We start from the raw sequence: 55,703 nt of genomic DNA, 5'->3' as shown, positions 1-55,703 counted from the left end.
CCCCGCGGAGCGGGGAACCAGGGGCTGGCGCCCCTGGCAGGGACTGCCTCCGCTGACGCTCCGGCAGTCGCCCGCGCAAGCGCGGGCGGGGCATTCCGCAAGCGGAATGCGAAAAGAGTGTCAATTCCGCGCAGGCGCGGAATTGCACGGATTCCCGCAAGCGGGAATCCGAAAGGCAGGCAGCAGGGGCAGGTGGTGGCCCCGCGCCCCGGCTGATGCATGCGTAGAGTTGCGAACTCCCAGCTATTACCCCCGCAAGACGCGGCGTCACGACCCTCGCGCAGCCAACCCCGCACCCACCCCGTGGCGCAGTCCCGCCACAGCCGAACCCACACACCATCACACCGGACACCCCCGAACGGCGAGCTACTCAACCATCCGAAGTACCCACCTGTACACCCCCTTGACCACTCCGCCATCGAGACGACAAAGGCACGCCGACAGAGGATGACTCGCACACGACGCATCGCGAGGATGCATCGCGTAGAGTTGTGCTCCAGGTGCCACTCCTCCCCCGGGCCCTCAAAATCAGCACCGAAGGAAACCAGCACGCCCTATCCGAGCACGCATAACAGGAGTCAGGAATGCCGAGGAAAACGGCCACCGTACAACTGCGCCCTCACCAGACGGAAGCCGTGGAAGCGATCGTGAAAGGCCTCGACATTCCCCCGGGGCGTCGCATCCCCAGGGAGGGCCTGCGGGCGACGGCGGTGGCGCCGTGCGGAAGCGGCAAGACCTACATCGCCACAGCCGCGGCACACCGCCTCGCACCCCGCGGCCGCGTCCTGGTCCTCCTCCCCACCCTCGACCTGCTGACGCAGACGGTGCGGGAGTGGCGGAAAGCCGGCCACACCGGCCCCGCGGTGGCAATGTGCTCCCTCACCGAGGACGTTTCGCTGTGGGCGGCCGATGTGCGCGTCACGACAATCCCCCCGCAGCTCGCCCTGTGGCACGGCACCGGCCCCGTCACCGTCTACGCCACCTACGCCTCCCTACCCGTGCTGGAAGAAGCCTGCGCCGGCACCTACGGACAACAGATGGCCCCCTTCGACCTGATCGTCGTGGACGAAGCGCACCGCACTTCCGGCTCGCTGGGGAAGGCCTGGGCCGCCGTCCACGACAACCGCCTCATCCCGGCGGTGCGGCGGCTCTACATGACCGCCACACCCCGCGTCTGGCAGGACCGCCCGCCGTCGTGGCAGGTGCGCGAGGGGTCGCGGGACCCGCTGCCGGAGGAACTGGCCGCCTCCATGGACGACGAAGCCATCTTCGGCCCCCGCGTGTACGAGATGTCCCTCGCCCAGGGAATCTCCCTCGGGCTGCTCGCGCGGTACCAGATCATCGTCGTCGAACTGGAGGACCCGGACATCACACCCGAAGTCCTGCGCAGCGAGGAAGGCAAAGAAGAACGCGTCCGAGGACTGCGGATGGGCGCGCTCCAGGCCGCGATCCTGCGCACAGCCGTGGAACACCGGCTCCAGACGATGATCACCTTCCACCACCGGGTCATCGAGGCGCAGGCGTTCTCCGAGGGCCTGGCCGGCGTGGCGAAGCGCCTGCACGCCGCCCACCCGGAGCGGTACCCGGCCAAGGTGTGGGCGGGCTGGCTGAAGGGCGACCACGAGGCGGACAAGCGCCGGGGGGTGCTGGGAGAGTTCGCCACCCGGACCGGGCTCGCTGTGCTCTCGAATTGCCGGGTTCTGGGCGAGGGGGTCGACATCCGGGCGGTGGACTCGGTCGCCCTGATCGACCCCAAGGGATCGGCGGTCGACATCGTCCAGGCCATCGGCCGGGCACTGCGGCAAAAACCCGGCCAGGGGAAGCTGGCGTCGCTGATCGTGCCGGTGTTTTTGAAGAAGGGTGAGCGGTCCGAGGACATGATCACCTCCGCCAGCTACCAGCCGCTGGTGAAGGTGCTGCGCGGGCTTCGCGCGCATGATGAGCGGGCGGTGGAACTCCTCGCCGTCCCGGAGACGAACACCCCCAAGAACCCCAGCGAAACGATTGGGACGCCGCCGGAGGAAGGCGAGGAGGAATCGCGGCTGCTGCTGCGGTTCTCCACGAAACGGGACCCGGTGATGGTCGCGGACTGGATCAGCTTCAACATCATCGACCTCGAACGCACCGACTGGCGGCGCGGCTACGCCGCGGCGCGGCGCTACCGGCAGCGCACCGGGAACCTTTTGCTGCCGTACGGGTTCACCGACCCGCAGACGCAGTACCCGCTGGGCAGGTGGATCCACGACCAGCGCACCGCATACGCGGCCGGGACCATGACCGGACTGCGCATCCGCCGACTCGAGGCCCTGGGCATGGTCTGGTCCGCCGAAGAACTCGCGTGGGAGGAGAACCTCGCGGCCCTGGCCGCCTACGCCGACCAGCACGGCACCCTCGCCGCACCCAGAGACGCCACCGCCCTCGGCAAACAGGTCGGAGTACTGCTGTCCAACCTGCGACGCGAGGGCGGGTTGGGCAAGGACCCCGAACGGGCCGCACGCCGGGCGGCACAGCTCGCCGCGCTGGACCCCGACTGGCGGCCGGCCTGGCCCATCGACTGGCAGCGGCACTACGCCATGCTGAAGCAGTGCCTGGACAGCGGCGCCACACTCGCGGAAGTCCTGCCCGGGGTCACCGTCGGCGGGATCGACGTCGGACGGTGGCTGGAACGGCAGCGGCAGGCGACCGTGTGGGCCAAGCTCCAGCCCGGGCAGCGCGAACGCTTGGAGCAGCTCGGCATCCAGCCCGCTCCCGGGCAGGGGCCCGGTGACGCCGGGGGCGGGGCGGCGGCGAGCGGCAGAAAGGGCCGCGGGAATGGCGCCGATGCCTTCCAGCGAGGCGTGGAAGCCCTGCGGCGGTTCCGGGAGCGGGAGGGGCACGTACGCGTCCCACGCGGGCATGTAGAGACCTGGACAGCCGACGGAGACGGAGGCGGGGACGGGGGCGGGGGCGGGCAGCAAGTGGCGGTCCGGCTCGGGGTCTGGCGCAGCAACATGCGCACCCGACGGGAGCGGCTCACCCCCCAGCAGTTCCACCTCCTCGACCAGCTCGGCCTCTTCGACTGAGAGGGCGGGGTGCGAACCGGGAAGACAAGGAGCAGTCATGGCGTGAAGCAGGCAACGGGCGGTGCGAGGGGCGGCCGTGAGCCCGGCTCGCCGCCCAGCGCGAGGAGATCGTCCGACTTCGCGAGGCCGCTGCTGGGAACCAGTCGCATCAGCCGCCTCCCCGCACCGCGAACCACCGTGATCGTCTCATGCGGCTGACCGCAGGATCCACACTCGACGCGGCGTCAGCCCAGTGTGATCCACCGAATGCCGAGCCGCTCGACCTGGGCGGTCTCCGTCGCGTCAAGCGTCGCGCGACCGGTGACCTTGCGCAGGAAGGTCGGCCCGTCCCAGCCGAGTTCACGCGCGGCGTCCAATTGCTGCGCCCCGAGCAGAAGCTCCAGCACTGCCGCCCCGGCCTCTGGAGTCAGCCACGCGTCGCGTCTCAGCGCGTCTGCCAAGTCCAGGCCGTGAACGGCGACCTCCACCACTCTGGTGAGCAGGAACTCCGAGAGGAGCATCGCGTCACCGTGACGAGTACGCACGACTCGGTCTTCCGGTTCGTCCCGGCACATCTGATCCACCTGCTGCCACGTCACGGCGAAGTCGGCAGCGAGGGCGGCGCCGTTGGCATGCTCAGCCGCGTGGTTCCGGGCCAGGCCGATGCGGGCAGCGTTGGTCTGCGGGCTGAACCGATCGTCGGGCCGGTAGTACTCCGTCGCACTGACCTCTGCCTTCTCCGGAGCAGAGCCGTCCAGCATTTGCGGCAGCCATGCGATCACCACTCGCACATGACCCAACAACTCGCGCACGGACCAGGGCTCACACCGCGTCGGGCGATCCCACTCGGACTCGGACAGCCCGGCAACCCCCCGGGAGAGCGCCGCGGCTTCGAGGCGGAACGCTTCCAGCACACGACCCTGATCCATGCCGATCAAGCTATCAACGGGGAGGATCGCAGTGAAGAGCGGGACGACGCAGGCGATGATCTACCCATGAGCGAGATCATCTTGATGTCGGACCCCAAGATTGCAGCCATTCCTGTCCAGGAGTGCGGCGAACGCCTGGTGGATGTCCGCCGCGACGGCGCCTTGCTCGTCGATACCCGCAAACAGGATTCCGCAGGCGCCTTCGCCCACCTCCGCCGGGGCGTCCTCGATCGGCTCATCGCAGCCCAGGCGCTTTTGCCCGACGGTCTGCGGCTGCTGTTCGTGGAGGGATACCGCCCGCCGTCCCTGCAACGCCGGTACTTCGAGCAGTACGCCGCCCAGCTGCAAGCCGACCACCCCGACTGGACCGCCTGCCAGATTCACACGGCCGCCAGCCGCTACGTCTCCCCACCCGAGATCGCGCCGCACAGCGCGGGCGCTGCCGTCGACCTGACGCTCGTCGACACCCACGGACACGAACTGGACCTCGGCACCCGCCTCAACGCCGACCCGGAGGAAAGTCACGGCGCCTGTTACACCGACGCCGACAACATCACCGACACAGCCCGCGAGCACCGCAAGATCCTGGGAACCGCCCTGACCGTCGCGGGCCTGGTCAACTACCCCACCGAGTGGTGGCACTGGTCCTACGGCGACCGCTACTGGGCCCTGGCCACCGGCGCGGCAACCGCCCGCTACGGACCCCGCGAGCTGTCCTGAACCCCGCACCACCACAGGCGACGGGCAAGGATCTCCGCCATGACGGGAAGCGATCTTCAAGACCTCGGATTACCGCAGGCCAGTGCCTCCCGTGAACACCCCGTCACCCCATACCCGAGAGGGTGATCCGCAGCACATCGATGAGACTGGAATGCAACACCACCAACCACGAGCAGGGTGGCGGGGGCGTGGGCGGTGATGTCGTACAGGGCCGGTACCGGGGAGGTGCGGGGGGTGCGGGCGGGGCGCAGCCGGTTGATGCCGGCGACGACGAGCAGGGGGGGCGCCGCGCAGGAGGTGGTCGGTGACCCAGACGCTGGCGTCGGCGTCGTGGGGGACGGGGTGGCCGAGGCCGGTGGCGAGGTCGGACAGCAGCGTGCGGCCCGGCTGGTGGTCGGGGACGGTCCACCACAGCGGACCGGGACCGGGATGGTGGGTGGGGCCGAGCCGGCCGGAGTTCCAGGCGGCGCGGACGGCGGCCGGCAGCAGGGTGTGAAGGGTGCCGTGGAAGTGGGTGTCGTCCAGGAGCAGCGTCGGCCAGCCGCCGTCCTTGGCCTCGGTCAGTGCTGCGGCGAGCTCGCGCACCACCAAGTCGGCCGGGTCCGGGACCGAAGAGCCCGTTCCGCTGCGTTGCGTGGTTGTGACGCGGCCGGTGTGCGGTTGCCCGAACAGGTGAGCGGTCGGCCCGGCAGCATGGAGGGATGGCGGGCAGAACACGCGTAGCAGCAGGGGCGGTTGCCGCGGTGTGCGGCCTGGTCTCAGCAGGACTGGTGGCCCTGGTGGTGGCGGTCGACCTGAATGCGGCTGGGCAGGTCGCGGGCATCACCGGCAGCATCGCCGGACTCGCCGGCCTGGCCGTCGCCGTGCACGCCCTGCATCGAGCACCCATCCCGCCATCACCGTCCCCAGGCACCGCGACGGGGCCGGGCAGCGCGACAAGCCCGGTGGGCGCAGTACCGACGAGCCCCGGCGCCGGTCGGTGACGGCCGGCGGCGGCATCGGCCGCGCCGTCACCGGCGACGACAACCACCTCACCACCGCGCGGACATCCTCCCCGCCCCCGCCGGCAGGCAGCAGTGCGGCGGGCGCGCCGCTGGCCGGGGTGGCATGCACCACGTCGGCGGGGGAGCGTTCCGTGGTCGCGGGCGGGGACATCGGTGAAGCGATCACCGGGGACGGCAACCACGCATGACACCCCCACTCCCCTGGCGACGGCGCAAGAACAGGACACCGCCCACGCAGCCCAGCCCGACGCCGGCCCACGAGGGCGGTGAGGTGCCCGACGTCTGTCCCGACGCGAACACCGGCACAACCGCACCACCCGCCTCCGCGCAGTCCGGATCGTCCACCGCGGCGGCGCACGGTGCGGCCGCCGGGCCGCGTGGCGGCGGCCAGCGGGCGGCCACCGTCGGCGGCGACGCCGGCACCGTCATCACCGGCGACCACACCCACATGCCCGTCACCGACCAGCGCGGGCAGGTCCACAACACCGTCACCGGCGGACAGCACACCACCGTCGTCCAGGCGCGGGACATCGGAGCGCTGAACGTCGCGGGGCAGGCGCAGCTTCCCGCCCGGCTGGCGGATCCCGGACGCTGGCCGGTCGCCGCCTCGTGGGACGCGCTGGCCGCGGGCGCGCACCGCGCCCGGCCCGCCGACCACGGTGACGCCGTGCCGCCCTACATCCCCCGCGACATCGACCACGTGCTGCGCGAGCGACTCGCCGCCGGGAGGGACGGCGGGATGGTCCTGGTGGTCGGGGACTCCACCGCCGGCAAGACCCGCGCCGCCTTCGAAGCCCTGCGCACGGTGCTGCCGGAACACCGCGTCCTCGCCCCCACCGTCGGCACCGAGCTCCCCGCAGCGGTGGAGACCATCGAACGCAGCGGTGTGTCCTGTGTGGTGTGGCTGGACGATGTGGAGAAGTACCTCGGGCCCGGTGGGCTGGAGCCGGGGCTGCTGGCGGAGCTGGTGCGGCTGCGCGTGCCGGTGCTGGCGACCATGCGGGCAAGGGAGTGGGAGGCGTTCACCCGGACCGTCGCCGATCAGGCCGCTCAGGGCGGGGACCGTGGCGGGTACCTGGCCGCCGACCTCGGCGCGAAAGTCCTCAACCAGGCAGAACTCATCGAGCTGGACCGCATCTGGAGCGAGGACGAGCTCGAGCGCGCTCGGGAGTGCGAGGATGAGCGGATCGTGGACGCCACCGTCCACCACGGGCCCTACGGGATCGCCGAGTACCTCGCCGCCGGACCCGCCCTCCTGACCGAATGGCACCGCGCCTGGCGCCCGGGCGGCCACCCCCGCGGAGCCGCCCTGGTCGCCGCCGCCGTCGACCTCACCCGCACCGGACTGCACGCCCCCCACGCCACCGAGGTCCTGCTCAAGCTCCACGGGCACTACCTGAAGGACAAGGGCGGAGCCCGGCTACGCCCCGAACCGGTGGAGAAGGCGCTGGAGTGGGCGGCGCGGGTCCGCTACGGCGCCACCGGACTCCTCAACCCCGCAGACACCGGCGACAACGACACCAGCGGCGGCGGCGCCGGTGGGGAACCCGGCGAGCCGCAGACAGGGTCGTGGGAGGTGTTCGACTACCTCGTCGACCACGCCACCGCCCCTATACCCGACGCGGCATGGAACACCACACTCGAACACATCACCGGCCACCGCAGCCGCTTCCACGTTGGTCTCAACGCCTACCAGCACCAACGCATGGAAATTGCCGAGATCGCTTGGCGCAGCGCGCCTGAACATTTGGGAGCCGCCCACAATCTCGGCCTCCTGCTTCAGCGAGCCGGGCGTGTTGATGAAGCCGAGAACGTCTGGCGTGCCGCTATTGACGCCGGAGACCTGAGTGCCGCCTGTCACCTTGGTGACATGCTGTTTGATACCGGGCACACTGATGAGGCAGAAGCCGTCTATCGCGCCGCCGCCCAGGCTGGACACCTCGGCGCGGCTAGCCACCTCGGAACCTTGCTAAACGAGACCGGACGCAGCAAGGAAGCAGAAGCAGTCTGGCGCGCCGCAGCCGACGCCGGAGAACTCTCAGCCGCTCACAACCTCGGCAATGTACTCATGGGGGCCAGGCGGAACGACGAAGCCGAGGGATTCCTGCGCGCCGCTGCAGAGACCGGGTACCTCCCTGCCGCATATAACCTGGGGTTTTTACTCATGGAGACGGGGCGTGCTGCTGAAGCGGAAAGCATCTGGCGTGCTGCTGCTCAAGCCGGATCTGCTCCTGCCGCCTACAGCATGGAAGTCCTGCTCCATAAAAGGGTGTGATGATGAAGCCTGGACCTTCTGGCGCGCCGCTGCTGACGCCGGGAACTTGGACGCGGCATTCAATCTGAGTGTTCTGCTTTTCAAGAACGGACGGATAGAGGAAGCCGAGGGACTTCTGCGCATCATAGCTGAGGCCGGAGACCTCGGCGCCGTCTTCAGCCTCGGTGTTCTGCTCGCCGAATCCGGACGGGCGCGGGAGGCCAAAAATGTGCTGCAGAGCGCCGCCGAGGCAGGGCATCCACTGGCAGAGGGAGTATTGCGATCCCTACGCGGTGCTGAAGATGAGGGCAGGTAAAAGAGGGCGATCCGCAAACCGGCCTGCCCCAGGCATCGTAGGCCGTCCTCCAACCGAACCCGCACAGCAGCAAGCTCGCCAGCCCTCATACAGCGGCGGCGGCGCGGGGTTCCCCGCCGATCGGCGAAGCGACCTGGCGCTGGCCCGTGGCTCGGACAGCGTTCCTACTTCGCCCACCAAAGCGATGCACCCCGCGCTCGACGAGCCGAAGGCAGGGATCCGCGGTGGCCGCCTCAGCGTTTGCGGAGGATGAGCCGGGCCCGGTCATCGAGTTGAGCCGCGTTCGCCGCTCCGCGGGTGCGGTAGGGGTGCAGGGCCGTGCGTACCGCTCGCAGGGTCTTGCGGGTGCGTGCCGAGCGCACTCCTTCCATGGCGTCCAGCGCCCGGTGCCACGTCGCGCACGCCTCGTCCAGGTGGCCCTGTGCGAGTTCGTGTTCGGCCTGTGAGCTGAGGTTCAAGGCGGTCACCCGGGCGTAGGCGCCGGGTGGGCGGTTCGCTGCGGCGGCGGCGTAGGCGCGGGCCGCGCCGCGGTGGTCTCCCAGCGCTTTGAGGGTCTTGGCGGTGCGGGCCTGCACGGTGGCGGGCGGCGGGCCCCAGGCCAGGCCCCAAAAGGGCACGTCCGCGAGCTGTCCGCGGGCCAGGGCGGCGTGGGCGCGGTCGATCCCGGCCACCGCCGCCTGGCGCTGCCCGGCCCGGGCGAGGGCGTAGGCGTGGGTGATGGCGAACAGCGCCTCCGTCTGGCCGTCCAGTCGCCCCCCGGCCTGCCTCCAGGCGGTCTCCGCCAGCGCCAGGGCGCGCTCGGGCCGGTCGAGTTGCACGGCCTGCTGGGCGATCGTGCGCATCGTGAACGCCTCTTGGCCGGGTGCCCCGCCTTCGCGGGCGAGGGCGAGCGCTTGGAGGTAGTAGCGCTGCGCGAGGCCTGGCTCGCCGCAGTCGTGGGCCTTCCATCCCGCGAGCTGGGCTCCGGCCGTCGCCACGGACAGCGCCTCGGTGCGCACGCGGGCGGAGGCGTGGCGGGCGCGGGCGATGGTGATGATGTCGGTGACCAGGTACTGGGCGAAGGCGGTGCGGCCGTGGGCGCCGCCGTACCGCTCGTCGGCGTCGATGAACACGCCGAGCATGTGGCGGACGGCGTCCACGTCGGCGTGGCCGATCACCCGTCCGGTGGAGGCGGCGCGGGTGCGGGCGGCGGCTTCCTGCACGGTGTGCAGGGGCAGGGCGGCCGCCGCTGCGGAGTAGGCGGCGGTGGTCAGCATGCGGCGGCGGTTCACGTCAGCCCTCCCGATCGTGGCCAGCTCGGTGACGGGGTCGGCGTCGAGCGTCAGTCCGATGGTGTCAGTCTCGGCGGCGCCGCAGGAGGTCGTCCCCAGCTCCTCCCGGGTGACGGTGCGGCCCAGGCGGCGCGAGAGGGCTTCGGCCAGGTACCGCACCGTGGTCTCGGTGGGCTGCACGCCGGTGAGCCAGTGGTGCACGGTGCTGCGGTTCGTCGCCAGGTGCTCGCCGCTTTGGGCCGCCACGGCGCGGACCGCGCGGGCGACGCCGTCGTAGGTCAGCCCGGACTCCTCGATCAGTGCCCTGAGGTGGTGGTTCGGGGTGCGCAGGGTCATGGGGTTCTGGCCTCGTATACCCGATATACCGCTTGGCTTGACCCGACTCTACTGACTCACAGTCTCCGAGTGTTTGCCGTTTGTCACATTCCCGGAGATGGGCGTCTCCCGTCTCCGGAGTGCGATCCGCTTCGATCTGTGGAGCCGCCATGACCGCACGACCGATCGTCAACAGCACCGTCCAAGCCGCGTCCTGCTACTTCCGCACCACGGTGGACCACCCGCACCGCAAGGCCCTGATCCAGATCTGCGAGCCCTGCAACGAGCGGTGTGCGCACTGCTTCGTCTCCGCCACCCACCGAGGCGACTACATGCCGCTGGAGGGCATCCGCGCCCGGCTGATCCCGCAGCTCCTCCAGGCCCGCGTCACCCGGGTCACCCTCACCGGCGGTGAGCCGTTCCTGCACACCGACCTCATCGCCATCGCGGGTGCGTTCCGGGCGGCCGGGATGGGCGTGGGGGTGTGCACCAACGCCACGCTGGCCACCGACGAGCAGATCACCGCGCTCGCCGAGCTCGGCGCCCACATGAACGTCTCCCTCGACGGGTTCTCGGCCGACTCGCACGGCAGGTTCCGCGGGCACCCCGAGGGCTTCGCGGAAACCGTCGCGACAGTGCGGCGGTTCGCCAAGGCCGGCATCCTCCAGGGGCTGCTGTGCACGCCGAACAACCTCGCGCAGGACGAGGAGTACGCCCGGCTGTGCGCGTTCGCCGCCGAGCAGGGAGCCACCTACGTGCTGATGAACCCACTCGGGCAGATGGGCCGCGGCGCGAACTCCGCCCGCACGCTGCGCCGCCCGGACGACCACATGCGGCACATCCGCGACCTGACGCTGCCCTTCCAGGACGAGGGCCTGGACATGGTGCACATCCGGTTCCCCAACGACGACAAGCCCCTCGCGGGCTGCGAGGCCGGGACGATCATCTACGTCTTCACCAAGGGAGAGGTCGCCGTCTGCCCCTACCTGGTCTTCGCCGCCCGCACCAAGGCCAGCCGCCACCCGGACAGCGACTTCATCGTCGGCAACGTCTGGCAGCACACCGACATCGCCGCCCGCCTGGACGCCTACCGGTTCCACGAGCGGTGGGACCTGGGCGCCAACCCCACCTGCGGCGGGTGCGCGATGTCACCGACGTGCGGGAAGGGCTGCCCGGCCGCGGTCGTGGCCGCCGGAGAGCGCATCGGCGCCGTGGACGCCGAGCAGTGCCCCGTGGTGGCGCCCCGCACCCGCGTGCTGCCCGTGGTCGGCGCCTCATGACCGGCCGAGGGCTGTTCGTCACGCTGGACGGCCCGGGCGGCGCGGGAAAGACCACCGTCGCGGCGGCCATGGCCGAGCAACTGCGCGCCGCCGGCGTCGCGGTGCACGCCACCCGGGAGCCGAGCGACACGCCGCTGGGCACCCTGGCCCGGCACGGCACCCACGAGTACCGGGGCATGGCCATGGCCTGCCTGGTCGCCGCCGACCGCCACCACCACCTCCAGGCGGAGATCCGCCCGGCCCTGGAGCGCGGGCAGGTGGTGGTCTGCGACCGGTATCTCGCCTCCTCGCTGGTCCTCCAGCGTATGGACGGCATCGACCCGGAGGTGATCTGGCAGCTCAACCGGCAGGTGGACCTGCCCGGGCTCGCCGTACTCCTCACCGCGCCCCCCGCCGTGCTCGCCGACCGGCTCGCCCGCCGCGGCACCCACAGCCGCTACGAACGGATGGCCGACAGCAGCGCGATCGAGCACCACCTGTACGCGGAAGCCGCTAGGGTCCTCACCGCGGCCGGGGTGCACGTGCTGGAACTGGACACCCACACCACCGGCCCGCAGGAGCTTGCCCGCACGATCACCACCGTCATCACCGACCTGTCGACCCCGAGGCCCCCATGACCCACCCGCCCGCCGGATTGGGCGTGCTGACCTTCAACCTCAACAACCCCTCCCCGGAGCGGGCGGAGCGCCAGCTCGCCTGGCTCGCCGCCCGGCCGGAGCACGTCCTGGTGCTCACCGAGACCGCCGACAGCGCCGGATGCGCGCTGCTGGCCGACCGGTTCGCCGCGGCCGGCCACCAGGTGGCCTTCCCGCGCCCACGGGAACGCGGCGAGCGGGGCGTGATGATCGTCAGCCGCCTCCCCGCCGAGCACCGGGAGATGGGCCTGGAGTACCTGCCGCACCGCGCCGCGGCGGTGACCGTTCCAACCGACGCGGGCCCGCTGGACGTGGTGGGCCTGTACGTCCCCTCCCGGGACGCCACGGAAGCAAAGACCACCCGCAAACGGGCGTGGCTCGAAGCATGCCGGGCGGCCCTGCCGCCCGGCACCCGCGGGAACCGGCTCATCCTCGGAGACCTCAACATCCTGGAGCCCGACCACCGGCCGCGCTACCGGTTCTTCCAGCCCTACGAGTACGCCTTCTACACCTGGCTGGGCACCTTCGGCTACCGGGACGCCTTCCGGGCCCTGCACCCGGACGCGGCCGAATACTCCTGGGTCGGCCGCACCGGCGACGGCTACCGCTACGACCACGCACACATCTCCGGCCACCTCGCCGCCGACCTTCGCGCCTGCTCCTACGTGCACCAGCCGCGGACCGGCCCGGACCGGCTCACCGATCATTCCGCGCTCACCCTCCACCTCGCACTGACCCCCGTCGCGCTCCTGCCCGTGGCTGACCCCACCGCACTGGCCGCCTCAGGAACCCTGTTCTGACCACCCACACCACCTTGGACGACCCCCTCATGGACGACGGCACCTGGAAGACCATCGAGCAACTGCGCGACTGGCTGGACGACGCCAGCCCCGTCACGGGCGAACTCGCACTCACCCTGCGCATCGGCAAGATCGGTGAAGAGTACGGAGAGGCGTGGGAAGCACTGCACGGCGTACTGGGGACCAACCCCCGCAAGGGCCACAGCCACACCTGGGAAGACCTTCAGACCGAGCTCGCGGACACCGCGATCACCGCGCTGGTCGCCCTCGCCTCCAGCACACCCGACGCGGCCAAGATCTTCACCACCCGACTCCAGGAAATCACCGACCGATCCCTACGCTGAACCCGTCACGCGGCCGGACTCCCACGATCATACTTCCGGGCCGCGCCACGCCGGCCACGACGCTGAAAGGCCGGCCCGCTTCAAGCGAACCGGATGAGGATGGCGCGGGCGGTGCGCTGCAATTCCTCGTCACCTCGATGCTCGAGAACCGCCCGCCGCGCCGCAGGAGGGCAAGCTCCGCGTGCATACGAGGCAGGGCCGCTACCGCGGCAGGGCCCATCCGGTTCAGGCACGCCAGGACGTGGCTCGAGGTGGCCTCGTTCCCCTCCTAGGCCGCGAGCAGCGCCTGCATGACGACCAGGCCTCGGACGGGCCGCCGACGCCCCACTCGGCCAGGCCGGTCTGGGTCATGCCCGCCGTCTGCGTGGGAGGCGTCCGTGGTTCGGTACTGCTTCCCGTGGCGTCGGGTGCGAGCGTGGGGCAGGCACGGGCCTCCGGACCGGTAGAACGTGGCGTGGCCGAGGAAGGAGCCAGAGCCGGCATCGCTGCCAGCGTGGCCGGGTGCCGGTGCCGACGAGGACGAGCAGGGTGGCTGGAGCGTGGCGGGTGATGTCGTGCAGTACCGCCGCCGGGCAGGTGCGCGGCGTGCGGGCGGGACGCAGGCGGTGGGCGCCGGTGATGACCAGAAGCGGGACGCCGCGCAGCAGGCGGTCGGTCGCCAAGACGCCGGCGTCGGCGCCGCGCGGGAGCGGGTGGCCCAGACCGGCGGCGAGGTCGGGCAGCAGGCTGCGGCCTGGGGCGGAGCACCGTACTTCGGTGATCCGGCGGGCAGGAGGGTGCGGCCGGGCGTCCCGATCAGGCGGCGACGGTGAAGGGCAGGTTGCGGTGGGGCAAAGTGGAAGCCCTCCAACGTCTGCCGGTCAACGCCTGCGTGTCGGATGATGCTCGAACGCACCAGGGAGGGCAACCAGGATGAGCACCTTCGAGCAGCCGCTGACGGAGATGTTGGCCGCGGCCACCGAGAACATCCGGCGGGCCGTCGCAGCGGCTGTTGTGCCGACGGTGAAGATCCGCATACCGGCGCTGGAGAATCTGAATCTCGCTGGGGCCATCGCGCCACTGCAGCCGGTGCTGGAACGTCTGGACGCGATGATGCCCGCCAACTGGCAGGGCAGCCGCCTCGCCTACTCGCAGATGATCCCGCTGATGCAGGAGGGCATCCCGCTGGCCTGGGTACCTCCGGCCGACGTCATCCGGCAACTGATCGCCGCCGACGACACAGCCTCCCGTGCGCAGGTCATCGATGACTGCCGCCCCACCATCCTCGCCTCCTGTGCAACGGCTCTCGCGGCCGTCGCCGATGCGCAGTTCACCGCGCAGAAGGCGCTGCTGGAAGACTGCGTGCACATGGCTGAGCGCGGCATGTTCAGCGGCGCGCAGGCGCTGGCTGCCAACGTGTGGGACACCCTCGTGCGTGGTCTGACCCTCGCCAACCCCGACTGGATCGAGCAGGAGGGCAGGTGGCCCGGCTACCGCAAGGTCCTGCGGAGCATCCCGGCCGTGGAAGACGACTCCACGATCCGCCAGTTCCGCGAGGCAGCCGCGTTCCTGCCGTTTCCGAAGGCGCTTGAGGAGTTCTGGCCGCCGGCCCCGGTCCCCCGGCGCTTCAACCGCCACGCCACGGCTCACGCAGCCGCGGCCACCCAGTACACCTCGGTCAACGCCGTGACCGCGGTCATGCTCGCCGTCAGCGTGCTCCGCGACATCGACGACATGGGCTACCCCATGCAAATGCACACCTGACCGGGTCCACCGGGTCAGCTGCCTACCGGGGGCGGTGACGGCACCGCACCCGCCACACGGTGGGCGTGCCGGGCGCGGCCGCGGAAGTCTTCCCGATTCCGGTGCGGTCTCGTCGGGCGGGCGGCGGTAGCGCCGTCTTCCACCCTCGACCGTGGACGGGAGACGGTGGGGGGCTGTCGCCCTCGCGCCCGGCTTCCTCGGTCCCCACACGGACCTGGCCGCGTTGGCCTCCCATCGGGCCTCGTACGGGTTCGTGGTCTTCGCCCTCGACACCCTCACCCGCCTGGACATGCCCGAGAGCAGCGGGAAGCAGTTGCTGGCTGCCTTGGACCACCTGACCCGGCGCAGCGCGCTCGCCGATCGCGTCGACGCCTCCCGGCTGGCCGTGGCCGGGTATTCCCTGGGCGCCGGGGCCGCGCTGCTCTCGTGGTCTGGAAGACCGACCGGCACGGGCACGCCTGGTAACAGGCGACTCCAGCAACAACTACGCCGACCGGGGATTCTCCTTCATCGCCATCGGCTGAGACACGGCGTCCTTCCTGCGGCCGGTCCTCAGCGCCGGGCGACCCCGCACGAGACCTGCTTCCCCGGCCCCGCCAAGCCGCGCTGCAAGGTCACCCGGCCGCGCCGCGTTCCCGCACACCAGATCCGCGCGCCACCCGGAAGGGTGGCCGGCCGCGGCCACGCGCATACCAGCAGGCGCGGCGGCTCATGCATCCGGGATGAAGACCACACGCCACGCCGCCCTGGCCGCCGCTGCGGCGGCGGCCGCCTGTCTCGCCGTCCTGCCCGCCCCCGCCCACGCCGAACCCGACTCCATGCCGCTGCGCACCGCGGTGGCCAGCCTGCCCGTCGCGGAGGAGAGCCGGGCGGGGTATGTGCGCACCGCGTTCCGGCACTGGGTCGACGCCGACGGCGACGGATGCAGCACCCGCAACGAGGTTCTGCTGGAGGAAGCCGTACAGGCGCCGCAGGTAACCGGCCGCTGCACCCTGACCGGGGGCACCTGGCACTCCTGGTACGACGACACCGAGGTCACCGGCCCGCGCGGCCTGGACATCGACCACCTCGTGCCGCTCGCCGAGGCGTGGGACAGCGGGGCCGGCGCCTGGAGCGCCAAGCGCCGCGAGGCCTACGCCAACGACCTCGGCGACAGCAGGGCGCTGGTCGCGGTCACCGCCCGCTCCAACCGGTCCAAGGCGGACCAGGACCCGACCGACTGGCTGCCCAACCAGGAGGTGGTGTGCCACTACATCACCGACTGGACCGCCATCAAACACCGCTGGGACCTCACCGCCGACCCCGCCGAACACCACACCCTCACCCAGCTCGCGGCCGACTGCCCGAACGTCCCCGTCACCATCACCACCCCCACCTGACCGGCAGCATCTGGCGCACCTGGCCGCACCGGCCGCAGGGACGCAGACCCGGCTTCCGCAGGTCCGTTCCCAAGGTGCCAGGAGGTCGCTTGTCAGCCACCCAAGGAGCGCAACGGGCATCCCACCCTGTGTGCTGTTCCTGTGTCCTCGCGGGACGCAGCGCCTGTGTGTTGTCGAGGCTGATACACGGTAGGCCCGGCAGCCGATCGGCTCGAGTCGAGCCCGCGCTGCGGTTCGGTGGGGGTTGACGGACTGAGGGCGCCAGCCTGGGAGATCGCCGGCGGTCGGGTTGCGCAGATGGCGTGACCGGTACCCGGGTGGGCGAAGGTCGGGGTGCCGTTGCGCGAGGCGGCCCCGTTACCGGCCAGTGCGGAGGCGTCCTACCGGTTCATGGGCTCATGTGGGGTGGGGCAAGCGACGTCACCGGGTGGCTTCTTTCGCCGTGCCGGCTCTGTCAGACTCCGGTCATGGGGCGTTGTGCCGGTGTCACTCGTCGAGGTCACGCATGCGGGAACCCGGCCGGGTGGAACGGCTTTTGCCACCTGCACCGAGGCGGCGGGCACACCAGGGCGCTCGGGGTCCGGACCCCTCCTTCGCCGGTGGGCAGCCCGTCCAGTCCGCAGCCGCAGCCTCGGCCCCGGCGAAGGCGCGCAGGCTGGTTGTGGAGGCTGCGATGGCTTGTCGTGAGTTGGTACGAGGCGCTGCGCAGCGCTGTACGCCAGCGGTGAGGAGGGCACGGCTGTCGTGGCGCCCCACTGCGCGCCGGGTCGGAGCCGCCCCTCTTGCGGTCAGCTGCCGCTCGTGCGGCCAGGCGGGGTGGTCGGCGCGCGCCGAACGCTCAGGCACGAAGCGGTGCGACCGGGCGCACACGCCCCGGGGCACCGGGCCCGCGACGCCCTGGAGCCCGACAGACTCCACCCGACAGCATCTCCCCGCGTGGGCCCAGGGTCGGAGGGTGAGGTGGCCAAGACCTGGGCCCAAACGGGGAAGGAGCTGAGGGCGTGTGCGGGGACGAGGGCGAGCGGGCGAGCCGGTGGGCTCGAGGCAGGCGTAGGGGTCAGGCGTCCTCGACCATCGTCTCGACCGTGGTCCGCTCGCACTGCAGGCGGTGCACCACCGACGGCGGGGCCAGCTCTCGGCGCCAGGCAAGGGCCCGCAGCGCGGCGTCGCGGTCGTCCAACGGCCCCTCGACCGGCAGCCACACTCCCCCGCGCCCGGCCTCCACCGTCCACCGCTGCGACACCACCCGCCTGACAGCCGTCTCCCGCGCCCGAGCATCAGCCTCCGACTGCCCCGCCGACGCATCCCGCGACATCGCCCCTCCTCGGCGCATCCCGCAGCCACAGACCATCACAGCCAGCCCGCAGCACCTGTCGCAGGATGCCATCCCTACGGGGCCCGTCGGCCGGCCGGAGTGGTCGGCCCGGGGCACGCCCGGACCGGCGAACGACGTCCCGCGCGGAGCACCTTGCCCGCAGCCCGAACAGGGAAAGGCGGCCGGGACACACCCGACACGGAGCCCCGCAGCCGCGGACCGACACCGCCACGGCAGCCGCGGCAGCGCCGCAGGGGCAGCACACGCGAAGCACACCCGGGCCGCGGCACCGCACAACGACCCAGGGGGCCAGCGCAGAGCCGGACGCCGGGCGGAGCATCACCGCGCTGTGCCTGCGTTCGACCGGATCATCTGCCCCGGTCCCGTGCTGGCGCGGTGGTCTGTCGTGAGGGGACAGTGGGCGTTGTGGCGTTGCTGTTATTGATCATTTTGAGTGGTGTGATCACCGTCTTCGTTCTGACCGGGTACGGGTGCAGCATCTTGTCGTGGCACGGCCGCACACCAGCCGACGCGGGCGTGCGACTGCGCGGTCTGGCTTGCCTGGTCGGCGCTGCGGCGATCACCGTGTACGTGTGGGGCGCCCTGCATGTCGCCGGCGCGGTTGTGGAGGCGGAGGACGGCGGTACGGGCTCGGTTCCGTTCCCGACGTGCGTCGAGGCGGGAGGGAAGGACGCGGCGGCGCAGGTGGATGGGTACCGCATCGGATATTTGCCTGTGCGCTTCGTGTGCGCCATTGACGGTGGCGGTTACACCGCCGCTGTCCCGGGCTACGTCAACCCCGTGGCGCTCGGGCTGGCGGCGGCCGCGTTCCTGCTTTCCGTCCTGGCGTGGCAGCACCGCGATCCAGCCGCCACCGGGCGATGAGCGGCAGCAGCACCGCCCGGGTTTCCCGGTCACTGTGCGCGGATGGGGCGGGGCTCCCCCGACCGTGCCGGGACGCGGCCGCGGCGCAGGCACCCGGCCTCGCCCGGGCAGCGCAGGTCGGGTCGGCACAGGTCGGGCCTAACTCCGGCGGGCAGCGGCAGCCGCTCGGGCGCGGAACACCCGGCTGACGGCCGCGCCGCGAGGGCCGCCGGAACGCACTCGACGCGGGGCCCTGCGTCCGCAGCGGCCCCGCAGGACGGCACGCGCGGAGGGGCACCCCGCGCACGGGGCCCGGCACGGAGGTAAGGGCCGAGCGCAGCCCTTCCGGGGCCACCACCTGACACCACGGCCCGGGGGGCGCAGCAGCGCGGGACGCCGGCTGAAGGACCTGCTCGCCACCATCACCCACTGATCACCACCCGCTGGCACCGCCGATCGGCGGCCACGGGAACCGACGCCCGCCGATCCTGCCCACGCGTGCCCGTGTCCGCTTCGCGGACGAGTGCGGTCCAGGACGCAGCCGCCAGCCACCGAAAGTTGACAAGCCGGGCCCGCCATTCCCTCCAGCACGGCGCCCACCGCGGCCAGCTCCCTCTTCACGCGATATTTCGTACCGAAGGCCGTGAGGTGCGGCCAGTCGGAGTTCGAGAACAGGCACTGACCTTGTCTTTTAACGGGCCTGGTCGGACCGGCACATCCGCGTTCGGCCCCGCTGCTCGGCATTTTGGTGCCCGTCGTGGTGGCCGAGGCGTGCAAGGCCCCGGACAGCGGGTCCCGGGCGTAGCCGCAGCGCGTGCACCGGGTGTCGCCAGCGGCCGGTGTCGACAGCGGTGTCGCCGGAGAACTCCACCACCGCGGCGGGCTCCACGCACTGGAAGGCCAGGGGCTCGCGGCTGCCCCACCGGCCGGTGATCCGCATCCCGCACCAGGGGTGGGAAGGCCCGGCCGGGGCAAGCACGCGGGCGACATCGCCGGCGACGGTGTCGGTGAGCGGGGTGGTGCGGGCGACCAGGCGCAGCAGGCCGACGGTGTCCCAGCGGCCCAGGAGCAGGGTGGTGGGGTGGGTGGGGTGGCCGGTTATGGCGCCGATGAGAGCTTCGGTGGTGTGTCGGGAACGGATCTTCAGCCAACCGCGGCGGCGGGCTGGTAGGTCTGCGCGGCGCCCTTGGCGACCACGCCCTCGACGCCCACCGCCGCCCACTGCTCGATCCACTCCCGCGCCCGGACAGGGTCAGCGTCGGCGAGGGACAGCGCCCACTGCGCGGCCAGGCCGCGGGAGGCGAACAACTCTCCCAAGGCGGCGCGGCGCCGCCGGTAGGGCGAGCGCAGCAGCACGGCGCCCTGGTGCTCGAGGAGGTCGAAGGCGAAAGCGCGCGAGTTCGCGGATTCTCGCCCTGCTTGAGGAGGGAACTGGTGCGTAATCAGCCGTTCCAGGCTGCTTGCGCGGCGGGTTCGTGAGGGATGGAGCCACTGCAGCCCGGTGTCAATGATGCTGGGTACCGCGCTGCAGAGAGGTTGGTCAGACGCAGGCGATGAGCGCGTAGCGTTCGTCGGTGACCGGGCCGCCCCACAGATCGGGGTCGTTGCTGAGGTCCTCAACTCGCAGGTCAGCGACGAGCGGGCGTACGGCGGCGGTGAGGTCTTCGGCGGTGATGCCGCCGTACCATGGCAGGGTTTCGGCGCCTGCGACGTAGGGGACGCCGCTCTGTCCGGCTTCGCGCCAGCGTCCTTCGACCAGAATCAGCACGCCGCCGGGGCGGAGACGAGCGGTCCACTGGCGAAGGGCTGCCTGTGGGTCGCGCAGGGTCCACACCACGTGCCGCGAGAGCAGGACGTCGTACCGCTCGTCGCCCGTGGGCGGATTGGCGGCGTCGCCGACGAGGAACCGGCCCTTCAATCCGGCCGCCCGCAGCTTCGCCTGGGCCCGTTCGACCATCTTCGGCGCGAGGTCGACGTCGGTGACCTGGTGGCCGACTTCGGCGACGAGCTTGGACAGGGAGCCGGTGCCGCAGCCCACGTCCAGCACGCTCGCTGGGTTGGCCGGCAGCCAGGAGGACAGGCGGGCGGCCCAGGCGGCGCGGGTGGGTGTGGCGGTGAGTCCGTGGTCGGGTTCTTCGTCGAAGGTGTCGGCGGCGGCGTCCCAGTAGGCCGTGATAGCGGCGGAGTTCGTCATCCGGTGATCCTCTCAGGGGCCACCGACAGCGAGCCGGGCCGCGCGCGCCGGGCGCGCGGTGTGGTCAACTCGCGTGGGAGGGCTGGCATGCCACGGTCAGCGGATGGCGGGCAGTGCCTTGTCGGAGTGGACGGCCGCGAACGTCGAGGTGCTCCTCGCGGCGCCCGAGGACCGGCAGACAGCGGCGGCGTGGGAGGAAGCATACCGGATCCCGTTCACCGTGCTCACCGGCCACAGCGACGCCCCCACGCAAGGGTCGGCCTGAGCCGGGGACTGTTCGGAGCGGTACGGCAGTCCGGCAGTGTCCTCATCGACTCCGGGGGCATCGTCGCCCACGCCCACGGCGCCACCTTGCCCACGGGCGGTCTGGACAGGAAGGGCATCACCGCGACCCTCGTCTCCCTCCACACCGGGGTGAAGGCCGAGCAACAGCAGTGACCGCACCGAGCGAGAGGAGTGACCGCACCATCCGGGGCGAGTTCGGGCCGGCCCGAACCCTCGCCGGGAGGGCAGGCCGGGGAAGGACCCCGAGCAGGCCACGCGGCGCAGGTCGCTCGGGGTCCTTCCCCCGAGCGGGCCGCGCGGCGCAGGTCGCCGCGTCGGACCCGGACCGGCGGCCGGCCCGGCTGGCCCATCGACTGGCAGCGGCACTACGCCATGCTGCGGCAGTGCCTGGACGGCGGGGCCGCTGTGGCGGAGATGCTGCCGACAGTGACGGTAAACGGCGTCGACGTCGGGCGGTGGCTGGAACAAGGGACGAGGGGACGGGCGGCCCGGCCGGTGGGCGGTGGGCGGTGGGCCGAGAGCGGAGTGAGCAGCGGCGGGGAGCGGCAGCCGACGGTGTGGACCAAGCTCCAGTCCGGCCAGCGCGAGGGACTGGAGAAGCCCGGCACCCAACCCGCCGCCCGGGAGCAGGCCCGCGGCGCCGCGGACGGGACGGCGACGAGCGCCGCCAAGGCCGCACCGGCGGCACCGACACCCTTCCAGCGGGGCGTGGAGGCGCTGCGACGGTCCGGGACCGAAAAGGGACACGTACACGTCCCCCACGGACACGTAGAGGCACGGGCAGCCGACGGGGACCGGGGCGGAGGTGGACAGGAAGGCGGCGGTGCGGCTCGGGGGGTGGTGCAGCGACATGCGCACCCGGCGTGAACGCCTCACCCGGGAGCAGTTCGACGTCCTGGACCAACTGGGCCTCTTCGACTGAGAGGCGGGAGACGAGCGCGGGCGGCCCGGCCCGGGGCCGGCGCAAAGTGGGCTTCCTCCCCTGGAGGGCTGGCCGCAGTGCCGGTTGAGGGCTCGCTGCATCGCTTCGTTCGTTGACTCCCGGTTGCTGTGGGGTGGACACGGCCAGGTGGCCGTGCGTGGGCGGTCGTGTCCGGCGCGCGGCCAGGGCGTTGTGCCGGTTGTGGGCCTGGAAGAGGTGCTGGCGCGGATCGAGGCCGGTGTCGAGCGGCGGGGCCGGGTCCTGGCCGAGGTCGATCAGTTGGGGGCAGCTTCAGCGCCGGTGGGTGCAGGGGCAGTGCGACGGTCGTCGGCTGGCAGACCTGTTCGGGCAGGCCCCGGCGCACCGGGGGAAGTCGTCCTGGAGCGGCTCGAAGGGCTGCGTCGGCAGGTTCACCGGCTTTCGCCGCAGGTCGCGGAGTGCTTGTCCGCAGCCGCGCAGACGCACGAGCACGAGCACGAACCCGTCGCCGCTGTGCCCGCGCCGACCCGCACGGCGGTGCAGGCGCAGACAGTGAAGGGGGAGGTGCAGGGGCCGTCCGCGTCGGCGGTCACCGTTCCGGCCTCGGCCGGAGCGGCCCCCGGCGGGGTGACGGTGCCGCCGGGAGCGGGTGCCCGCGCACCACCACCCTGCGCACCCCGGCGGTGATACGGGAGGAGGCCGGGGACCAGGCGAGCGCTGAGGCCCTGCTCCGGCAAGCTGCCGACCGCGGCGACACCTGCGCAGCGGTGGCCGACTGCGCCTGGCGCGAGAAGCTGCTATCGCCACAGCCGGCGGGTGGCGGGTAGCGGCCGCCCGCCATGTCCGCAGCGCTCGCCCCTCGCCCCTCGCGCCGGGGCGCAAGGGACATCACGAGGCGCCGGGCCACGCGCAGGAAGCGGCTGTGGGGCACCTCGCTTGCTTCTGCGCATGGAGCGGCCCGGCAGTGCGGGCCGTCAGGTTGTCGTGGGCCAGCTCTTCAGGACGGCTGCGATCTTGGCGGCGGTGCAGGCTCGGTCGCGCAGCAGGTCGCGCAGGGCGACGGCGTCGTCGCGGGTGGGCTTGACGGTGATGCCGCAGGCCTCGAGGTACATCACTCCGGTGGCGGCCGCGACGGCCAGGTTGGAGCGTTCCAGCCAGCGGCAGCGGCCCAGGACGTGGACCAGGGCGGCCGCGCGGGCGTAGGGGCCGTCGTACACGGGCCGGCCCAGGAGCTCGGCCCGGTGGCCCGCGACGGCGGCCACCGGCAGACCATAGTCGTCGGGTGCGGGGTCGCCCGTCCCGGCGATCTCGGCGACCTGCAGGATCCAGGGGACGTCGATGTGCGGGTCACTCACGCGGCGTGCGCCCCCGCAGAGCCGTGGTCGGCTTCCTCGGCCTCGTCGAAGACGCCCTGGTGCTCGTCCAGGAAGCGGCGGGCCGCCTCCAGGGCGCGCTCCCGCAGGCCGCTGACGTCGTCCAGCACCAGCCGGGCCAGGTAGTCCCCGATTGGGACCTGGAGCTCCTTCGCGCGTGCCCTGGCCAGCTCCACGATCTCGTCGTCGACCCGGGCACCGATCTGTGTCTTACCCATACCCCCGATGGTAACAGGTGTTACCGGGGCGCAGGGGGCGCGTACGGGTGCGCCGCCGCGCCGACTGGCCACCCGCCAGCATGATCGTTTCCACCGATAACATGCTGAAGCTTCGAGGTAGGCGGACGCACCCGGCGCCCTCGGCGGATGGCTGGCCAGCAAGGCAGCACGAGCACGTACGCACGTGCCTGTAACTGATCCGCCTACGCACTGGCGGCCAGCCATCGTGGCAATTGAGGTCAGCGTCGGCGGATGGGCCCAGGGATCGCTGCTTGTTATGCAGATCTCTCCCCCTTAGCCGCGATCTCCCAGGCAGCGCATAACGAAGTCCCTCTGCCGCTCAGAGGGCCGAAAGTACACGAACCTCTTCGCCGCCATGACTTGGACCTTGTTCACCCTCAGCAGGAGCTCTTCGCGGACAGTCTCCATGGCGGGACTTTCCCCCAACGCCACCATATAACGGGGCCCGAGAGGCATAAGTAGTGTGTGTGCGTCGCCGAGCGCCATCCCGTATTCCCACCCGCTCTCGCGGAAAGCGACAGTCATAGCAGGCGTCTTACCTTTCAAGTCGTGGGCTTGATCTGGTCATTCGTAAGATCGGAGGGCCCAGGGGCTTCGGGTATGGCTGTCATGTAGGTGCCGTTCGACGGCTTGAGACACATGGCCGCCCGGAGCCCCGCGACGACTCGACCGCCAATTGGGAGACGCGACGCTGATCGCTGGTGTAAGACCACGTCGGCGAGGTCGTCTGCGGGATCGGTGAACGACGATGAAGCGGCGGAGGTGACCCGTGCCCCAGATCTGGGCCGGGCTGGACATCGGCAAGACGCACCATCACGCGGTGGTGATCGACGCGGAAGGCAAGCGGCTGCTGTCCCGCCGCGTCAAGAACGACGAGACCGAGCTGCTGACGCTGATCGGGGACGTCCTGGAGATATCGGGCGACGTGCTGTGGGCCATCGACCTCAACCGGGGCGGTGCCGCACTGCTGATCGGCCTCCTGCTCAATCACGACCAGCCCGTCGCCTACCTCACCGGGTTCGCCGTCCACCGCGCCTCGGGCACCTACCGGGGCGAGGGGAAGACGGACGCGAAGGACGCCTTCGTCATCGCTGACCAGGCCCGCGTCCGCCGCGACCTCGGTCTGTTGCGGCCCGGTGACGAGATCGCCGTTGACCTGCGCATTCTCACGTCCAGGCGACTGGACGTGGTCTTCGACCGCACCCGCCAGATCAACCGCCTGCGGGCCCAGCTGCTGGAGCTCTTCCCAGCCCTGGAGCGGTCGCTGGACCTCACCAACCATGGACCGGTGATGCTGCTGACCGGGTACCAGACCCCAGCCGTCATCCGCCGTGCAGGCGCCAAGCGCATCGAGACGTGGCTGAAGAACCGCAAGATCCGCGGCGCCGCCGCACTCGCCAAGACGGCCGTGGAGGCCGCCGAGGCCCAGCACACAGCCCTGCCCGGCGAGAGGCTGGCCGCGGCGATGGTCATTCGGCTCGCGAAGGGGGTGATGGCCCTTGATGAGGAGATCGCCGAGCTCGACGCCCTCATCGAGGCGCGGTTTCGCGAGCATCCACACGCTGAAGTAATCATCAGCATGCCCGGCATGGGCCCTCGCCTTGCTGCCGAGTTCATCGCCGCCACCGGTGGCGACATGGCTTGCTTCGGCACCGCAGACCGCCTGGCCGGCTTCGCCAGCCTGGCTCCACAACCCCGCGACTCCGGCCGCATCAGCGGCAACCTGCGCCGACCTCGCCGCTACCACCGAGGGCTGCTGCGGAGCATGTACCTGGCTGCCCAGGTGAGTTTGCGGTGCTGTCCGGCATCGCGTGCGTTCTACGACCGCAAGAGGAGCGAGGGCAAGGCGCACAAGCAAGCGGTGCTGGCCCTCGCACGTCGAAGGTTGAACGTCTTGTGGGCCATGCTCCGTGACGGGGCGTGCTACCAAGCCACACCACCTGTCACGGCAGCGGCTTGACTTCAACATTGGGATGTGTCTCCGATCAGGAACTCTCCCGTGGCCGCCCTTAGTATTTCCGGCTCGGCACCATTTGTTCGATCCACTTACGGACCTTGTGGAAGCCTTCCTCGATATGCACGCGGAAGAGCGCTCCGCTCTCGTAGGCTCGGACGGTGGGTGCCGTGAGCTGGTCGAAGCGAGCAGCTAGGCCATCCGGCCCGGTTATATCGAGACCGAACTCCTGAAGGGACGCCAGCCGCAGTAGCATCTGGCCCCCGCCGGTTTCGAGGAGTTGACGCCTGTGCTGCTGATAGGTCGTCTTGTATATATCCGTGAACTTGTCCGCATAGTGGTGGGATCTGACGAAATGAAGAGCGAGGAAGTCCTTGAGCGTTACCATCTTCGCAGGGTCGTTCAGCGTATCGCCTCTTTCTATGCTCTCGAATACGTCGCGCATCGCGCTTTCCGTCCTGCCCCACAGCTCCTCCAGGGAGGCGGAGGCGTAGCGCACGAAGTCTTCGATGAACGCCACGGAACTGGGCGGTTTCAGCTTGTGGCGCCTTTCCGGGTGATCGAGGTCGAATGGGTAGAGTCGGTTGCCTTGTGGGCCGGGCGCGGTGAATCTGTGCAGAAGGACTTGGGACACGAGGTGTTGGCGTGTTCTTCGGTCGTGGGCGTGCGGTGCAACGGCGCCGATGCTCAGCAGGGTGTCGGCGGGGAGGTCGTCGTTGTTGTTCGGTTGCATTGCGCCAGGGTGACAGGGGTGCAGATTTCGCGACAGCGGATTCGGCGGTTCCCTATTCAGGTTGCGAAGTTGTCCGGCTCCGGTGCTGGGGAGCGGCTTCGGCAATACCGAAGGCCTGCACGAGCTCGTCTGCCAGCAGGGAGGCGGCGTTCGTCGAACCAGATGAGGTCTCGGCGAGGTCGTCTAGGAGCGCCGCGGCCTCGCTGTCGGCGTGGGCGCAGGTCTGGGTGCTTCGGGCCAGCCGCCTGCCGGTTCCAGCGCTGAACGTGTCGATGCGCAGGGGCAGCATGGGGGTGCATGTTGGGTTTGGGTGGGCCTTGCGGGTGGGAGTGGGGAGCGTCGACGACGGCAGCCTTGAGGATCGCGGTGCTGGTGGCTCCGGTGCGGTCGCGGGCATGTCCGCCCAGGACGTGCAGTGCGGATCGCAGGGACCACACCAGCGTGTCGAGTTCTACCCAGTGGAACTGCTTGTTGTCGTCGGTGTCCACACGAGGTGGCAGGCGCAGGGCGAGGGATCCGGTTCCGTCGCGGTGCAGGTGGCCCTGAGCGTAGACGAGACCGTGCGGCTGGCCGCCGGATGCGATGAGTCGTCGCGAGCCTATGTGCACGTCGGTGAAGAGGGGCTCCGCGTCGGCGAGCATGGTGGTGTTGCGCAGCTCTTCCCGGTGCCGGTCGAAGGTGTCGCGGTTGATGGTCATCTCTCCGGGGACTTCCGGGGTGAGCGAGACGATCAGGTGCGGCGCGTTGCTGGGCGGCAGGGCGGCGAGGAGCTCGCGCTCGGCCGTGGCCAGGCGCTGGATGCGGTCGGCGGCCGCGGTGAAGCGGCGCAGGTAGGCGGTGGCGACGTCGGTCTCGGTGAGCCAGTCGGTCTTGGAGGCGGCGCGGCGCGGGTACAGCAGTACCTCTTTGGTCTTCTTCGTCAGCGGTGCGGTGATCGCGTGCGGGGCATGGGGGCTGCGCGGGACGGCGATCAGCAGGAACCCGCGTCCCTGCGCCTGGGGGTCCGGGTTGGGCACCGCGCGCATCGCGAAGCGGACGACGGGCGCGGTGTAGCGGGCGACGACCTGGTGCAGGTGGCGCTGGTGTGCGTCGGAGACGTCGGCGTCCATCGCCTTGGAGGGCACGCCGCGCACGTCGGCCATGCCGATGACCAGTACGCCGCCGATGTGGTTGGCGAACGCGGCCACGTCCTTGGCGAACTCCGCCTTCTGCTCCTGGGTGGCCGTCGGCGCCTCCTGCTTGTAGTCCAGGTCCTCCGCCTCGGCCGCTTCCACTTTGCCGATCAGCGCGGCCAGATCGCCGTAGGAGACGCTGTCGAGCGGGCTGCCGAAGAGCGCCTCCAGGCGCCGTGAGCGATAGAGCATGCGGGGGACGGTAGCTCAAACGCCTCTTCCAGCACCGGTCGAAGCAGACAGCTCGCCCAGCTAGGAAGATCCCCTGTTTTTGTCGTTCTGGTGGAAGTGGGCGACATCCGACCGCCAGGATGCAGGCGTGAGTGACTTCTGGGAAGCAGCGGGCGCGATCGCGACGACGGCAGCTACGGGTGTGGCCCTGTGGCTGGCCGTGCACGAGGTGAGGATGCGGCGGAAGGACGAGGCCGACAGAGCGGCAGCCCAGGCGCGCTTGGTGGTGCCGGCCATTGAGGGGACACGGGGAGAGGTGTTCAACCACAGCTCCGAACCGCTGCTTGAGCTGAGGATCATCAGGGCCGATGCCGACGTCGATGGGCAACCGGTCGCGGTCCGCTGGTCCGAGGACGGCCAGCGCGTCTTCCGCAACGTAGCGGCCGGTGAACAACGGCACTGCGAGCTGCGGGTACAGAGCTGGGGCTCGCTGCTCGACCCAGAGCACGGCCTTGAGACAGGCATCGACATAGGGATCGCTCCCTTCAATGCGACCCATCACAGGCTGACCATCCACTACCTGGACGCGGCCGGTCTGTGGTGGCAGCGCGTCGGGCTCCAGCCGCCCGAGCGGATCCTCGGAGACCCCGCCCAGCCCGCCGCCAACCCCGAGTAGGCCGACGGTTCGACAGCGCGACGGCGGAGGCAGGGACGAGACGCGCGGCGACACGGCGGGAACACCGCATGCCCCACACCCGCCTCGCTCGCGACCCGCCGCCCGTGCTCGCACGCTCCCCCTACGACGTACCCCATGTCCACCGGCTCGCTCCGGACGTCACCCCCTCTGCGCGCCAACAGGCTGGAGCCAGTGCCCCGGCCCGGCAGGGTTCGCGCTCCCGGCTCCCGGGCCGCGTGCTACCACCGCGCGGCTCGCCGCCACTCACCCCGGATTCGGGCCATCCCGGGTCGTCGGCGCTGCGGGTGCGGGACCATCTGAGGGTGAGCACCGAGACGGCCGCGGCCCGCCCTACGAGCAGGCGCAGCGCGACAGCATCACGGATGCGGGCCGCTGCTCGGTGCGGTGGGGGGTGTGTCCGGAGCACGGGCCCACGCTGTGCTCACCCGGCGGGCGCACCTGGTGTGTGGACCCGCAGTGCCCGCGCACGTGGGGCTACGACCGGGTCACCGCCCGGTGCCGGAAGCGGGCCATCCACACCGTCCTGGTCTACACAGGCGATCTGCGGCCCGTCATCGACGGCTTCTACGTGGTCTGCGAAGGGCACGCCATCGGCGCCGAGGCCTGCGTGGACGTGCGGGTGATCCTCGGCACCTGACGCCGAGCGCGGCCCGCCGCGGGTGCGACCTGCCGCGCACCGCGAGCAGCGTGGAACGCCTCCAGCAGCACCGCGTGGCTGTGTGCTGGTGACACGGGCAGGCAGTCAACCGCACCGAGCAGCGCTAACCCGATTCGTCATCCGAGGTGTAGCCATCGGTGCCCACAGCTACTACCGCGACTTCTGCCTCCGGTGGTAGCGAGAAATAACCACTGACTGTTCCACTGGATCGCTTGCGGCGGGCTTTCACCTGGTCAACGTAAGCGACCAGGGGCAGACTTCGATACTTCTTGGCCTCGTACGCATCTTTCACTTCCCCCTTGTAGACGACCGGCACTCTTATGCACTTATTATCCTTGTCCTTTTCCCAGCCCAGCCCGGGTTCGACTTCGAAAAAGTTCGTGGCCCACAACAGGCACCCCATCCCTATTTCATCCCAGTTGACTATGTCCCAGCCGTCGAGAGAGGACAGCGGACAGGTCAGCTTGACTGTCTTCTTGAGGCAGTAAAGATCCTCAGCCTCGCGATCCGTCATACCCCAGAAAGGGGCATAGACAGTGGGGAGTCGAACGGTCAGTAGATCAGGGTAGCTTTTTTTTAGCACATCATCTACTATCTTCTCTATCTCGCCGCGCGTGGGAGTCTTTCCGTTCTCTCCCGGGTCTCCCTTGGCGCCTTTCTCGCCGGGGTCGCCCTTGGCTCCCTTCTCGCCGGTATCCCCCTTCAGCCCCTTCTCGCCGGGGTCACCCTTTGTGCCCTTCTCGCCAGGGTCGCCTTTCGCGCCCTTCTCGCCGGGATCTCCCTTCAGCCCCTTCTCACCAGGATCCCCCTTCGCGCCCTTCTCCCCGGGATCGCCTTTGTCTCCCTTATCGCCGGTATCCCCCTTCAGCCCTTTCTCTCCGGGGTCCCCCTTCGCGCCTTTTTCGCCCGGGTCCCCCTTCGCGCCCTTCTCCCCCGGGTCGCCCTTAGCCCCTTTCTCGCCGGGGTCCCCCTTGTCTCCCTTGGGAACGGGGTTCTCCTTGAAGTATTCTTTGACGGCCTTCTTGATCTTCTCGTACATGTCATCCGCACCCGACACCACGGTGACACTGCCGTAGTAGGTGTACCTCGTCCCCTTGCTCGCTACACAGTCCACCTCGACTCGCGACCTTCCGAGCCGACCGCCGATCGGAACCTCACCAGACCACTCCCCGGGTGCGATTTTCTTCAGCTTGTACCCGGCATCGGGATCCTGGAATGCCTGCGACTTCACCGTCACCGATTTATCGAAGGCAGGGTCCACGCCATTCGTAGAGACTATCGCCTTCTTATTGGCGACAGCAGGCGAAGGATCCCAGTTCAGAGTGATGGTGTCGGTTTCTACGATCGTGACCATGGTGATACTCCCCGGATCGGGACCGGCTAGGATGATGTCGTTGAGGCAGCCACGGCTTAGCAGCGGCCGGCGCGTGACTGGCCTGCGCCGATAGCAGCGCCTCCATCCAGCGGAACGCCATGTGCAGGAATCTGCAACTCGGCACCCCAGCAGCCCTCAGGCAGATCTCCGGGAGGCGGCTGCAGCCACGCGACAGCTGTGCAACCGCCAGTACGCCGCAGCCTCCGCGGCATGCGCCCCCGGGCACTCCGGTGCCGTGCGCGAGAGAACCAGCCCGGTCACGACGACGGGGCACAGCCGACTACCCGCCAGGAACAGCACACGTGCCCGCACAGGTGCGCGGCAGCCGGCTGCTGGACGTCCTCCTCCCGGCCGCCGACGTCCTGGACCAGCCCCCCTCGTCGCCGGCGCCCGCCAGCTCCATCGCGGCGGCCTGCCGGCAGCGGACTGCCGAGACGTGCGTGCGCGCCCTCGGGCTGCGCTGCACCGCCCACTGGGGTGCCGTCGCGGTCAGTCCAGGTCGGCGGAGGCCAGGCTGACCCCGAGCGCGATGCGCCCGGCTGGGCCGGTCGGTGCTCCGTCGCCGACCCGTCCGGCCCCCTGCACGGTAGGTGGACAGGTCCCCCGGCAGGCAGGCTCCCGTGCAGGCATGCCCGAACACCTCACCCCCGGCGGGCTGTATCTGCTCTCCCTGCCCGCCTGGGAGCTGCGGGAGGTGCTGACCGCGCTGCGCCGGGCCCGGGACGGTGAGCCGGGCACGGGAGAAGCCGCGGCGTGCGGGGGTCTAGGCGCCGGCCCCGCTGTCCCACGCCTCGGCCAGCGGCACCAGGTGGTCGATTCTCGTGCGCCGGCCGGAGCGCGACGGGCGACGCGGGGTTACACATGCGCTACGTCGTCGCGCTGCGCGGGACCGCCGCCGGCCTGCTGACGGCGGCCGCGGTCCTGGGAAGGCATCGGCAACCACATCGACCAGCTGCTCGTGAGGTGGCCAGTTCTCTCAGAGAGAGCCGGCCACCATGAGATCAGCGGCAACGTCGTCCGTGACCTCGCCTGGGTGGCTGTGATCGAGATCTTGTTCTCAGGGCGCTTATCTCCAGGTCGCTGTGAATTCGTTGGGGCTGTTGGTTGTGTGCCAGTGGAGTTTTTTGCCGTCCTTGTCAGGTGGGCGGGTGGCGTCGTGGTCTATGCCTACTCGCTTTCTCGGCTTGTCGTAGGTGAAGTAGAGGGAGCCGCCCGCGGGGGTGGTGTTTTCGCCGGAGTGGATGATGGTGTGGTAGGGGACTCCCTCCAGGATGGAGAGCTCCATGCCGTCGCCGGAAGCGAGAGTGAAGTTGGTTGCGGGTTTCCGTTTGATCTGCAACTCGGTGCTCGCGTGGCCGGTTGTGTCGGTGAACGTCACGCGGATGTCCCGGCCGGTGAACTCGGTGTAGCTCACTTTCCGGATTCGATGGTTGAACATGTCGGCGATGTGGATGCTTCCTGTTCCGTGATCGACGCATACACCGGACGGGAAGCAGAGTTTGGCTTTCCTGGCGTCTCCGCCGTCTCCGTCGAAGGCGCAATCACCGCCGCTGCCGGCCACCAGGATGATGGTGGCCCCCGACACCTTCCAGATTCGCCTGTTGGTGGTGTCGGTGAGGTGGATGTCGCCTGTTCTGTGGTCCACCGCGACGCCGTGGGGCTTGCCCATCCCGGATTCGCCGCCGCCGCCGGCCACCGTGGTGATGAGGCCCTTGGACACCTTGCGCAGGCGCCCGTTGCCGGTGTCGGCGAGGTAGAGGTCGCCTGTCCTGCGGTCCACGGCCACACCCTGCGGGCGGCACAGTCTGGCCTGCCTGGCGTCTCCGCCGTCGCCGTCGTAACCGCACTCGTCGCCGCTGCCGGCCACGGTGCTGATGACACCTCCGGACACCTTGCGCACCCGGTGGGTGAATGTGTCGGCGAAGTAGAGGTCTCCTGTCCTCGGGTCCATTGCCACGCTAGAGGGGGCATCGAGTTCTGCTTTCGTGGCCTCACCTCCGTCGCCGCCGAAGCCACGTCTCTCGCTGCCGGCCACCGTGGTGATGATGCCTTTGGACACCTTCCGCAGCCGGGCGTTGCCGGTGTCGGCGATGTAGAGGTCGCCTGTCGTGCGGTCCACGGCCAGGCCGGACGGGTAGCAGAGTCTGGCCGCCGCGGCGTCCCCGCCGTCCCCGCTGAAGCCGCATTCGCCGCTGCTGCCGGCGATCGTGGTGATTATGCCCCCGGAGACCTTCCGCACGCGGTGGTTGAAGGTGTCGGCAATGTAGAGGGCCTTCCTGTGTTCGTCCACGGCGATGCCGTGGGGGTGGTGGAGTTTGGCTTTCGTCGCGTCCTGGCCGTCGCCGCCGAATCCCTGTTCGCTGCCGGCGATGGTGCGGATGAGTTTGGGTTGCAGTGTCGTCGCGTGGGTGAGTTCGGCTGTGCGTGTCATTGCTGCTCCTGGTCGCGGTGCGGCTCCGGCGTCTGTTTCGCGGAGGGGAATGTCCCACTGTCGGGGTCGCGTGTGGTCGGTGGGAGGCCCCGGATGCGCGCCCGCCGGGCGCCCGGGGTGCGGCGTGTTCCCCGAACCACGGTGCGCGCGGCTGCCTGGTGCGGCCAGCCGCGGGCGGCCGTACGTGTGCGGGCGGGCGGGGCCGGGGGGCGGCGGGTTCCGCGAGATGCGGTGGGGTCGGGCGGGTTCTACGCTCGATGGGTGAGGCCGGCGCGTCCGCATGGCGGCGCAGCGGGTCCCCGCGGTGGCCGGGTGGATCGCCGGCTGCCGCTCTTCCGTGCCGAGCAGGGGAACGCAAGCGGCCCCGTTCCCGTTCGTCAGGTTCTCCTGCGGCGTCTTCCCCCACCCCTGTCGGAGGGCACCCCTATGATCCGCGCGTCCGAGACGATCGAGGCGGTCCGGCTCGCACCCGGGACTTCGCTGGGGCACGAGCCCTACGCGTCGTACTGGTTCCCCTCGGAGCCCGGTACCCACAGGTCGATCCTCGACTGGGCCCCGGAGAAGGATCCCGAGGCGCCGTTCAACCGCTCCCGGGTGCCGCTGTGCCAGCGGGAGCAGAGCGACGAGCTCAAGGCCCACCCCAACGCCCGGGCCGGGGAGGGCCGGATCACCTCCTGCGCCGTGTTCCACCCCACCTCCGGCCACCCCGCCCAGGGCCTGCCCATCCACACCCACTACGCCTTCGGGTACTGGCAGTACATCGACAGCCTGGTGTTCTGGGGCGGCGCGGTGGACGAGGGCATCATTCTGGCGCCGACCCCGCAGGTGACCGACGCCGCGCACCGCAACGGCGTCAAGGTCTACGGGACCGTCTTCTTCGCGGAGAGGGGCTGCCCCCCGGAGTGGGTGAAGAAGTTCGTGGAGAAGGAGCAGCACAGCGGCCGGTACCCGGTGATCGACCAGCTCATCCGGGTGGCGTGCCACTACGGCTTCGACGGCTGGTTCATCAACGAGGAGACGGGCACCAGCAAGAGCGACGGGACGATCAGGAAGGGCTTCTGGGACTGCCTGGCCTACGCGCAGCGGAAGAGCACCGTCGATTTCGTGTGGTATGACGCCGAGGGCTCCCTCACCGAGGACACCTCGGACATCCTTCAGCGGGACGGTGAACGGGTCAACGACGCGTACTTCCTCGACTACGCGTGGTGCGGCAAGGCCGTGTGCGTCTCCCCCTCCGAGGGGAGCCTCCCGGACTCCGCCGAGGCGGCCGGGAAGCTGGGGCGCAGCCCGTACGACCTGTACGCGGGTCTGGAGATGGCGCAGGGCATGTGCTGCCCGGCGGGGGCGTTCCCCGAGGGGAAGCGGCACACCACCTCGGTGGGGCTGTTCAACCCCGAGATGCGTTCCATGAGGGACTTGCAGCGCAAGAAGTGGACCGAGCGCAAGCCCCCGATGGACCTGAACGCGTTCCACCGGGACGAGGCCGTCCTGTGGGTGGGCGAGCGGGGTGACCCCTCCGACATCCCCGGCTCGGCGGCCAACCAGCAGACCGGCCTGGCCCGCTACATCGCCGAGTCCACTCCCGTGTGCGAGCTGCCGTTCGTCACCAACTTCAACACCGGGCACGGCGGTGCCTACCACGCCCAGGGGCAGCCCATGCCCCTCGACAGGCGCCCGGGGGGCGACGGCACGGGGTGGTGCAACCTGTCGCTTCAGGATGTGCTGCCCACCTACCGGTGGATCACCTCCCCCAGGGACCATGTGGCGCTCTCGCTCGACTTCACCGACGCCTATGAGGGCGGCACCTGCCTGCGCCTGGACAGCGCGACGCCCGCGGACGGGCTCGTGGTCGCGCGCCTGTACCAGACCCGGGTGCGGGTCACCGAGGAGACCGCGGTGTCGATCGTCGTCAGGACGGCGACCGCCGGCGACACCGGGCTGCGGCCCGTCGTCGCCTTCGACGACGCCCCGCACACGTTCGTCGAGCTCGCCTCCTTGGGGGAGACCTCCGGGGACGGCTGGGAGACGAAGACCGTGAGCCTGGGCGCACACGCCGACCGGACGCTGGTGCAACTGGGCCTGGGCACCCGCACGGCGGGTTCCGCGCCCCCGGCGCCCGGGCCCCACAAGGTGTGGATCGGCCAGATCGCGCTCTACGACGCACCCCTGCCCACTCCGTCCCCCGTCGCCCGCACGCGCATCGCCGTCGAGGCCCACTCCAACCCGGCAGGGGTGGTCCTGCGGTGGACGCCCCCCGAACCCGCGTCGGCCGTGCACCACTTCGAGGTGCGCCGGCTCGACGAGGGCCGGCCGTCCTTCGTCGGCGCCACCTTGAACGACATCTACTACGCCGTAGTGCAACGCCGCGCACGCGAGCGGACCACCCGGCTGGAGGTTGTGGCCGTGGCCCCGCACGGCGCCCGGTCCGGCCCCCTGGCCACCGCCGACGTCACATGGCGGTGAGCGTCCGCGCGTGACGAGTGCGCCGGTGACCACCGGCGTGGGGGAGCGGAGCCGTCGCCGGGAGGCCGTTCACCGTGCCGCGTGCGCCCGCGAGCCGATATTTCCCACCCCCCCCCCGGCACATGCCGATTCTCAGCAATCAGTGAGGGAGGAAGGTCGTGTTTCCGTTCCATGAGAGCTTTGCCGAGGGCAAGCCGATCCACAAGAAATGGAAACTGACAGGCGCGAAAACGGAAAAAGGATGGCTGCGCCTGGTGAAGGCGGACAGGCAGCAGTCCGGGACCGCCCTGCTGACATGGCGTTCCCCAGCGACAAGGGGATATCGGTCGAATTCGAGTTCGCGGCGCACGGCGGCAAGTCCGGCAATCAGGGAGACGGTTTCTCCTTCTATCTCATCGACGGCACCGACAACAACACGACCGGCCCGGGCGCGCCCGGCGGCGCCCTCGGTTATGCCTGTCGCGACAACGTGACGAAAGGCGTCAACAAGGGGTACATCGGGATAGGCATGGACCAGTTCGGGAACTTCTCGGACGAGACCCATGCCGGGCATGGCGGGCCGGGGCGTTGCCAGGACCACGTGGTGATCCGCGGTTCGGGCAACGAGTGCAAGGACTACTGCTTCATCCACGGCGTGGGGTTCGCGGGCAAGCTGGGTCCTTCGCCGGGGAAGCCGGCGCGTGTGCACCTGTCGGTGATCAAGGGACGTGTGACCGTGGCGGTGAGCGACGGGTCGAAGATGCACACCCTGATCGACCGCGACCTGCCCGCGCCCGGGAAGTCGGGCATAGTCAAGCTGCCCGCGGAACTGAAACTCGGCCTGTCGGCGTCCACCGGCGAGGCCACCAACAACTATGACATCCGCAATTTGGCCGTCACTCTGCCCGCGGACGTGTACACGACGCTGGAGGCGCCGCAGACGGTCACCAACGGCACAGAACTCACCTACACCGCCACCTTCGGCAACGCAGGGCCGAACGCGGTCACCGACGGCGCCGTGTGCATCGAGTTGCCCCAAGAGCTGACCGGCGTGAAGACCAGCGTGAAGAGCCGCAGCAGCAAGAACGCCATATGGAAGCCGGGCAACGTGAAGAACAGTCCGGTGACCGGAACGGTCGAACTCCCCGCGGGCGAGACGGTCGTCCTGTCGGTGACCGGCACCGTGCCGGAAGGGGTCGCCGACGGCAAGTGCCTGACCGGCAAGTCCACCATCGGCTCTAAGATCACCAGCGACCCGAAGTCGGAGAACAACACCGCCACCCGCGAAACCAAGGTGCAGTACCTGCTCGCCGACCTGTACACCACCCTCGGCGCACCGCAGACGGTGCACGACGGGGAGCGGCTCGTCTGCACCGCCACCTTCGGCAACAACGGCCCCGCCGAGGTGCGGGACGGCGCCGCGCGGATCGATCTGCCCTCGGGCCTGTCGGAGATGAAGGCCAGAGTTGTCGCGTCGACCGGTGGCGGCAGTTGCACCTCGGGGCCGGCGGTGACCGGCAGCGTGGTCACCGGGGCCCTGCACCTTCCCCGGGGGGCGACGGTCGTCATCGAAGCGTCCGGCGCCGTGCCCGAGAGGGCTCGGGACGGCATGCAACTGGTCAGCAGGTCCGCCATCGGCTCGAAGGCGACCAAGGACCCCGTCCCGGGCAACAACGTCGCGACCGGCTGCACACGCGTGCGGGTGCGCAGCGCCGATCTGCACACCACGCTCCAGGCGCAGCAGACGGTGGTCAACGGCGAGCGGCTGACGTACACCGCCACCTTCGGCAACAAAGGGCCGAACGCCGTGGACGACGGCGCGGCCTCCATCGAGCTGCCCCAGGAGCTGACCGGCGCGACCGCCCGGGTGAAGTCGGCCACCGGCGGCGGTGCCTGCGTCACGGGACCGCAGGTGCGCGGCAGCGCGGTCACCGGCGTGCTCAGGCTGCCCAAGGACGCGACGGTCGTCATCGAGGCGGGCGGGACCGTCCCGAAGACGATCGCCGACGGCGTGCACCTGACCGGTCGGTCCACCATTCGCTCGCAGAAGATCATCGACCCGGACCAGGGCAACAACGCCGCCACCTGCACCACGCGCGTGGCGTACCTGCCCGCCGACCTGTACAGGAAGCCGGCTGCCGCCCCGGCCGTCGACAGCGGGGCGGGCCTCACCTGCACCGCCACCTTCGGCAACCACGGCCCGCACCCGGTGAACGACGGTGCCGCGTGCATCGAGGTGCCCAAGGAGCTGGTCGGGGTGAAGCCGAAGGTGGACAGCACCGGCGGCGGCGGACGCTGCGTCAGCGGCCCCTCGGTGCAGGGGCGCAAGATCACCGCCGAACTGGACCTGCCCAAGGGCGCGACGGTGGTCATCAGCGCCACCGGTACCGTGCCGAAGCACATCGCCGACCGCACCCGTCTGACGGGGACGTCGACCATCAGGTCCGCGAAGATCAAGGACCCGAATCCCGCCAACAACACGGCGTCGTGCACCACCCAGGTGCGGGCCCTGGTCGCCGATCTGTGGACCACGCTGGACGCCTGGCGCGAGCAGGTCGCGGGCAGCGCGCTGTCCTTCACCGCGGCCTTCGGCAACAGCGGCCCCCAGGCCGTGGACGACGCGGAGGTGCGCATCGAGCTCTCCCCGCACCTCACCCAAGCCGACGTCCACGTCGTGGACGCGTCCGGCGGCGGCGCATTCGTGTCGGGGCCGACGCTGAACCGGCAGAAGCACCAGGTGACCGGCCAGCTGAAACTGCCCAAGGGAGGCAAGGCCACCGTCCGGGTCACCGGGACCGTCGCGGAGAAGACACCGGGCGGCACCGCGTTGACCTGCACCTCCCATGTCGACTCCGCGCGCACCTACGACCCCGCGGCGCAGAACAACACCGCCGCCCGCACCACCAAGGTGCTGGCCCGCAAGCCCATCACCGTCGACAGCAAGATCCTGGCGAAGGAGCCGAAGGACGGGCGGTGGACGTACACCTACGGCATCGAGGTGACCTACCAAGGGTCGCTGACCCAGCCGGCGCAGGACTGGGTGATCCACTTCCGTGTTCCCCACGGGTCCCGGTTCCTGCGGGCCAACAAGCCGCCCTCGGGCCTGCACACCTGGAACACCGTCCCCGAGTACGGCTGCTCCGGAGACGTCGCCTGGGTGATGTCCGACGGCCGGAGCCACCCGCTTCCCGCGAAGGTGAGAATCACCGTCCCCGTCGAGGTGAGCCACCCGGAGAAGAACGACGAGAAGTACAAGAACCTGCCGGATCTGAAGGCCGACGCCCTGCGCGTCGAGAGGAAGACGCCCCGTCTGGTCACCGCCTGACGGCGAGCCACCGACCGCGGCACCGCCCGCAGGCCCCACGCCCCCCGCATGGGGGTGCCGGCCCGTCGGGCGGTGCCGTCGGCCACCTGCCGCGACGGGGGCGGCGGCGGTCCGCGGCGGCACGTTCCACCCGCCCGGCCGCCGTCGGCGGCGCAGTGCGGCGGCGTGAGGAGTGGGCGCCCGGAGAAGGCGGGGGGTATGCACAAGGAGCAGTAGCGTGGTAACGAGCGCGGCGTGGCCGATGTGGTGCCGCTGCGGGTCACGGTGCGATGGGAGGCGGACGCGTCGGTGATCCCGGCTGCGCGGGACTTCGCCGCTTCCTTCCTCGACCGTCTGCGCAGCCTGGGGAACGCGGTGGGTGACGCCGCGTGGTCGGCGGTGCTGCTGGTGGTCAGTGAGCTGGTCACCAATGTGGTGCGGCACGCGCCCGGCCCGTGCCGGCTGACGCTGAGGGCGGAGTCCGGGCTGCTGGAAGTGGCGGTCACCGACGGCTCGCCCGTACGGCCTCGGGTGCGCCCGCAGGACCCGAACCGGGTCGGGCAGCACGGCATGGAGCTGATCCACGCGCTGTGCCTGCGGGTGGAGACGGAGCAGACCGGGGCGGGCAAAACCGTCCGGGCCTGGATCCGGTTGGCCTGATCGAAGGATCGCCGGCCGAACCGACTGCCCGTCCCGGTGGCCGGTGGCACCGTATCCACGGGCGGGCCCGCACGGGCCGCACCGGGAGCCGTCCCCCGGGTGCGCGGAGGCCCGCCGCATCGCTGGAGCGCCGGATGGAGGTGACGGAATGCCGCACGCACGCGTGAGGCTCTACCGCACGACCACTGCCGAGGGCATCACCGTGGTCACCGCCGACGGAGAGATCGACCACAACGCCGCCGCCCTCCTCGGCCGTGCCCTGACCCCGCCGGCCGGCCGGCCTCCGCGCATCGTGCTGGAGCTGACCCGCACCACGTTCCTGGACTGCGTCGGCGCCAACGCGCTCATCCACGCCCACCACACCCTGCGCGACGCCGGCGGCTGGATCCGCCTGAGCTGCGCCCGGCAGCCTGTCGCCGACGTCATCCACCTGCTGGGCCTGCACACCGTCATCCCCCTGCACCCCACCACCGACCACGCCCTGCGCGCCGGCACCTGAGCGCGGGCGCGCGGTCGCCGGGAAAGGGAGGGCGGCCGGGCGGGTGGTTCCCCGCGGAGGCGGGCGGTGGGGGCGACGTGGCCCAGGGACGGTGGGGCGGGCTCGACGGGGGTGGGGCTCGGCCCGCGTCCGCGCGAGCCCCGGAGCGGGGGCCAGGGCTCGCCGCAGGCCCTCACCGCGTCCCGAAGCCGACCGGGCCTCAACGTTCCGCCACGCCACCCCGGCCTCGGACGAGCTCACTGGCCGCCCACGCCAGTGGGAGGGGAACAGTCAGCCCACGACCGCCGCCGATCCGCATGGACCGGTGGCCTGCGGGGAGATGATCTCGATGATGATCATGCCGGTGTTGGTGCAGACGGGCTCACTGGGGCGGTCGTCAGCGTCGTTGTCGGCGTCGTCAGCCGGGGCGGCGGGGAGGGGGAGTGCGTCGGCGTTGCCGCAGTAGTTGGTCGGGCCGGTGACCGGTGCGCCGATGGTGTTGCCCGCGCCGTTGCCGGGCGAAGCCGTGGCGGTTCCGCAAGCTGCGGCGCCGTTGCCGGTGTTGACGCAGCCGTTGCCGAAGGCCGGGGCCAGGATGTCCACGATGCCGCCGGCCCGAGCAGCGGTGGCCGGCAGGAGACCGGCAGCCAGGAGCAGCACGGCGGAGACGGCGGCGCGGGCAGCAAGACGCGGGCTCATACCCATGCCAACGATCACGGACACACGCGGGCACAGCACACCGGAGAGCAGAAACAGCTACCAAGATCCCCGACAGCGTCAGCTACTCAGCGGCCCACCCACACAGGGTCGGCACTAAGACGTCGTTTTAGTTGGTGAGCTTGCGGTAGCTGATGAGAGTTGCGGCGATGCCGACGAAGGCGAGGAAGTGTTCGGCCTTGCGTTCGTAGCGGCGGTGCAGGCGTCGGCAACCGGACAGCCAGGACACGGTTCTCTCGACCACCCAGCGGTGCCGGCCCAAACGCTGCGAGGACTCGATGCCCTTGCGGGCGATGCGGTGTCGGATACCTCGTTTGCGGAGCCATCTCCGCAGGTGGTCGTAGTCGTAGCCCTTGTCGGCATGCAGCCTGTCCGGCCGTCGCCGGCGGGGACCGCGCCGGGAGCGGATGGGTGGGATGCCGCGCACGAGCGGCTGCATGCCGAGGCTGTCGTGGGTGTTCGCTGCGGAGATCCCCAGAGACAGGGGCATCCCGTTGCGGTCCGCGATCAGGTGGATCTTCGATCCCTTCTTGCCGCGGTCGGTCGGATTCGGTCCGGTCAGTGGCCCCCTTTTGCCGCCCGCACGCTGACGGAGTCGATCGCGCACCGCGACCAGTCCAGGTCACCTCGGGCGCCGAGCTCGTCGAGGACGACGCGGTGGAGGCGGGCCCAGACCCGGTCCCGGCTCCACTGGGCGAAGCGCCGGTAGACGGTGGGCCATGCCGGTCCGAAGACCGGCGGGAGCTGCCGCCAGGTGCAGCCCGAGGTGGCGACGAAGACGATCGCCGCCAGCGTCTCGCGGTCCCCCGCCCGGCGCCGGCCACCACCCTGCGGGCGTCTAATCTCCGCGGGCGGCACCACTCGCCGGAACAGCACCCACAACTCATCCGGCACCAGCCGCTCAACCAGGTCTGCCACGAACGGCCCAACGACCCGCCAACGCCAAAGGAAACGGTGTCTAAACCACGACGAACTGGTTCAAAAACAAGCGCTTTTGGGGAGGTCCAGGTGTGCAGGCCGCTGCCGGCTTCCGTGAACCGCGTTCCCTCCGGTGGCGGCCTGCTCCCCCTGCGCGTCCCCGCAACGGCCAACCAGGACGAGGACGGGTGCGCAGGAGCGACGAAGGCCAGGGCGTGGTTGCGTGCCAGGACGCGTCAACCCCGGGTGGGCCTGGTCCGGCAGACCACACGCGGGCGCCACGGCCCCACCGGCTTCCCCGCCAAGACTTCCCCGCGCCCGCCGACGGAGTGAGACGGGATAGATCGGCGTCGGCAGGAGGCGGGCGGGAGCTGTATCCGGGTGGCTGACCATGGCAGGGCCCACCCGGTCCGGGCGACGGGGCGCCGCCCGGGGCCGGCGCCGTGCGGGGACGTTCCCCCACAGGGCGCCGCCCGGCCCGGCCCGGCGCTGCCCAGGAGCCCTCACGCGTGGCCGCCCGGGAGCCCATTCGCTCTCCCCTTGGCTTTCCACTTCTCAAGGGGCGGCGGCAGGCAGTGTGCAGGTCAGCGGCGCCGGGCCGGGTGGGATGGCGAGTTGGGCAGGCGAGGGCTGTCGGGGCGGTAGTGGGTGGCGTGGCTGAGGAAGGAGTCGGCGTCCGGCATGGCCGCGAGGGTGGCGCGGGTGGCGGTGCCGGTGACTACGAGCAGGGTGGCGGGGGCGTGGCGGGTGATGTCGTACAGGGCCGGTACGGGGGATGTGCGTGGGGTGCGGGCGGGGCGCAGCCGGTTGATGTCGGCGACGACGAGCAGGGGGGCGCCGCGCAGGAGGTGGTCGGTGACCCACACGCTGGCGTCGGCGTCGTGGGGGACGGGGTGGCCGAGGCCGGTGGCGAGGTCGGACAGCAGCGTGTGGCCCGGCTGGTGGTCGGGGACGGTCCACCACAGCGGGCCGGGGCCGGGGCGGTGGGTGGCGCCGAGCCGGCCGCAGTCCCAGGCGGCTCGGACGGCTGCGGGCAGCAGGGTGTGGAGGGTGCCGTGGAAGTGGGTGTCGTCCAGGAGCAGGGTCGGCCAGCCGCCGTCCTTGGCCTCGGTCAGTGCCACGGCGAGCTCCCGCACCACCGGACGATGTCCGGCCGGGACCGCGCCCGGCGGTGGTGCGGGTAAGGCGCCTGCCCGCGGGTGCGGACCGCGGCCGGGCCGGGCCGCGGTCACGACCTGGTCCTCGTCGTCCGGCCAGCTCCCGGCGCCCGGCAGGGCCCGGCGGCGGGCTCCGGGTGTCTCGAGGGGCGCAGTTCGGTGCGCGTCTGCTCGCTCGTCGCGCTCCGGCCGGCGCACGGGCAGGTGCCGGGCGGGTGCGTCACCGGCGCAGGACAGCCCGAAGACGGACACGCGCGCACGACACGGCCACCAACGTCAGCGCCAGCGGCGCCAGCGGTGGTGGTGGCGGTGGCGGTGGCGGCGTGAACGGTGAGGCTCATGCCGTCATCCTGACGCAATCAGCGCCAGCAGTACGGCAGTTCACTCGGACAAGCAGCAGCCACCCGCGGTGCCCAAGCCCGGCTTCCCCTGGGGTTGTTTCCTGCGCCGGGATGGCGTGGCAGTGGACGCCGCCCGGCACGACGGTGCGCCGTGCGCCCCGGGGATGTCGAGACGGGTGCGTCACCCCCACGTGGCCGATTGCCCCCAACCTTCCTCGTCGCGGTCCTTGGGGCCCTACGCTGAGCGAAGTCGTCCCGGTGGTCTTTCCCCGTGCTACCGGGGAGGCTCTCACGCGTCGGGGCGCTGTTGTGAACGGCGTTCCGGGTGCAGCCGCCGCCGAGCACCTGACTCTGCCTCACCGGGACCCGGTGCGGCTGGGGGACTCAGGTGCCGGTGTTCTTCCTGTCCTGCTGGTGGATGTAGGGAACGCTGTCGGCATCGCTGTCCCGCGACATCAAGATCCTGATCCGCCTGCCTGAGCACTGCAACGAGCGGCCTGAACCACCCCGTGGGTTGCGGTCACGGTTGCCGGCCGGCCGCATCCCCGCCGGGGTCGTCGGCCAGGACGACGGACGCTGTGATCCGCTTGCCCACCGGCTCACGCTGAACGGCGAAGCTCCGGCAGAGGGCCATGACGATTTCCAGGCCATGCTGGCCGATCCGCCCCGGGTCCGGCGCCAGGACCGCCGGCAGGGCCGTATTGCTGTCCCACACGTTCACCCGGACGGTCCCGCCCTCGACCTCCAACGTCAGTAGGCACGGCCCGGGGGCGTATTTGCGGGCGTTGGTCACCAGCTCGCTGACCACCAACTGCACCGCGCCCATCGCCCGCTCCGACACCGGCAGCCCGTGCACCGCCTGCACATCGACCAGGAAGGACCGGGCCAGATGCCGGGCCTCGGCGATCCTGTCTCCGACCTCGAACACCGCAGAGACCGAGACCACCTCACCGGCCAGCGACTCCCGGTCGCTTCCGTCCGCTGCCTGGTCCACCCTGCCCGCCTTGATCCCCCAGCGCTCCTGCCTCACGCAGGCGCGTCCACCCGGAAATCCCGACGGAACCCCTCCAAACCCGCCGCCAACGCGCGCCGGGAGATCAAACAAGCACTGAGCTCGGCGGAGTCGATCGGCACGCCGGGCCTGTCCGGCCCAGCGTTGACCTGGCCGGTCGGCCGGCGGCTGGGAGCGAACCGCGCGTGCGAGCTGCGCGCACTGGCCTGAGGCGACGGGTGCTACTTCTGGGCCGTACCGGTTTTCCCGCTGATGGACTTCTGATACAGGTCCGCGTAGGTGGGCGAGTCCTTGATCAGCTCGTCGCAGAACGCGGCGACGTCCTGGCTGATCAGTTCCAGGACTCCCTTTCCCGCGGCGACGCCCTCCTCGAAGAAGTCGACGATCTCCGTGAGCAGGTTTCCGTCGGACAGGTCGGTCGGTCCGACCTTGAACAGGTACCTCTGCATCTCCTTGTAGACGATCTGATAGTCCGGCGGGAGGGCTTTGACCCGAGCCATGTGCGCTCGCCACTGCTTCTTGCCCTCGATGATGTCGTGGATGCTCACGTCAGTTCTCCAGCCGGCTCAGTTTCCGTGCGACGTTCCTGTTCAACTGCTCGCGCCACCGGTCGCGATGGGTTCGCGCCCCCTCCCCGCCGGCCAGTGCCGCGCAGAAGCCTGGGATGTCGTCACCCAGCACCTCGCGGACGCTCAGTCCGTCGGCCGCGGCTTCTTGGAGCAGCCCCAGGGCGGCGTCGAAGATCGGCATCAGGTTGCGGCCGGTGAAGTCCCCATGGGGAAAGAGGTGGATCTTGATCTGTTCCCAAGCCGCCCGGTAGTCGTCGGGCAGGGTCTCGGCCCGGGCTTCGAATGTCTTCCACTGTCTGGTGAGATCGCTGCCTGTGATGGTCTCCCAGAATTTCATCTCCCGCCCTCCTTGAGCCTGTCGATGCGTGATGAGACGTACTGCCATTTCGCCCAGAACTTCGCGAGTTCCTCGCGTCCGGCGTCGTTGAGCGTGTAGAACTTGCGCGGCGGACCGGCCTCGGAACGCCGTTTTGCCACGTGGACGAGTCCCTTCCGCTCCAGTCGCAGCAGGATGGTGTACACCGTCCCCTCGACGACGTCGGTGAAGCCGAGCTCGTTCAACTGACGGGTGATGGCGTACCCGTAGGTTTCTTCGCTGTCGATGATTTCGAGCACGCACCCTTCGAGCGTGCCCTTCAGCATCTCCGTCAGGTCGTCCAACGCACGCCCCTCGATCCCAGCAGTACTGCGTAGCACTGAGTACCGCTACACAGTACCACTAGGTAGCCGCGGGCGCCGGCGGGCGGCGATGGGAGGCCCAGGGAGACCGGAACGGAGTCCAGCGGCATCGACGGGACCGGCATCACATGCCCGAGGGCCTGCCGCGCCACACTGGTCTGTTCGTACGGCGCGACAGCCCGGCTCGCCGGTTCGAGCCGCGGCGCGGCGCCACCGCGATCGTCCGCGCGGTTTCGGCCGCGGAGGCCGAGCCGGCGTGGCCCTCGAGCGCCCGAGGGGTTCCAGCGACGACGTGCACGGTGTTGGGCAGGCTGCTGCCGCGGTTCGGCCGGGGGAGGCGTGTGCCGCGTCCGCAGCCTGCGACAGGGCACCGGCCGCATCGTGTGCGCCGCCTTTCACGTGGTGCTCGTGTCCGGGGTGGGGGCGGTGCACGGCCTGCCGCAAGCGCATCGGAGCGCCTCGGGGCCGGATCGAGGGCGACGGCGATGACGTCGCTGGCTGTGGTGGCCGCCGGGCCGGGGTGGCTGCGCTCGTGGTCCGGTGCGGAGCGCGGTGTCCGGCATGCCTGGGTGTCCGGGAGACCGGGGTCCGGACACCACTTTGCGGGCACCGTTCCCCCGGGGCCGTACGGACGCCCCCGCCATCCCGTCCACCGCCCCGGGGCGCGGCTGCCCGGCCGCGCGGAAGGCCCCCGTGCGGGAGACGGCGGCGGTGCCGAGTGGCGATGAGGCCGCGGTGCCGAGCGCGGTCGTCGCCGGGCCTTTGGCGCAGGCGCGGAAGGCCGCGGCAGCGCCGCCCGGGCCCAGGGGGCAGGATGGGCGCGAAGGGATCACGGCGGCCGGGGTGGGGCGGGGATTCAGAGCGGCGACGAGGGTGGTGCGGCGACGCAACACCCGAGGCGGCCTCGGCGGCGCGCTGGATCAACGCCGATCGGGCGGGGACGCGTCGCGGTCCCGGCGAGCCATCACCTCAGTGAACGATGATGCGTGTGCCAGCCGGATATCCTGTCCCGGCACCGGATGGTGCCCTGCTGCCGGCCCTGGACCGCGTCCACCGTCTTCGGGCGCCGGCTGCTTGCGGTCGGGCAGTGGCTGTGTCCGGTCCGGCGCGAGGTGATGGGGGCCGCCGTGGGCGATGAGCTGCTGGAGTTGACCGTCTCGCACAGCGGGGGGTCGGTGGCGGTTGTGGCCGTGGCGGGGGATGTGGACCTGCACACCTCGCCTGACCTTCGTGCTGCCGCGGCGGAGCTGGTGGAGACCGGTCGGCATCATCTGGTGCTGGACCTGTCGGAGGTGGACTTCTTCGACTCCTCCGGTCTGAGTACGTTGGTGGGGATCTGGAAGGTGGTGCAGGCGCGGGGCGGGTCGCTGAAGCTGGCCGCCGTCCCCGACCGTCTCCAGCGCATGCTCGCGCTGACCGGGCTGGCCGCCTACATGCCCGTCCACCCCACCACCGCCGCCGCGCTCGCCGCCCACCACACCTGACACCGGCCGGCGGGGCAGGCACACGTCCTCCCGCGGTCCGGGAAGGTTCATGACCGCCGCGGGCGCGGTTCGGTGAGGGCTGTTCTCGCCGGGCCGCGCCCGGTCCCGGCGGGGTTCGGTCCCTTCGATGTGCGGTTGCAGCCGGCAGGTACACGGTGCAGAGCCTGTGGTCCGCGCACCGCTGAGCGAGCGGACGGCTGGCGGCGTCAGCCCGGCTCCCACCGGCGTGTGCCGCTTGGGATGCGGGCCGCCGGGGCGGGAGGGATGCGCCAGGAGGGCGGGGGGTGGAAGGCTGGTGTCCGTGAACGACACGGGGGGCGGCGTCGACCGGCGGGCGCCGGCCGACCAGGACATCAGCGCCTGCGCGGCGTACGAAGGCGGCACCGGATGCATCGTGCAGGCCCGCGACATGGCCGCGGGCTTCCTGGCGCGGGTGCAGGCCGTGCACGGGCTGCCGGTGTCAGCTCGGGCGATGGAGGCGGTGCGGCTGGTGGTCAGCGAGCTGGTGACCAACGCGGTCAAGCACGCCCCGGGCCCGCTGCTGCTGGAGTTGCGCGTGCGCGAGGGGGCGGTGGAGGTGACGGTGTGGGACAGCGACCCTGTCCTGCCGGTCGCCCGCGCCGCCGACCCGGGCCGGGTCGGGCAGCACGGCCTGGAGATCGTCACCGCGCTCAGCCGGGCCTACCAGGTGCGGCGTGAACCGGTCGGCAAACGCATCACCGCCCTCGTTGCCCTCGCCGATGATCCCGGCGGCCACCGGGCCGGACACCAGCCGCTGCACCCTGCCTGACCCGGCGGCGCAGGCGCCGGTCAACGGGTGTGAGTAGTCGCGGTACAGAAAAGTGCCGCTGACATTGATCTTGTCGGGGTTACCCGCGGGACTCCTGCTGGCCGCGATCGTCTCGGTGCCATGGTGCGCCGGGCCGTGTGCGAACGGCGTCGGTGGTGAGCCGCAGGGCGTAGACCGGCCGTCCGGCCGGGTCGGGTACGGGGCCGAGGTAGGGGTGGCCGGTCATGTGGCACCAGGCGGGCAGGTCGAGTGGGGCGGCGGGGTCGGTGGCGATGACGTGGACGACGGTGCCCGGCTTCGCGCCGTCGAGCTGCTTGCGCAAGCGCAGCAGGAGGGTGACGCAGAGCAGGCCGGTGCCGTCGACGGTGATGTCCGGTGCGGGTATGGCGGTCATCGGGGCAGGGTCTGGGTGATACGCCACAGGCGGCGGGGCAGGTCGCCTTCCTCGAAGGCGTGGACCTCGTCGAGCGTCCAGCCGTCGGCGAGGGCGTCGACCAGGGCGCGGTCGAAGAAGTGGACGGCGAAGCCGCCGTGCTCGTAGATGTCGTCGCCGTGGGCGGTTCCGGTGCCGTAGTGGGCGTCGCCGGTGTGGCGGACGGTGTAGACGAACGTGCCGCCGGGCCGCAGGACGCGGCGGATCTCGGCGACGGCCGCGTGGATCTCCTTGGTGGACAGGGCCATGCACAGCAGCATGTGCGCGAAGACCGCGTCCACGGAGGCGTCCGGCAGGGGCAGCGGGTCACGGACGTCGTGGACCGCGGTGGTGACCTGTCCGGCGATGCCCTGGGTGCGGGCGGCGTCCCGGAGCTGCTCCAGGCCGGTCGCGGAGAAGTCGGTGGCCTGGACGGTGAAGTTCTCGCGGGCGAAGTACAGGGCGTCGCGGCCGTGCCCGGCGCCGAGCTCCAGCACGTCGCGGGCCCCGGCAGCACGGAAGACGCCGGCGGCGTGGACGGCCGGTGCGGAGGGCTGCTCGCCGTACATCCCCGGGTGGGCGGTGTACGTGTCCTGCCAGTGCCGCCGCTGGATCTCGGCCAGCTCCTGCTCGTCCGCCACGGTCTTCGGCCTCCTGTTTCGTGTCGCGGGTGCAGCTTAGACGTGCCTGGTTGCGGCCGGTCAGTGCCCGCGCGGGGCGTACATGATGACCGCCATGCCGGCGAGGCAGACCAGGGCGCCGATGGCGTCGAGGCAGTCGGGGCGGTATCCGTCGGCGACCATGCCCCAGGCGATCGACCCGGCGACGAAGATCCCGCCGTACGCGGCGAGGATGCGGCCGAAGTTGTCGTCGGACTGGAAGGTGGCCACCACGCCGTACAGGCCGAGGGCGATGATGCCGGCGCCGATCCAGATCCATCCCTTGTGCTCGCGGATGCCCTGCCACACCAGCCAGGCGCCTCCGATCTCGAACAGGGCGGCGACGGCAAAGAGGGCGACGGAGAGGGCGACAAGCACGGGGGGCCTTCAGAGGGTGGAAGAAGCAGGGGAAGAGGGGTGGTGTGGCGGTCAGGCGGCCGGGCCGAAGAGTTCGGCCAGCAGCGCGGCTCCCTCGGACGGGGCTTGCACCTGAAGGTGCAGGACGGGGCCGTCGAGGTGGAGGCGGAAGTCGAAGAACGGGCAGCACTGCTGCTCGGCGGCGGCCAGGGCCGCGATGGCACCGGCCCGGTCGGCGGGAAGGGTGAGACGAAGGCCCTCGTCGGTCTCCCGCCGTTCGGCGCCGTCGATCAGCCGCCGCCACTGCTCGGTGCGCTCGCCCAGCAAGTCACCGCTCAGGGAGCAGGCCACCGGCGCGCTTCTCCACCGCTCAGCGTCCTGCTCGGCGGCCCGGCGGCTGGGCAACACGGCGACGTCGACCGGCCGGGTGAGGGCGGCGGGGGCGAGGAAGCCGCATGCGGGATCACGGCGCCCGGGCCGGTCGAGCAGCGCATCGAGGTGGTCCAGCGCCGTGTGCAGGGTGGCGGTGAACGCCGCCAGTTCGGCGGCGCGTGCCTCGGCGTCCGCGATCCGTGCTGCGATCCGCGGCCGCAGATCGGCCTTCACCTGCGCGCACGCGCCGGGCTCCCACACCGCCAGCAGCTCCGAGACCTCCTCCAGCGGCAGCCCGAGGTGCTTGGCCGCGCCGATGAACGCGAGGCGCTCGACCGCGTCCTCGCCGTAGAGGCGGTAGCCGGCCGGGGACCCAGGTCGCGGAGTGCTTGTCCGCGGGCGCGCAGACGCACGATCAAAACCCCGTCGCCGCTGTGCCCGCGCCGGCCCGCACGGCGGTGGCAGGGCCGGTGGTGGCGCAGGAGCCGTCCGCGTCGGCGGTCACCGATCAGCCTTCGGCCGCAGTGGGCGCCAGCGCAGCGACGGGGCGGCCGGGGACGGCCGGCCCCGGGGCGCGCCCCGGGGCGCCGACCGGGCAGGCCGGACAGGCCGGGGACGACGCGGGCAGCGGAGGCGTGGAGGACTACGCGCTGGAGGTCGTGCGGGAGATCGGCATCGCCATCGGCGTCACCTGCGAGGAACTCCCCCGGCGGCTGACGCAGGACGGACACGCCGTCTCCGGACGCCAGGCGAAACGGTGGCTGGAGGGCTGGGAGAAGGCGGGCCTGGTCCGGCAGACCACACCCGGGCGCTACGGCCCACAGGCATCCCCGCCAAGGACTTCCCCGCACCCACCGACGGATGAGACGGGATAGATCGGCGTCGGCAGGAGGCGGGTGGGAGCTGTATCCGGGTGGCTGACCATGGCAGGGCCCACCCGGTCCGGGCGACGGGGCGCCGCCCGGCCCTGCGCCGTGCGAGGACGTTCCCCCACGGGGCGCCGCCCGGCCCGGCGCAGCGCTGCCCAGGAGCCCGCGCGCATGGCCGCCCGGGAGTCCATCCGCTCTCCCCTTGGCTTTCCGCTTCGAAGGGGTGGCGGCAGGCAGTGTGCGGGTCAGCGGCGTGGGGTCGTCGGGGAGGGCGGGTTGGGCAGGCGGGGGCTGTCGGGGCGGTAGTGGGTGGCGTGGCTGAGGAAGGAGTCGGCGTCCGGCATGGCCGCGAGGGTGGCCCGGGTCGGTGCCGGTGACTACGAGCAGGGTGGCGGGGGCGTGGCGGGTGATGTCGTACAGCGCCGGTACGGCGGAGGTGCGCGGGGTGCGGGCAGGGCGCAGCGGGTTGATGCCGGCGATGACGAGCAGGGGGGCGCCGCGCAGGAGGTGGTCGGTGACCCACACACTGGCGTCAGCGCCGCGAGGGACGGGGTGGCCGAGGCCGGCGGCGAGGTCGGACAGCAGGCTGCGGCCCGGCTGGTGGTCGGGGACGGTCCACCACAGCGGGCCGGGCCCGGGGCGGTGGGTGGCGCCGAGCCGGCCGCAGTCCCAGGCAGCGCGGACCGCTGCGGGCAGCAGGGTGTAGAGGGTGCCGTGGAAGTGGGTGTCGTCCAGGAGCAGCGTCGGCCAACCGCCGTCCTTGGCCTCGGTCACCGCCGCGGCCAGCTCCCCCACCACCGCCGGGTCGGCCCGGTCCGCGCCCGGCGGTGGGGCGGATAAGGCGCTCTCCTGCGTGCCCGGGACAGCGCCGGGCCGGGACGCGGTCACCACCCGACCCCCGGCATCCGGCCGGCACCCGCCGCCCGGCCGGCACCCGCTGCCCGGCCGGTCCCCGGCACCCGGCGGTGCACAACAGGCCCTGGACGGCGGACCGGGAGCGGCTGGGCGCCCGGGTGGCCCGGCCCGGTGCGTGTCCGCTCGGGCGTCGCCGCCGGACCGGGACGACGACGGTCCGCGCGGGGAGGGGTGACCGGTGCAGCGCAGCCCGAGGGCGCGCACGCGCGCGCCGGGCGGCCGCTGTCGACGGGAAGAGTGGGGGCCATTCCGTCATCGTGACGCAACCCACGGGGGCAGCGGGGCGGTTTGGTTCGGATCGGGTTGCTGGTTCAGCCGATGACGATGAAGTTGAAGGGCCGGTCCGAGGGGTTGTAGTTGGAGTCGCTGGTTTTAATGGTGACCTGGTTGGTGTCGATGGAGGCGATGTGGGTGGTGTCCTGCATGTACAGGGACTGGGTGTGCTCCCAGATGGTGGCCGTCGCGCTCGGGATTCCGGGGAAGGGGGTGCTGAACACGATCTGGTAGGTGCCGGTGGCGATCTTGTTGAGCGTGAAGTTGCCGCTGGTGCTTTGGATGCTGCCGTTTTGGGCGACGCTTCCCCGTACGACGTGTCCGCCCAGGGTGCCGGATTGCGGTGAGGGCTGGGGGGTGCCCGCGGTGCGCCGCAGGTACCAGACGGTGCCGCCCTCCTTGGCCAGCCAGATCTGCTGGTTGGCGGCACCGCCGCCCAGGTTGGGGTTGGTGAAGACGTGGGTGCCGTTGACGGTGACGGTGACCTCGTCCAGGCGCCACTCGTCGGCTCCGTCCAGCCGGATGTAGACCGGGAAGCAGTCGAGGTCGGCGACGGTGAGCTGCGGGCTGGTGGGGTCGTTGAAGTTGGCGTTCGCGACGTTGCTGCCGGTGCCGATGACGAAGGTGTCGGTGGCGCCGGTCTGGAAGTTGTTGGCCGCGGTGTCCAGGTTGAACTCCCGGCCGGCGATGCCGAGGTAGATCGCGTTGTTGGTTCCTCCCGCGAAGGTGTTGGCCGTCCCGACGGTCGCGACGATCTCCGTGATGTCCGTCATGATCGTTTACCCTTCCCTGGCTGCCCTGATGTCCGGGAGACACGACGGAGGCGTGCCGTCGCCCTGCCGGCCCCCGGCCCGACGGTCGGCCCGGGGTGAAGCGCCGCTTCGCTGCGCCACCGCTAAGATGCGCCGAGCGGACGCGGACAAAGCACGGGCGACTGCCCGTTCATCCGCATGTATGAACTTCGCTCGCGTTCCAAAGCGCAGGTGGTGATCACCTGCTAGCCCTCTCGATGGACCGCGGATCGACCGTTGATGCGTCTGGCTGCTGAACGCCGCGCACACCCAGTTCCGCCTCGCCCGCCCGCGGGCACCGGGCCCGGCGCCGGCCTCCGTTGCCTCTGGCAGGGATCCCCCCTGCCGAGCGAGCTCTCACCCCGACACGAGTCCGCCGGGGCGGGAACCCGCGCATGGGACGGGCTTCCCGGCCGGAGCGCCGACCACCACACGTCCCGGCCCCGGACGACCGCCTAGCTCGAGAAATCGGCACCCAGCCGCCCGCCACGACGTCGGCGCAGTCCTCGTCACCCGCCCACCGCAAAACCCGGCAACGCCCCCACGCGGTGCGCCGCCCGCCATGGCGGGCGGGGGGCAGCAGGGCAGCTCGCCGGGGTGGTCAGCAGGTGATCCCTGCGGCCTTCCACGCCGCGGTGATGTGCCGGTATGCGCACCGCCTCCTCATCACACGGGACCGGCCCGCCTGTTGCATTGATGAGCCGCCACGAGCCGCCGAGACCAGCGGGACGCGTCACTCGTTCAGGTCGCCAAATATTGCGTCTCCACGTGGTGGAGATGTCAATGGAATGCAGTCGAAGCGAAAGGCTCCACATGAGCGGAACGTCCTTCCTGTGGCTTGAGATCACAGGAAAGTGCCAGTTGGAGTGCGTGCACTGCTATGCGGAGAGCGGACCTGGCGCGACACACGGGAGGATGGCGCGGCGCGATTGGGAACGTGTCATCGACGAAGCCGCCGACTTGGGTGTGAAGGCAGTCCAGTTCATCGGCGGTGAACCCACCTTGCACCCCGACTTCGCGCCGCTGATCACTCGTGCACGGAAGCGCGGACTGAGCGCGGAAGTGTACAGCAATCTCGTGCGTATCACTCCCCCGCTGTGGAGCCTGTTCTCCGAACTGGGTATTGGCCTCGCCACCAGCTACTACACCGATGATCCGCGGCAGCATGCCGAGATCACACGTCGGCCGACCCTCCAGCGCACGAAGGACAACATCGCGGAAGCGTTGAGACGCGGCATCCCCCTGTTCGTGGGCATCGTCGATCTCCACGACGGGCAGCGCGTCGCCGAAGCCCGTGAGCAGTTGGCCGCCCTGGGTGTCACGCGCGTGAAGGTCGACCGCCTACGCGGCGTGGGCCGCGGCGGTCTGGAGCGGGCGAAGGACGTCTCGCAGCTGTGCGGCGGCTGCACGAAGAGCCGCGCGGCTGTGGCGAGCAACGGCGATGTGTGGCCGTGTGTCTTCTCGCGCTGGCTGCCCGTCGGAAACGTTCTCCGGGATTCGTTGTCGACGATTCTGTCCGGTCCGGACATGCTCCGGACAGCAAAGGAGTTGAACGCGCACTTCGCTTCCCGGAAGAACAGTTCCATCCACAATGAGAGCAAGGAGAGCGGCTATGAATCGCGAATCCGTCAGCACTGACGAAACCAAGACCACCAAGCAGCAGGACATCGCCCAGGCCCCGCAGACGGAGTGCAACCCCGCGGGCACGTGCGGCCCCTGTCACGACGAGGCCTTCGACTCCGAGCAGGACCAGGAATCTGCTCAGGCCTAGCTCCGACATCCTGTGAGGGGCCGCCGGTTCACCGGCGGCCCCTCACAGGCGCTGCCGTCTCGCGACACCGCGGCGCGGAGTACGGCCGCGCGCGACACCCTCCCGGCCGCGGGGTGCGGCGCCCCACCTCCAGGGCAGGGCCGTGATGCGGAGCGCTGACGCCGCACCACCGGCTGGCTGTCCGCACCCCACCGGTGCGCACCACCTGCGCCGTTCGGGCCGCACCGGTGCGGGCGGCGGACCTTCGCGCGGCGCGGCGCGGTCGGGGTGCGGTGCGTCGTGCAGCAATCGGGTTGGCGGCTGTGGACGACGGCGATGCACACCAAGGCGCCGCAGTCCCGGCAGATGCGGATTCGAACGCGGCGGGACCGCGGCGCCTTCCCCACCCGGCAGCGCCGGGTGGGGAAGGCGCTGCTCGTACCGGCGCGGTTGCCGGGTGGACGGTGGTGGGGTCGTCACCCGGTCCTCCCCGCAAGGCGAGGCGGGCGGGGCGGTGGGCGGCCGCGCGCCGCGGCCCGCTCCAGCAGACGCGCCCGGCGCGGCGGGGTCGGCAGGGCGCGACGGGGTCGGCGGGGTCGGCGGGGTCGGCGGGCGCGGTGCTGACGGATGCGGTGGTTCGTGTCGGCGGCGAGAGCGGCGATGCGCTGCCGGGTGCCCCCACCGTGACCAAGCCGGTGTCCTCCGCCTGCCCGCGCGAACCGCTGCGGCTGCTCGTACGGGCGGCCGCGGCGGTCGATGCCGACCACGCGAAAGGGGGTGGCCACACCGGATGCGGTGCGGCCACCCCTTTGACCGTGATCGAGGAGGGCGTGGTGTGCGGTGCCGGCGGCCGGGCCGGGTTGGTCGGGGCGCGGGTGCCCCGGGGGTGTGTCAGCCGGGCTGGTCGCCGGTCCAGCGGTAGATCTCGCCGTTGTTGTAGATGTGCCAGACGGTGCCGTCGGCGCCGGCGGCGACGTCGGTCGCGCTGCCGCGGGCCTTGGCCCAGGGGGAGGCGTCGTTGGTGGTGAAGCGGTGGATGGCGTCGTCGGCGCCGCCCCACACGTTGGTGCGCGACCCGGCCGAGATCGCCTTCAGGGCGGTGCCCGGCACCTGCTGCCAGGGGGTGCCGGTGGCGTCCGCGGTCCACCGGTAGGCGCTGCCGGCGGAGTTGACGTGCCAGACGGTGCCGTCCGCGGCGGCGCCGATGTCGGTGGCCGCGCCGGGCATCTGCACCCAGGGGGAGGCGTCGTTGTTGGTGTAGCGGTAGATGTTCCCGCCCGCGTTCACCCCCCACACGTTCGTCCGCGACCCCACCGCGATCCGCACCAGCGCGCCCGTCACCCTCAGCCATTCGGCCATACGTCTTCTCCCTCCGGGATGGACTGTCCGGGAAGATCCTGACAGGAAGAGCTAATGGTGAAAAAGTCTAGAAATATATTCGAATCAGAATTCAGTCCAGAAATAGGTGTTTGTCGGTGAGGGGGTGTTGGCCTGCTTGGCCCCCCGTACCGGCCCCGTGTACGGCATGGCCCGAAACGGCTCCCACCTGTGAGTGACACACCACCACCCACGCGCCCGCATCGGAAGGTCGCCAGCCCTTGGGCCCACCGGGGTCGGGTGCCCCCGGGCGATGTTCGGCCTCACCGCGCGGTTCCTCCCACGACCTACTGCCATCACCACCCCCGCCTGACCGGCAGCCCATCCGGGCCGAAGGCCGCCCCGACCGCGCCACTGGGTCCTGCCACACGAGGTGACTACCGGCCTGAGGCAGATCGCCGAACCTGGGCTCAACCGGGCGTGGTTGGTGGCCGGGGCGGGCGCGGGGAGGTTCCCAACGGACCGCCCTCGGCGTGATTGGCCAGCCCGGTGATGCAGAGTTCGCGTTCCACCGCCACGGGCGGGGAGCAGCAGGGCGGCCCGCAGGATGGTCAGCGCGTGATCCCGGCGGCCTTCACGCCGCGGTGAGGTGCCGGTATGCCTCCCGGCCCACCCCGTCCGGCGGCGCGCGCATGACCAGGGCGGTGCCAGGGTGCTCACTGCTGGGGTGTCCAGCGTCAGCACGGTCACCCGGTGCAGGCAGAAACGAAGCACCGCAGAGCTCGACCAAGTCCCGCAGCTCCTCCGTCCCGGGCTTGCCGTCGCGGGCGCGGCGCACCGCGTTCAATACCTCCCACACCGCTTTCAGCTCCCAGACGGGCAGGGTCAGCAGGTACAGCCGGTCGTGGTGGGGTGTTCGGGCAGGGCGGCCGCCAGGCGGGCTAGGGTCTCTCGTTTGGATCATCGGACGGACCACAGGAAGATGCCTGCGATGTGGAGTCCGGCCAGGTAGATGGTGGCGGTCTTGTCGTAGCGGGTGGCGATG

General features: G+C 71.0%; 50 protein-coding genes and 1 pseudogene. 27 read left to right on the top strand and 24 right to left on the bottom strand.

Going from position 1 to position 55,703, the window contains the following annotated elements:
- Positions 1 to 584: 584 nt before the first annotated feature.
- Positions 585 to 3,062 (top strand): helicase associated domain-containing protein, encoded by a 2,478-nt coding sequence (locus ACYVO2_RS31330; RefSeq protein ID WP_461011445.1) that lies wholly within the window; start codon positions 585 to 587, stop codon positions 3,060 to 3,062.
- A 224-nt stretch (positions 3,063 to 3,286) separates the two neighbouring features.
- On the opposite strand, the gene ACYVO2_RS31325 is transcribed toward ACYVO2_RS31330, so the two are convergent.
- Complete coding sequence (locus ACYVO2_RS31325) at positions 3,287 to 3,970, bottom strand: maleylpyruvate isomerase N-terminal domain-containing protein (RefSeq protein ID WP_461011444.1); 684 nt, start codon at positions 3,968 to 3,970, stop codon at positions 3,287 to 3,289.
- Positions 3,971 to 4,036: 66 nt separating this feature from the next.
- On the opposite strand from ACYVO2_RS31325, the gene ACYVO2_RS31320 reads away from it, so the two are divergent.
- The 4 genes from ACYVO2_RS31320 to ACYVO2_RS31305 all read left to right on the top strand — a co-directional run bounded on the left by ACYVO2_RS31320 (position 4,037) and on the right by ACYVO2_RS31305 (position 8,264).
- Positions 4,037 to 4,690 (top strand): M15 family metallopeptidase, encoded by a 654-nt coding sequence (locus ACYVO2_RS31320; protein WP_461011443.1) that lies wholly within the window; start codon positions 4,037 to 4,039, stop codon positions 4,688 to 4,690.
- Between the two features lie 979 nt (positions 4,691 to 5,669).
- On the top strand, positions 5,670 to 5,882 hold the full coding sequence (locus ACYVO2_RS31315) for a hypothetical protein (protein WP_461011442.1): 213 nt from the start codon (positions 5,670 to 5,672) through the stop codon (positions 5,880 to 5,882).
- An 83-nt stretch (positions 5,883 to 5,965) separates the two neighbouring features.
- The gene (locus ACYVO2_RS31310) at positions 5,966 to 7,969 is read left to right on the top strand and encodes a tetratricopeptide repeat protein (protein WP_461011441.1); all 2,004 of its coding nucleotides are present in this window, start codon (positions 5,966 to 5,968) and stop codon (positions 7,967 to 7,969) included.
- Complete coding sequence (locus ACYVO2_RS31305; protein WP_461011440.1) at positions 7,899 to 8,264, top strand: hypothetical protein; 366 nt, start codon at positions 7,899 to 7,901, stop codon at positions 8,262 to 8,264. Before ACYVO2_RS31310 ends, ACYVO2_RS31305 begins: the two co-directional genes overlap by 71 nt.
- Positions 8,265 to 8,497: 233 nt before the next feature.
- Here ACYVO2_RS31305 and ACYVO2_RS31300 read toward each other — a convergent pair whose 3' ends face one another.
- On the bottom strand, positions 8,498 to 9,871 hold the full coding sequence (locus ACYVO2_RS31300) for a hypothetical protein (RefSeq protein WP_461011439.1): 1,374 nt from the start codon (positions 9,869 to 9,871) through the stop codon (positions 8,498 to 8,500).
- Positions 9,872 to 10,020: 149 nt separating this feature from the next.
- Here ACYVO2_RS31300 and ACYVO2_RS31295 point away from each other — a divergent pair, with 149 nt between their 5' ends.
- The 7 genes and pseudogenes from ACYVO2_RS31295 to ACYVO2_RS31265 all read left to right on the top strand — a co-directional run bounded on the left by ACYVO2_RS31295 (position 10,021) and on the right by ACYVO2_RS31265 (position 16,031).
- Complete coding sequence (locus ACYVO2_RS31295; protein WP_461011438.1) at positions 10,021 to 11,130, top strand: radical SAM protein; 1,110 nt, start codon at positions 10,021 to 10,023, stop codon at positions 11,128 to 11,130.
- Entirely contained in the window at positions 11,127 to 11,747 is a 621-nt protein-coding gene (tmk, locus tag ACYVO2_RS31290; protein WP_461011437.1) for a dTMP kinase, read from the top strand. The genes ACYVO2_RS31295 and tmk overlap by 4 nt, the downstream gene beginning before the upstream one ends.
- The gene (locus ACYVO2_RS31285) at positions 11,744 to 12,565 is read left to right on the top strand and encodes an endonuclease/exonuclease/phosphatase family protein (RefSeq protein WP_461011436.1); all 822 of its coding nucleotides are present in this window, start codon (positions 11,744 to 11,746) and stop codon (positions 12,563 to 12,565) included. Before tmk ends, ACYVO2_RS31285 begins: the two co-directional genes overlap by 4 nt.
- Positions 12,566 to 12,594: 29 nt before the next feature.
- Positions 12,595 to 12,909, top strand: a complete 315-nt coding sequence (locus tag ACYVO2_RS31280) for a MazG-like family protein (protein WP_461011435.1) — start codon at positions 12,595 to 12,597, stop codon at positions 12,907 to 12,909.
- A 912-nt stretch (positions 12,910 to 13,821) separates the two neighbouring features.
- A complete protein-coding gene (locus ACYVO2_RS31275) occupies positions 13,822 to 14,652 on the top strand; it encodes a hypothetical protein (RefSeq protein WP_461011434.1) in 831 nt (276 codons plus the stop codon).
- 151 nt (positions 14,653 to 14,803) lie between these two features.
- Positions 14,804 to 15,079 (top strand): annotated as a pseudogene (locus ACYVO2_RS31270) (poly(ethylene terephthalate) hydrolase family protein); the annotation flags it as partial.
- Between the two features lie 295 nt (positions 15,080 to 15,374).
- Positions 15,375 to 16,031, top strand: a complete 657-nt coding sequence (locus tag ACYVO2_RS31265; protein WP_461011433.1) for an HNH endonuclease family protein — start codon at positions 15,375 to 15,377, stop codon at positions 16,029 to 16,031.
- Positions 16,032 to 17,088: 1,057 nt separating this feature from the next.
- On the opposite strand, the gene ACYVO2_RS31260 is transcribed toward ACYVO2_RS31265, so the two are convergent.
- Positions 17,089 to 17,346 carry a hypothetical protein gene (locus ACYVO2_RS31260; protein WP_461011432.1) on the bottom strand — a complete coding sequence of 86 codons (258 nt, stop codon included), beginning with the start codon at positions 17,344 to 17,346 and terminating at the stop codon, positions 17,089 to 17,091.
- Between the two features lie 426 nt (positions 17,347 to 17,772).
- On the opposite strand from ACYVO2_RS31260, the gene ACYVO2_RS31255 reads away from it, so the two are divergent.
- Positions 17,773 to 18,231 (top strand): hypothetical protein, encoded by a 459-nt coding sequence (locus ACYVO2_RS31255; protein ID WP_461011431.1) that lies wholly within the window; start codon positions 17,773 to 17,775, stop codon positions 18,229 to 18,231.
- Between the two features lie 1,122 nt (positions 18,232 to 19,353).
- Here ACYVO2_RS31255 and ACYVO2_RS31250 read toward each other — a convergent pair.
- Together ACYVO2_RS31250 and ACYVO2_RS31245 are read right to left on the bottom strand one after the other, a co-directional pair.
- A complete protein-coding gene (locus tag ACYVO2_RS31250) occupies positions 19,354 to 19,830 on the bottom strand; it encodes an ATP-dependent DNA ligase (RefSeq protein WP_461011430.1) in 477 nt (158 codons plus the stop codon).
- The gene (locus tag ACYVO2_RS31245) at positions 19,751 to 20,404 is read right to left on the bottom strand and encodes a class I SAM-dependent methyltransferase (RefSeq protein ID WP_461011429.1); all 654 of its coding nucleotides are present in this window, start codon (positions 20,402 to 20,404) and stop codon (positions 19,751 to 19,753) included. The genes ACYVO2_RS31250 and ACYVO2_RS31245 overlap by 80 nt, the downstream gene beginning before the upstream one ends.
- Positions 20,405 to 20,507: 103 nt before the next feature.
- Here ACYVO2_RS31245 and ACYVO2_RS31240 point away from each other — a divergent pair, with 103 nt between their 5' ends.
- Positions 20,508 to 20,669, top strand: a complete 162-nt coding sequence (locus ACYVO2_RS31240; RefSeq protein ID WP_461011428.1) for a hypothetical protein — start codon at positions 20,508 to 20,510, stop codon at positions 20,667 to 20,669.
- 1,895 nt (positions 20,670 to 22,564) lie between these two features.
- Here ACYVO2_RS31240 and ACYVO2_RS31235 read toward each other — a convergent pair.
- Positions 22,565 to 22,945: a fic family toxin-antitoxin system, toxin component gene (locus ACYVO2_RS31235; protein ID WP_461011427.1), complete on the bottom strand. Its 381-nt coding sequence runs from the start codon at positions 22,943 to 22,945 to the stop codon at positions 22,565 to 22,567.
- Complete coding sequence (locus ACYVO2_RS31230) at positions 22,942 to 23,181, bottom strand: hypothetical protein (RefSeq protein WP_461011426.1); 240 nt, start codon at positions 23,179 to 23,181, stop codon at positions 22,942 to 22,944. The genes ACYVO2_RS31235 and ACYVO2_RS31230 overlap by 4 nt, the downstream gene beginning before the upstream one ends.
- 790 nt (positions 23,182 to 23,971) lie before the next feature.
- On the opposite strand from ACYVO2_RS31230, the gene ACYVO2_RS31225 reads away from it, so the two are divergent.
- The gene (locus ACYVO2_RS31225) at positions 23,972 to 25,162 is read left to right on the top strand and encodes an IS110 family RNA-guided transposase (RefSeq protein WP_461011425.1); all 1,191 of its coding nucleotides are present in this window, start codon (positions 23,972 to 23,974) and stop codon (positions 25,160 to 25,162) included.
- A gap of 49 nt (positions 25,163 to 25,211) precedes the next feature.
- Here the strand turns inward: ACYVO2_RS31225 and ACYVO2_RS31220 are convergent, their stop codons facing one another.
- Both ACYVO2_RS31220 and ACYVO2_RS31215 read right to left on the bottom strand, forming a co-directional pair.
- On the bottom strand, positions 25,212 to 25,889 hold the full coding sequence (locus ACYVO2_RS31220; RefSeq protein ID WP_461011424.1) for a DUF4238 domain-containing protein: 678 nt from the start codon (positions 25,887 to 25,889) through the stop codon (positions 25,212 to 25,214).
- Positions 25,890 to 25,945: 56 nt separating this feature from the next.
- Positions 25,946 to 27,253: an AlbA family DNA-binding domain-containing protein gene (locus ACYVO2_RS31215; protein WP_461011423.1), complete on the bottom strand. Its 1,308-nt coding sequence runs from the start codon at positions 27,251 to 27,253 to the stop codon at positions 25,946 to 25,948.
- 127 nt (positions 27,254 to 27,380) lie between these two features.
- Here ACYVO2_RS31215 and ACYVO2_RS31210 point away from each other — a divergent pair, with 127 nt between their 5' ends.
- Both ACYVO2_RS31210 and ACYVO2_RS31205 read left to right on the top strand, forming a co-directional pair.
- Positions 27,381 to 27,908, top strand: coding sequence for a hypothetical protein (locus ACYVO2_RS31210; protein ID WP_461011422.1), 528 nt, complete (start codon positions 27,381 to 27,383; stop codon positions 27,906 to 27,908).
- 466 nt (positions 27,909 to 28,374) lie between these two features.
- Entirely contained in the window at positions 28,375 to 28,566 is a 192-nt protein-coding gene (locus ACYVO2_RS31205) for a hypothetical protein (protein ID WP_461011421.1), read from the top strand.
- A gap of 124 nt (positions 28,567 to 28,690) precedes the next feature.
- On the opposite strand, the gene ACYVO2_RS31200 is transcribed toward ACYVO2_RS31205, so the two are convergent.
- Positions 28,691 to 29,941, bottom strand: a complete 1,251-nt coding sequence (locus ACYVO2_RS31200; protein ID WP_461011420.1) for a collagen-like triple helix repeat-containing protein — start codon at positions 29,939 to 29,941, stop codon at positions 28,691 to 28,693.
- 323 nt (positions 29,942 to 30,264) lie between these two features.
- Between ACYVO2_RS31200 and ACYVO2_RS31195 the strand changes: the two genes are divergently transcribed.
- On the top strand, positions 30,265 to 30,480 hold the full coding sequence (locus ACYVO2_RS31195) for a hypothetical protein (RefSeq protein WP_461011419.1): 216 nt from the start codon (positions 30,265 to 30,267) through the stop codon (positions 30,478 to 30,480).
- Positions 30,481 to 31,028: 548 nt separating this feature from the next.
- On the opposite strand, the gene ACYVO2_RS31190 is transcribed toward ACYVO2_RS31195, so the two are convergent.
- A complete protein-coding gene (locus ACYVO2_RS31190; RefSeq protein WP_461011418.1) occupies positions 31,029 to 32,393 on the bottom strand; it encodes an NHL domain-containing protein in 1,365 nt (454 codons plus the stop codon).
- 426 nt (positions 32,394 to 32,819) lie between these two features.
- Here ACYVO2_RS31190 and ACYVO2_RS31185 point away from each other — a divergent pair, with 426 nt between their 5' ends.
- The 4 genes from ACYVO2_RS31185 (at position 32,820) to ACYVO2_RS31170 (ending at position 39,298) form a co-directional block, all read left to right on the top strand.
- Entirely contained in the window at positions 32,820 to 34,856 is a 2,037-nt protein-coding gene (locus ACYVO2_RS31185) for an endo-beta-N-acetylglucosaminidase (RefSeq protein WP_461011417.1), read from the top strand.
- 295 nt (positions 34,857 to 35,151) lie between these two features.
- Complete coding sequence (locus tag ACYVO2_RS31180) at positions 35,152 to 38,160, top strand: hypothetical protein (RefSeq protein WP_461011416.1); 3,009 nt, start codon at positions 35,152 to 35,154, stop codon at positions 38,158 to 38,160.
- 234 nt (positions 38,161 to 38,394) lie between these two features.
- Positions 38,395 to 38,799 (top strand): ATP-binding protein, encoded by a 405-nt coding sequence (locus tag ACYVO2_RS31175; protein ID WP_461011415.1) that lies wholly within the window; start codon positions 38,395 to 38,397, stop codon positions 38,797 to 38,799.
- A 148-nt stretch (positions 38,800 to 38,947) separates the two neighbouring features.
- A complete protein-coding gene (locus ACYVO2_RS31170) occupies positions 38,948 to 39,298 on the top strand; it encodes an STAS domain-containing protein (RefSeq protein WP_461011414.1) in 351 nt (116 codons plus the stop codon).
- Between the two features lie 270 nt (positions 39,299 to 39,568).
- On the opposite strand, the gene ACYVO2_RS31165 is transcribed toward ACYVO2_RS31170, so the two are convergent.
- From ACYVO2_RS31165 to ACYVO2_RS31135, 7 genes are all read right to left on the bottom strand, one after another.
- On the bottom strand, positions 39,569 to 39,982 hold the full coding sequence (locus tag ACYVO2_RS31165) for a chaplin family protein (RefSeq protein ID WP_461011413.1): 414 nt from the start codon (positions 39,980 to 39,982) through the stop codon (positions 39,569 to 39,571).
- Between the two features lie 121 nt (positions 39,983 to 40,103).
- Positions 40,104 to 40,903 (bottom strand): IS5 family transposase gene (locus tag ACYVO2_RS31160; protein WP_461011448.1). Its coding sequence is split into 2 segments (ribosomal slippage): positions 40,104 to 40,570 and positions 40,570 to 40,903, totalling 801 coding nucleotides; the frame shifts between segments, so codons are not numbered across the junction.
- A gap of 593 nt (positions 40,904 to 41,496) precedes the next feature.
- Entirely contained in the window at positions 41,497 to 42,033 is a 537-nt protein-coding gene (locus ACYVO2_RS31155; RefSeq protein WP_461011412.1) for a hypothetical protein, read from the bottom strand.
- A gap of 897 nt (positions 42,034 to 42,930) precedes the next feature.
- Positions 42,931 to 43,368, bottom strand: coding sequence for an ATP-binding protein (locus tag ACYVO2_RS31150; RefSeq protein WP_461011447.1), 438 nt, complete (start codon positions 43,366 to 43,368; stop codon positions 42,931 to 42,933).
- 275 nt (positions 43,369 to 43,643) lie between these two features.
- Positions 43,644 to 43,970, bottom strand: a complete 327-nt coding sequence (locus ACYVO2_RS31145; protein ID WP_461011411.1) for a DUF1048 domain-containing protein — start codon at positions 43,968 to 43,970, stop codon at positions 43,644 to 43,646.
- Position 43,971: 1 nt separating this feature from the next.
- Positions 43,972 to 44,328 carry a DUF1048 domain-containing protein gene (locus ACYVO2_RS31140; protein WP_461011410.1) on the bottom strand — a complete coding sequence of 119 codons (357 nt, stop codon included), beginning with the start codon at positions 44,326 to 44,328 and terminating at the stop codon, positions 43,972 to 43,974.
- Complete coding sequence (locus tag ACYVO2_RS31135; protein ID WP_461011409.1) at positions 44,325 to 44,651, bottom strand: PadR family transcriptional regulator; 327 nt, start codon at positions 44,649 to 44,651, stop codon at positions 44,325 to 44,327. The genes ACYVO2_RS31140 and ACYVO2_RS31135 overlap by 4 nt, the downstream gene beginning before the upstream one ends.
- A 1,004-nt stretch (positions 44,652 to 45,655) precedes the next feature.
- On the opposite strand from ACYVO2_RS31135, the gene ACYVO2_RS31130 reads away from it, so the two are divergent.
- Positions 45,656 to 46,153 (top strand): STAS domain-containing protein, encoded by a 498-nt coding sequence (locus tag ACYVO2_RS31130; RefSeq protein WP_461011408.1) that lies wholly within the window; start codon positions 45,656 to 45,658, stop codon positions 46,151 to 46,153.
- 301 nt (positions 46,154 to 46,454) lie between these two features.
- Positions 46,455 to 46,943: an ATP-binding protein gene (locus ACYVO2_RS31125; RefSeq protein WP_461011407.1), complete on the top strand. Its 489-nt coding sequence runs from the start codon at positions 46,455 to 46,457 to the stop codon at positions 46,941 to 46,943.
- Between the two features lie 79 nt (positions 46,944 to 47,022).
- On the opposite strand, the gene ACYVO2_RS31120 is transcribed toward ACYVO2_RS31125, so the two are convergent.
- Genes ACYVO2_RS31120 through ACYVO2_RS31105 form a run of 4 tightly spaced genes read right to left on the bottom strand, consistent with a single transcriptional unit; the run spans position 47,023 to position 49,208 of the window.
- Entirely contained in the window at positions 47,023 to 47,337 is a 315-nt protein-coding gene (locus tag ACYVO2_RS31120) for a sulfurtransferase TusA family protein (protein ID WP_461011406.1), read from the bottom strand.
- Positions 47,334 to 47,996: a class I SAM-dependent methyltransferase gene (locus tag ACYVO2_RS31115; RefSeq protein ID WP_461011405.1), complete on the bottom strand. Its 663-nt coding sequence runs from the start codon at positions 47,994 to 47,996 to the stop codon at positions 47,334 to 47,336. The genes ACYVO2_RS31120 and ACYVO2_RS31115 overlap by 4 nt, the downstream gene beginning before the upstream one ends.
- A gap of 60 nt (positions 47,997 to 48,056) precedes the next feature.
- Positions 48,057 to 48,392: a YnfA family protein gene (locus ACYVO2_RS31110; RefSeq protein WP_461011404.1), complete on the bottom strand. Its 336-nt coding sequence runs from the start codon at positions 48,390 to 48,392 to the stop codon at positions 48,057 to 48,059.
- Positions 48,393 to 48,443: 51 nt separating this feature from the next.
- On the bottom strand, positions 48,444 to 49,208 hold the full coding sequence (locus ACYVO2_RS31105) for a MerR family DNA-binding protein (protein ID WP_461011446.1): 765 nt from the start codon (positions 49,206 to 49,208) through the stop codon (positions 48,444 to 48,446).
- A 59-nt stretch (positions 49,209 to 49,267) separates the two neighbouring features.
- Here ACYVO2_RS31105 and ACYVO2_RS31100 point away from each other — a divergent pair, with 59 nt between their 5' ends.
- Entirely contained in the window at positions 49,268 to 49,618 is a 351-nt protein-coding gene (locus tag ACYVO2_RS31100; protein ID WP_461011403.1) for a hypothetical protein, read from the top strand.
- A gap of 1,220 nt (positions 49,619 to 50,838) precedes the next feature.
- Here ACYVO2_RS31100 and ACYVO2_RS31095 read toward each other — a convergent pair.
- Entirely contained in the window at positions 50,839 to 51,573 is a 735-nt protein-coding gene (locus ACYVO2_RS31095) for a hypothetical protein (protein WP_461011402.1), read from the bottom strand.
- Positions 51,574 to 52,239: 666 nt separating this feature from the next.
- Here ACYVO2_RS31095 and ACYVO2_RS31090 point away from each other — a divergent pair.
- Both ACYVO2_RS31090 and ACYVO2_RS31085 read left to right on the top strand, forming a co-directional pair.
- Positions 52,240 to 53,229 carry a radical SAM protein gene (locus ACYVO2_RS31090; protein WP_461011401.1) on the top strand — a complete coding sequence of 330 codons (990 nt, stop codon included), beginning with the start codon at positions 52,240 to 52,242 and terminating at the stop codon, positions 53,227 to 53,229.
- Positions 53,204 to 53,362, top strand: coding sequence for a hypothetical protein (locus ACYVO2_RS31085; protein ID WP_461011400.1), 159 nt, complete (start codon positions 53,204 to 53,206; stop codon positions 53,360 to 53,362). The genes ACYVO2_RS31090 and ACYVO2_RS31085 overlap by 26 nt, the downstream gene beginning before the upstream one ends.
- A gap of 870 nt (positions 53,363 to 54,232) precedes the next feature.
- Here ACYVO2_RS31085 and ACYVO2_RS31080 read toward each other — a convergent pair.
- Positions 54,233 to 54,700, bottom strand: a complete 468-nt coding sequence (locus ACYVO2_RS31080; RefSeq protein WP_461011399.1) for a tectonin domain-containing protein — start codon at positions 54,698 to 54,700, stop codon at positions 54,233 to 54,235.
- Between the last annotated feature and the right edge of the window lie 1,003 nt (positions 54,701 to 55,703).

It is taken from the genome of Streptomyces capparidis (assembly GCF_054782095.1).
The sequence above is the reverse complement of the archived record's forward strand: the minus strand, read 5'-3'. Positions and strand labels throughout refer to the sequence as shown.

Bases quoted from the DNA above. Each gene is read 5' to 3' on its own strand.
- ACYVO2_RS31240 (WP_461011428.1), top strand. From the start codon at position 20,508: ATGGCGGGCAGTGCCTTGTCGGAGTGGACGGCCGCGAACGTCGAGGTG.
- ACYVO2_RS31140 (WP_461011410.1), bottom strand. From the start codon at position 44,328: ATGAAATTCTGGGAGACCATCACAGGCAGCGATCTCACCAGACAGTGG.
- tmk (WP_461011437.1), top strand. From the start codon at position 11,127: ATGACCGGCCGAGGGCTGTTCGTCACGCTGGACGGCCCGGGCGGCGCG.
- ACYVO2_RS31300 (WP_461011439.1), bottom strand. From the start codon at position 9,871: ATGACCCTGCGCACCCCGAACCACCACCTCAGGGCACTGATCGAGGAG.
- ACYVO2_RS31095 (WP_461011402.1), bottom strand. From the start codon at position 51,573: ATGACGGACATCACGGAGATCGTCGCGACCGTCGGGACGGCCAACACC.
- ACYVO2_RS31185 (WP_461011417.1), top strand. From the start codon at position 32,820: ATGATCCGCGCGTCCGAGACGATCGAGGCGGTCCGGCTCGCACCCGGG.
- ACYVO2_RS31320 (WP_461011443.1), top strand. From the start codon at position 4,037: ATGAGCGAGATCATCTTGATGTCGGACCCCAAGATTGCAGCCATTCCT.
- ACYVO2_RS31330 (WP_461011445.1), top strand. From the start codon at position 585: ATGCCGAGGAAAACGGCCACCGTACAACTGCGCCCTCACCAGACGGAA.
- ACYVO2_RS31220 (WP_461011424.1), bottom strand. From the start codon at position 25,889: ATGCAACCGAACAACAACGACGACCTCCCCGCCGACACCCTGCTGAGC.
- ACYVO2_RS31280 (WP_461011435.1), top strand. From the start codon at position 12,595: ATGGACGACGGCACCTGGAAGACCATCGAGCAACTGCGCGACTGGCTG.
- ACYVO2_RS31090 (WP_461011401.1), top strand. From the start codon at position 52,240: ATGCGCACCGCCTCCTCATCACACGGGACCGGCCCGCCTGTTGCATTG.
- ACYVO2_RS31285 (WP_461011436.1), top strand. From the start codon at position 11,744: ATGACCCACCCGCCCGCCGGATTGGGCGTGCTGACCTTCAACCTCAAC.
- ACYVO2_RS31295 (WP_461011438.1), top strand. From the start codon at position 10,021: ATGACCGCACGACCGATCGTCAACAGCACCGTCCAAGCCGCGTCCTGC.
- ACYVO2_RS31215 (WP_461011423.1), bottom strand. From the start codon at position 27,253: ATGCTCTATCGCTCACGGCGCCTGGAGGCGCTCTTCGGCAGCCCGCTC.
- ACYVO2_RS31170 (WP_461011414.1), top strand. From the start codon at position 38,948: ATGCCGCACGCACGCGTGAGGCTCTACCGCACGACCACTGCCGAGGGC.
- ACYVO2_RS31230 (WP_461011426.1), bottom strand. From the start codon at position 23,181: ATGGGTAAGACACAGATCGGTGCCCGGGTCGACGACGAGATCGTGGAG.
- ACYVO2_RS31165 (WP_461011413.1), bottom strand. From the start codon at position 39,982: ATGGGTATGAGCCCGCGTCTTGCTGCCCGCGCCGCCGTCTCCGCCGTG.
- ACYVO2_RS31245 (WP_461011429.1), bottom strand. From the start codon at position 20,404: ATGACGAACTCCGCCGCTATCACGGCCTACTGGGACGCCGCCGCCGAC.
- ACYVO2_RS31200 (WP_461011420.1), bottom strand. From the start codon at position 29,941: ATGGTCACGATCGTAGAAACCGACACCATCACTCTGAACTGGGATCCT.
- ACYVO2_RS31190 (WP_461011418.1), bottom strand. From the start codon at position 32,393: ATGACACGCACAGCCGAACTCACCCACGCGACGACACTGCAACCCAAA.
- ACYVO2_RS31120 (WP_461011406.1), bottom strand. From the start codon at position 47,337: ATGACCGCCATACCCGCACCGGACATCACCGTCGACGGCACCGGCCTG.
- ACYVO2_RS31085 (WP_461011400.1), top strand. From the start codon at position 53,204: ATGAATCGCGAATCCGTCAGCACTGACGAAACCAAGACCACCAAGCAG.
- ACYVO2_RS31260 (WP_461011432.1), bottom strand. From the start codon at position 17,346: ATGTCGCGGGATGCGTCGGCGGGGCAGTCGGAGGCTGATGCTCGGGCG.
- ACYVO2_RS31325 (WP_461011444.1), bottom strand. From the start codon at position 3,970: ATGGATCAGGGTCGTGTGCTGGAAGCGTTCCGCCTCGAAGCCGCGGCG.
- ACYVO2_RS31275 (WP_461011434.1), top strand. From the start codon at position 13,822: ATGAGCACCTTCGAGCAGCCGCTGACGGAGATGTTGGCCGCGGCCACC.
- ACYVO2_RS31265 (WP_461011433.1), top strand. From the start codon at position 15,375: ATGAAGACCACACGCCACGCCGCCCTGGCCGCCGCTGCGGCGGCGGCC.
- ACYVO2_RS31080 (WP_461011399.1), bottom strand. From the start codon at position 54,700: ATGGCCGAATGGCTGAGGGTGACGGGCGCGCTGGTGCGGATCGCGGTG.
- ACYVO2_RS31180 (WP_461011416.1), top strand. From the start codon at position 35,152: ATGGCGTTCCCCAGCGACAAGGGGATATCGGTCGAATTCGAGTTCGCG.